This window comes from Cryobacterium sp. Y82 (assembly GCF_002929495.1).
GTDB lineage: Bacteria > Actinomycetota > Actinomycetes > Actinomycetales > Microbacteriaceae > Cryobacterium > Cryobacterium serini.
Map to the genome: position 1 here is coordinate 56,298 of NZ_PJJJ01000034.1, position 57,671 is coordinate 113,968.

Consider the following 57,671-nt stretch of genomic DNA (forward strand, 5'->3'; position numbering starts at 1 on the left):
GTCGATGACCTCCTCGACGTCGCGGGGATGGGGATAGAACCCGGCGAAGTGGCGCAACACCTCTGTCACGGTGGCATTGCCGCTCTCGCCGCTGGTCTGCAGCACAATGCCGAGGCGCGCCTTCCATTCCAGGCCGCCGCGGTGCGGATCAGTGCCGAGCACGCTCACCTCGCCGCCGGAACGGTCACGATAGCCCTCGAGAATCTCGATCGTCGTGCTCTTGCCGGCGCCATTCGGGCCGAGCAGGGCGAAGGTCTCACCGGCCGCGATCGAGAAACTCACGCCGCGTACCGCCTCGACGCTGCCGTACGATTTCTGCAGGTCGCGCACCTGCACGACCGGAGGCGTAGTTGTCATGGATTTATGATCTCACTTCCGCGCCCCCGTACCTCCTGGCCGTCTCCCTTATCCATCAGTCGACGGATGCCGTACTAGGCGAACAGGCGCTGCAGACGTTGTACGCCCTCGAGCAGGGCGTCATCGCTGAGGGCGTAGGACATGCGCAGGAATCCACTCGGCCCGAAAGCTTCGCCAGGAACTGCGGCCACCTCGGCCTGATCGAGAATGAGGTCGGCCAGTTCGAGCGACGTCGTTGGGGTCACGCCGCCCCACTGACGGCCGAGCAGACCGGTCACGTCGGGGTAGACGTAGAACGCACCCTGCGGGGTGGGTGTCACGACCCCGGGGATCTGGTTCAGCTCGGCGACGATCAGCTTGCGGCGGCGGTCAAAGGCCACCCGCATGGCCTCGGGGGCGTCCTGCGGGCCGTTCAGCGCAGCGATTCCCGCGCGCTGAGAAATGTTCGACACGTTCGAGGAGAGGTGCGACTGCAGGTTTGCCGCCGCCTTCATGGCGTCGGCGGGGCCGACCATCCAGCCGAGGCGCCAGCCCGTCATGGCATACGTTTTAGCGACGCCGTTGACCAGGATGGTGCGGTCGGCCAGTGCCGGAACGGCCTCGACAATCGAAACGGCACGAGCCCCGTCATAGGTGAGGTTCTGGTAGATCTCATCGGAGATGACCCAGAGTCCGTTGTCTTCGGCCCACTGGCCGATGGCACGGGTCTGCTCCGGCGAATAGACAGCGCCGGTGGGGTTCGACGGTGAGACGAACAGCAGTACCTTGGTTCGCGGGGTGCGTGCGGCTTCAAGCTGCTCGACGGTCACAAGGTAGCCCTGGTCACTGCCGGCGAAGACGTCGACCTGCACGCCGCCGGCGAGGCGGATTGCTTCGGGGTAGGTGGTCCAGTACGGAGTCGGCACGATGACCTCGTCACCGGGATCGAGCAGGGTTGCGAAGGCCTGGTAGACGGCCTGCTTACCACCGTTGGTGACAACGACCTGGCTCGGCGAGACCGCGAGGCTGCTGTCACGCAGCGTCTTGGCCGCGATGGCCTCGCGCAGCTCGGGAAGACCAGCCGCAGGAGTGTATCGATAGTTTTTCGGATCGCGCACGGCGGCCAGCGCCGCCTCCACGATGTGCTCGGGCGTCTGGAAATCGGGTTCCCCCGCCGCGAAGCTGATCACCGGCCTTCCAGCCGCCTGCAGCGCCTTGGCCTTGCCGTCAACCTTGAGGGTCGCTGACTCGGCAATAGAGCCGATCCGAGTTGAAATTCGCTTGAGTTCGTGATCCACGTGTTGAGTTTAGCTACCCGACCGCACGCGAGCTAGCTAGCAAAGCCCCCGGCCTAGCGTGCGCTCGTATCGGCCCCGGTGACGCAGATCTGGCACGCGCCGGCTGAGCCATGCGACACTCGTAAAGATTGGGGCTCCCGCAGGAATAGAGTGATCAAATGATCACCCGTCTGGTTCAGATCTCTCGACCGGTGCTGTGGGTCAACACCGTCGGAACGACCGTCATCGGCATGTGGTTGATCGGAGATTTATGGCGCTGGGACATCGTCCCGCTGCTGCTCTGGGCGACCCTGCCGTTCAACCTGCTGATCTACGGTGTGAACGATATCTTCGATCAGGAAACGGATGCGCAGAACGCCCGCAAGGGCGGCCTCGAGGGGGCTCGCATCCTCGGCTCGGAAACTCGCAGCATTGTGCTCGCGGTCGTGCTGGCCAACGCACCATTCGTGGCGTATTTTCTCGTCACGTTGCCGCCGGCGGCGCTGGCCTGGATTGCCGCGTACACGGTGATCTTCATCTTCTACTCGGCACCCCCGCTGCGTTTCAAGGCCCGGCGCTACCTCGATTCGCTCAGCAACGCCGCCTACGCCTTCCCGCTGGTCTTCGTACCCCTGGCCTTCGGCAAGTCGCCGGTCTGGGCGGCGGCTATCGGGCTGATGGCGTGGAGCGTGGCCAAGCACACCTACGACGCGGTGCAGGATATCGACGAGGACCGCGCCGCCGGAATTCATACCACTGCCGTCTACCTCGGTGCGCGCGGCGCTACGGTGTGGAGCGGCGTGTGGTGGGCTCTGTCCACCGTGGGATTCGCGCTGGTCAGTTGGCCGGTCGCCGCGGTGAATGCACTCATCGCCGGCTGGCTGGTCACGACGCTGGGGCGCAGCCCCACACCGGCAACGGCCCGCCGCCTGTATCGATACTCGATCGTGTTTCCCTACGTTGCCGGTTCCGTAGCGGGAACCCAAATCGTGGCCGCCATGTTGCTGGGAGCCTATCCATGACCCGATCACGCGTGAAGACGTCCCCGCAGCGCATCACCGTGCTCGGCGCGGGCATCGGCGGGCTCACGGCCGCCGCCCTATTGGCCCGCGCCGGCCATTCGGTGACCGTACTGGAAGGATCCGACTGGATCGGTGGCAAGAGCAGGCGCCTCGAGATCGACGGGCAGCGCGTGGACACCGGACCGGCGCTGGTCACTTTCCCGCCGGTCTGGGAGGAACTGCTTGCTCGCTACGACGCGCTCGGTGCCCGCTGGTCTGCTCCATCGGAGGCCGCCGCGGTGGCCGGGGTCACGCTGCAAAGACTGCCCGAAGTGGGCCGGTATTTCTACCGGGGAGAGGCAGCTAGCCTGCCGGTGCCGGCCGGGCATCCTTGGTACGAGGCCTGGACCCGTTTCGAGCGGGAACACGGTGGCCTCGGGCCCCAACTCACGAGCATGCTCACCGCCAACCCGTTGGATCCGGCGTCGCTGCCGGCCGTGCGCAGCGTGTTTCGCCTGTACGGCACCCGCCTGACCACGCGCAGCTTTCTTGACGGCCTGAGCTGGATGCCCGATGGCCTGCGAGAGGTCATCGCCATCCACACCCTCAACGCGGGCGTCTCTCCCCGGCAGACTCTCGCCCTGTACGCGAGTATGCCGGCCATTATGGCCAGGGACGGCGTCTGGGTTCCCGAGGGTGGAGTGAACGAGCTGCCCCTCGCGTTGCACCGGTTGGCGCTGCATGCCGGCGCCCATGTGCACACCGGCGAGCCCGTCACCTCCGTGTCGAAAGGTCTCGTGACCACGGCGTTGGCGACGTACCCGGCCGACGTGGTCGTGAGCGGGCTGGACAGCGAGGTGCTCGACGGTTTGCTCGGCGTGCGACCGACACGGGCGCGGGCACGCTCGTGCTCGGGGGTGGCCATCTATGCGGCGCTCGAGACGCCGTTGCCGGAACGCACAGCAACGCACTCCGTCGTGCTACCCGATGACCCGGCCGCCCTGCACCGCAGCCTCGATGCCGGAGTCGTGCCGGAGCAGACGATGGCTTTCCTGAACTACTATCGGCCGCACGAGGTCTATCCCAACGACCGGGCCACCGTGGCGGTTCTCCTCACCGCGCCCGCCGATGGCCGCCACTACGACCTCAACAGCCCGTGGGTGGCGCGTGAGGTTGCTCGGGTCAGCGCCGCCGTGGGCCTGGTCCGGCCGATCAGCGAGCTGTTTCGAGACCATGTCGTGCTCGACCCGCACTACTTCGGCGGCTGGGGTTCCACCGGCGGAGCACTGTACGGCGCCACCCACCCGCTCTGGCAGAGCGGGCCGTTCCACCGCCCCGGCTACACGAGCCGCGCACGCCCGTGGCTGTGGCGGGTGGGCGCGTCTGTGCACCCCGGCGGCGGTATCCCGGCCGTACTCGGCGGCGCCATGACCGCGATGCACAAGCTGATCGGCCGCCTCGATGGTCCCTGATCCCGAGTGCTGGCCCTGCGTTCACCTGAGAAAATTAGACTTGACGGGGCGAACGAAACTGGGGCATTCGATGAGGACTCACTTCTCCGAAAGATGCGCGCTCAGGGATTCGTGTGCCAAGTTGACCGGGAAGCGGTGGCTCGCCCCTCCGGCATGTTCGCCTCAGCTTTACAGTGGCCGGTCCGTGACCTAGACTGGTTGCGGTAGTTGAATTCCGCCATGTTTTTCTGCGCCTTTTTCCAAGTGTTCTTCTTTGGTTGAAGTTCAGGCAGCTTTGTGGGTTTGCTTCTATAGGGTGGTGGCTCAATTGGTAGAGCAGCGGTCTCCAAAACCGCAGGTTGCAGGTTCGAGTCCTGTCCGCCCTGCACATCGGTAGAAATCTGCCGACCATGAGAGGTGTAACAGGTGGCCCGAAAAGTTGTCGACGAACCTAGTGAGGAAATCGTCGCGAACGCACGAATTGCCCGCGAATCCAATCGCGGTCCTTTCGCTCGGTTGTCCCTGTTCATCAAGCAGGTTTTCGCGGAACTGCGTAAAGTCGTCACCCCGACTCGCAAAGAGCTGCTGAGCTACACCGGTGTCGTGCTCGTCTTCGTGATCATCATGATGGCGATCGTGTCTGCTTTTGACTGGGTCTTCGGTTTTGTCGTCCTGTATGTTTTCGGAACGCCGGGCTAAGACGCAGCGAATGCATCCGCTCTGGCGGAACGTCTGTACCACGGGAACGTCTGTACCAACGGAACGTCTATACCACCGGCACGGAAACGTGCCCAGACAACTTGCACATGTATAAAAATTAGGGATTGAGATTTAGTGACTGAGACGAAGCACGACGATGTCGACTGGGCCACTGCCGCCGAGCAGTCCTCCGAGGAGGACGAGGCGCAGGAAGGCAACACCCTGGCCGCGGACGAAGACTCCAACGAGGCCGCCGAGCAGGCGGCCCTGCACGTTATAGACGAGAACGACGACGTCGAGGTCAACCTCGACGCCGCGCTCGATGCGCTCGCCGACTCCTCCGATCCCGAAGCTGACGCTATCGTCGACGATGCCCTTGACATCGACTCGGCCGAAGAAGCCGACGCATCCGTCGAAGCCGTAGAGGACGAAGACGAACTCGTCACCGTGGAAGCTGTCGCCGAGATCGACGCGGATGCCGACGCCCCGATCGACCCGTATGAAGCCTTCCGCCAAGAACTTCGTTTTCTGCCGGGCAAGTGGTACGTCATTCACTCCTACGCCGGTTTCGAGCGTCGCGTGAAGTCGAACATCGAGAACCGTAAGCAGTCCATGGCGATGGAAGACTTCATCTACCAGTGCGAAGTTCCCATGGAAGATGTCGTCGAGATCAAGAATGGCCAGCGGAAGATGGTCACTCGCGTGCGCATCCCGGGCTATGTGCTCGTGCGCATGGACCTCGACGAAGACAGCTGGTCGGTTGTTCGTCACACCCCCGGTGTGACCGGCTTCGTCGGCAACGCCCACAACCCCACGCCGCTGCGCTTCGAAGAAGCCTTCGGCATGCTCAAGGGACTCGTGGAGATCGTCGAAGCCCCGACCAAGGCTGGCGGCGCCCCCGGAAAGTCGGCGCAGCGCGTCATCGCTGCCGAGGTCGACTACGAAATTGGCGAGACCATCACGATCAAGGAAGGTTCGTTCGCGGGCCTGCCCGGTTCGATCAGCGAGATCAAGCCGGAGAGCGGCAAGCTCATCGTGCTCGTCTCCCTGTTCGAGCGCGAGACCCCGGTCGAGCTCAGCTTCGATCAGGTCACCAAGCTCTAACCAAGCGGATGCCCTGATAAGGGGTATCCACGCTGGTTTCCCCAATCCACCGGGGCCCATCCGGGCCACCGGGAGAGCGGCCTCCGGGCTGCTCGCACATCAATACGAAGGACAACACAATGGCACCGAAGAAGAAGGTTACAGGTCTGATCAAACTTCAGATCAAGGCCGGCGCAGCCAACCCCGCCCCGCCCATCGGGCCGGCACTGGGTCAGCACGGCGTTAACATCATGGAGTTCTGCAAGGCCTACAACGCGGCGACCGAAGCCCAGCGCGGTAACGTCATCCCCGTTGAGATCACCGTCTACGACGACCGCTCGTTCACGTTCATCCTGAAGACCCCGCCCGCAGCGGAGCTCATCAAGAAGGCCGCCGGCGTTGCCAAGGGCAGCGGAACCCCGCACACCGTCAAGGTCGCCAACCTCACGCAGGCCCAGATCCGCGAGATCGCTGAAGCGAAGATGGTTGACCTCAACGCCAACGACATCGACGCTGCCGCGAAGATCATCGCCGGAACTGCCCGCTCCATGGGCATCACGGTCAGCGCCTAAGCACACCCCCGCACTAGCGCCCCAGGCGCCTTGCACCCTTAGCAATTAGTGGAAGAGCCTGCCAGGCTCGCACCACACTCTGAAGTACATACAGGAGATTTCACATGGCAACCAAGTCAAAGGCGTACCGCGCCTCCGCCGCGAAAATCGGCGAAGACAACGTCTTCACCCCTGCCGAGGCCGTAGCCCTCGCCAAGGAGACCGGCTCCGCAAAGTTCAACTCCACGGTTGAGGTCGCCCTCCGCCTCGGAGTCGACCCCCGCAAGGCCGACCAGATGGTTCGTGGAACCGTCATCCTCCCGCACGGCACCGGCCGCACCGCCCGCGTCATCGTCTTCGCAACCGGCCCCGCAGCCGAAGCCGCTATCGCAGCCGGCGCCGACGAGGTCGGTGGCGACGAGCTCATCGAGAAGGTAGCCGCTGGCTACACCTCGTTCGACTCGGCCGTCTCGACCCCCGAGCTCATGGGTAAGGTCGGTCGTCTCGGAAAGGTGCTCGGCCCTCGTGGCCTCATGCCCAACCCGAAGACCGGAACCGTGACGCCCGACGTCGCCAAGGCCGTTTCCGATATCAAGGGCGGAAAGATCGAATTCCGCGTCGACAAGCACTCCAACGTGCACTTCGTCGTCGGCAAGGCGTCGTTCTCCGTCGAGCAGCTGAACGAAAACATCTCCGCAGCGCTCGAAGAGGTTGTTCGTCTCAAGCCGAGCTCGTCCAAGGGCCGTTACATCACGAAGGGCGTCGTTTCGACCACCTTCGGTCCTGGCATCCAGCTCGACGTCAACAGCATCTAAGGCTCAAAGCATCTAAGCAGCAGTTTCACCGAGCAGGGCCCGTCTTCGCGAAGGGCCCTGCTTCGGTTTAACGGGGCGGCAGCGGTCGGGTTAGCCGATGCGGATCATCTTTTTGTTGACGAATTCGTCGGCGCCGAAACGGCCGAGTTCGCGCCCCGAGCCGGACCTCTTGACGCCACCGAAGGGCAGCTCGGCACCGTCGGCACCGACCAAATTGATGAAGACCATGCCGGCCTCAATGCCGTCGGCCACGCGCAGTGCCTGCTCTGGGTCGATGGTGAAGACGTAGGAACCCAGGCCGAACGGGGTGTTGTTGGCCAACGCGACTGCGGCGGTCTCATCGGGAACGCTGAAGATCTGTGCGACCGGGCCGAAGAACTCTTCGTGGAAGGCATCGGAGCCGGGCGCTACGTCAGTGAGCACGGTTCCGGCATAGAAGTTGCCCTCAGCGGTTCCGCCTGTGACGAGGGTGGCACCCTGAGCCACAGCGCGCGCAACCTGCTCGGTAAGAGTTTCGGTGGCCTTTGCCGACGAGAGCGGCCCGAGTCCGGTGCCGTCCTTGGTTGGGTCGCCCAGCTCGACGGCTGCGATTGCCGCGGTGAACTTATCGACAAAAGGCTGATAAAGCTCCTCTATGACGATAAAGCGCTTGGCCGCATTGCAAGCCTGGCCATTGTTGTCGAGACGAGCGGCCACGGCGGCGCCGACGGTCTCATCCAGGTCGTCGGTGGACAGCAGGATGAACGGGTCTGAGCCGCCGAGCTCGAGCACGACCTTCTTCAGGTTGCGCCCGGCGATCTCAGCAATCGCAGCTCCCGCGCGTTCCGAACCCGTGAGCGAGACACCCTGCACGCGTTTGTCGGCGATGACCGTGGCGATCTGATCATGGGAAGCGTAGAGGTTGGTGTACGCCCCCTCGGGGAAGCCTGCGTCGAGCATGATCTGCGCGATCGCGGCGGCCGATTCGGGGCACTGCTCGGCGTGCTTGAGCAGAATGGTGTTGCCGATAATCAGGTTTGGCCCGGCGAAACGGGCAACTTGGTAGTACGGGAAGTTCCACGGCATGATGCCGAGCAGCACGCCGAGCGAGCTGCGACGGATGAGGGCCGAACCCTCGCCGGCGAGCAGGTTGATGGCTTCGTCCTTCAGCAAATCCGTCGCATTGTCGGCGTAATAGGCGTAGATGTCGACGCTGAAGTCGACCTCGCCGAGAGCCTGCTCCATAGGCTTACCCATTTCGCGCACGATGATTTCGGCGAGCTCCTGGCGGCGCTCGAGGTGGAGTTCGGCCACGCGGCGCACGAGCGCTGCGCGCTCGTCGACGCTGGTCGAGCGCGACCAGGTGTGGGCGTCGTTTGCGGTGCTGAGTGCGGCGGTGAGCTCGGCATCCGAGATTGTGTCGTAGGTCTTGACTGTCTCCCCGGTGGCCGGGTTGATGACTGCGTAGCTGGTCATAGGCTTTATCCTTCACTGGTCGGGCACCCAAACCGGCGCCGATGCAAACTCTGGTTTGTCAAAGATATAGCAACGGATGATTCAAGTAGTCGGCGTACGCCGTCGACGAGCTGGGCAAAACGCGCCTCGCGTGCGCCCGGTGGGTTATGTGCCTCCATGCGCCCAATCTACAAGGCTGGGCTTCCCAGCGACTCATTCTCGGACGCCTGGAGCATCTCGCGGGTGTACGGATGCTTGGGGGAGCCACACAGGTCGGTGACCGACGCGTATTCGACGATCGCACCGGTACGCACCACAGCAACACGATGGCAGATCCGCGCCGCAACGTGCACGGAGCGCGTCACGATGATCATCGTCAACTTATGCTTGCGCTGTAACTTGCCCAAGAGCTCAAGAATGTCGGAGCTGTCGGCCGCATCCAGGGTGTCGGTCGGGTCGTCGGCCACCAGCAGATTCGGGCTGCCGGCGAGGGCACGCGCAATGTGCACGCGCTGTGCCACGATCGCCGACACGTCGCGCGGATAGGCGGTAAAGGTGTGTTGCGGATTCTCGACGCCGGCCTGGCCCAGCAGATCCAGCGACCGTTCGTAGGCGGCCGGTTTCGACAGACCGCCGCTGGAACGCAGCGGTGCGGCCAACTGGCTTCCCACCGTCATATTCGGGTCGAGGGTGTCCAGTGGGCTGCGCGGCAGGTACGCGATCTTGGCGTCGTGCAGCCGAGAGAAAGATCGTGGCGGCAGTCCGACCAATTCGACGCCGTTGAACAGAATCGACCCGGATCGGATGGTCGCTGGGGCAGGAAGAACGCCGGCGATGCACTGCGCGACTTCGAGGGCTCCAGAAGACTTATCGCCAACCAAACCGATGACCTCGCCGCAGGTGATGGAGAGCGAGATGCCGTGCACCAAGCGAGGTGCGTTCACGTACGCCGCCGACGCAACCTGTAGTCCGCGCACATCGAGCAGTGCCGCGGAGCGAAACCAGTGTGATGGCATGGGCGCGGTCGTTTCGGCCGGCGGGGGAGGGCCAACCTGATCGAGCGGCACGTTCATCAATAATTTCACCGAGGGGATGCCCGCGTGTACGACACGATTGAGCTGGCGTAATACACCGCGAGCGTCACACATTGTCGGCTCGCATTTCAGTAGGTCGAGACGAGCGGCGACGCGTGGGACGAGCCCAACCGACAATCTCTGGTGCGTGATACCGCAAAAAGGCCACTCGTTTGCAGCACTTATTTCACATCATGACAATGGTATCGAAAAGTTCTACCGACAACGTACCGGTTTGTTTAGCTAAAAGCGGATGGGCATCCGCGCGCCCCGCGGACAGGCTAGTGCGGTGAGTGGGCCTCGAGAAATTCGTACACCTCGGTCTGGTCCACGCCGGGAAAGGTGCCGGTGGGCAGCGCGGCGAGCAGGCTCGTCGGGGTGCGCGCGGCCGGCCAGGACTGGCCCGCCCAGCGACCAGCCAGATTGTCGGGCGCGCGACGGCAGCAGGATTCGTCGGGGCAGAGTGAGACGGCCCGGTTCGCGGTCTCCCGACCTCGAAACCACTTCACGTGAGCGAACGGCACGCCAACGCTGACCGAGTACTCACCCTCTTTAGCTTTCTCGATGCGGGAAGTACACCAGAAGCTTCCGGCCGGCATGTCCGTGTACTGGTACCAGGCGCTGAAGCGGTCTTCGACATCGAAGACGGTACGAGCAGTCCAACTGCGGCAGACCGTGGTGCCCTCGACAGCGCCGAGCGCGTCGCTCGGAAACCGCACGTTGTCGTTCTCATAGGCTTTGATGATCGTGCCGGACTCGTGCACCTTCATGAAGTGCACCGGAATATCCAGCCGCGCCGTGGCGAGATTGGTGAAGCGGTGAGCGGCCGTCTCGTAGGAGACCGCGAAAGCGTCCCGCAAGTCCTCCATGGAAATACGCCGCAGGGTCTTGGCCTCGGTCAGCATGCGCACCGCGTCTCGCTCCGGCAGCAGGATCGCGGCGGTGAGGTAGTTGGTTTCCACCCGTTGGCGCAGAAATTCGGCGTAATTTTTTGGCTCTTCGTGCGCGCAGAGGTGGCTCGCGAAGGCCTGCACGATTGGCGAGCGGGAATCTCGCGATGCCGAATGCTGGGTGGGAAGGTAGATGCGTCCGTTGCGCTTGTCGGTTACCGACCGGGTGGAGTGTGGCAAGTCGTTCACATAGTGCAGCGAAAAACCCAGGTGGGTAGCCATGTCGGCGACGAGCTGCTGGGACACCGGACCGCCGGAGTGCCCGACTGCGGTGAGCAGCTCGAGGGCCTGCGCCTCCAGCTCGGGAAAGTAGTTGTCTTGCTGACGCATGATCTGGCGCAGCGCGGAGTTGGCTCGGCGTGCCTCCTCCGGAGTTGCGGCGCGTTCGCGGTTGAGCCGGTCGATTTCATTGTGCAGGCTCAAGATCGTTTGCAGTGTTTCGTCGCTCTGGCCCTTGCTCACTCGGATGCGCGGGAGGCCGAGGGCCTGGAACACCGGTCCGCGCTGGGCGCGTTCGACCGAGATTTCCAGGGCAGCACGTTCGGAGGGAGCATCCGTTCGCATCAGGTCTTCAACGGTGGTGCCGAGCGCAAGGGCGATCGTGCGCAGCATGGAGAGGCGCGGTTCGCGTTTGCCGTTCTCCATCATCGATACCTGCGAAGGAGCGCGGTCGATCGCGGCAGCGAGGGCGTCGAGCGTCATACGCCGCGCGGTACGCAGTTCCCGGATGCGACGCCCCAGCGTAAGCGCGTCAAGTTCCGGTTCTTCACTGCTGAGAGAGGAGAGCGCGGCGAGGGCTTCTGCGGGGACCATAGCCTCAGTGTCGCAGATCGTAAAAGTTTCCACAATCAGAAGAACAGGGTTTCTTCTGCGCAGTAATTGTGGTTCGGCAGGGTCCGCGCCGGGCAGAGTGGAGGCACAGGCAAGCACCTACTTTCAACTTTCGCAAGGAGCCAGACCATGAACACTCCGAACCCCACCCTCGATCAGGCGGTCAGCTCCGAAACCGTGAAGACGAGCACCGGCAGCTTCTCCACGATTCGGCCGCACCTCGAGGTCACCGGCCCGCTCGGCGACCGCTACGACGAGATCCTTACCCCGGACGCCCTCGAATTTCTCGCCGAGCTGCACGAGCGTTTCGCCGGCACCCGACACGACCTGCTCGCCGCCCGGCTGCAAACCCGAGTGGATACCGCAAACGGTCGCGACCCCCGGTTTCTCAGCGAAACCGAGAGCATCCGTCTGGACCCGACCTGGAGCGTTGCGGGAGCCGGACCTGGCCTGGAGGATCGCCGGGTGGAGATCACCGGCCCGACCGACCGCAAGATGGCTATCAACGCGCTCAATTCGAGCGCCAAAGTTTGGCTCGCCGACCAGGAAGACGCCACCAGTCCCACCTGGACCAACGTGATCGAGGGCCAGCTGACACTGTTCGATCAGGTGCGCGGTCAGCTCAGCTTCACGAGCCCCGAGGGTAAGACTTACGAGATCACGAATGAGTCGACGCCAACCATCGTCATGCGTCCGCGAGGCTGGCACCTCGTTGAAAAGCACATCACCTTCATTGATCGCGCCAACCGTCGCATGAAGTCCTCCGGTAGCCTCATCGACTTCGGCCTGTATTTCTTTCACAACGCCAAGAGGCTCATTGAAAACGGCACCGGCCCGTACTTCTATCTGGCCAAGCTGGAGAGCCACAAGGAAGCACGCTTGTGGAATGACATCTTCACCTACGCCGAGGAGCGTCTTGGCATCGAGCACGGCACCATTCGCGCCACGGTGCTGATCGAAACGATTCAGGCCGGCTTCGAGATGGAAGAAATTCTCTACGAACTGCGCGACCACTGCGCCGGTCTCAACGCCGGACGCTGGGACTACATCTTTAGCATTATCAAGACATTTCGTTCCCGCGGCAGTCGCTTTGTTTTTCCCGACCGCAAGCAGATCACCATGACGGTGCCGTTCATGCGGGCCTACACCGAACTGCTCGTTGCCACCTGCCACCGTCGCGGCGCCTTCGCCATCGGCGGGATGAGCGCCTTCATCCCGAACCGCCGCGACCCGGCGGTCACTGAGCAGGCTCTCGCCCAGGTTGCCGCGGACAAGAAGCGAGAAGCCACCGACGGTTTCGACGGTTCCTGGGTTGCCCACCCCGACCTGATTTCGACTGCGCAAGCCGAGTTCGATACGGTGCTCGGCGACCGCCCGAACCAGCTCGAGCGCACACGCCCCGAGGTGAGTGTGACGCCTGCCCAGCTACTCGATATTGCGTCGGTCGGCGGTCAGATCACCGAGGCCGGCGTGCGGGGCAACGTACTCATCTCCCTGCGGTATATCGAGTCCTGGCTGCGTGGGGTCGGCGCCGCGGCGATCGATAACCTGATGGAAGACGCTGCAACCGCGGAAATTTCCCGTTCGCAGCTCTGGCAGTGGATCCACGAGAACTCGGTCACCGCCGAGGGGCGTCGGATCGACTCCGACTGGGTCGAAGAGGTGCTCGATGAGGTTGTGAACGGCCTCGAGCGCACGCCCACCGACCGCTTTGACGATGCCCTCACGGTGCTGCGCACCTCGGCTCTCGAGCCGGAGTTTCCGACCTTCTTGACGGTCGGAGCGTACGCTCGGTTCTTCTAGCACGAACCGCGTTCGCGAAAGCGGGCAAATGGTTGCTTCACCCCGGCAATATCACAGGGGTGACAGGAACTGTTTGTCCGCTTTTTCGTTGTCAAAATATATCCTCGTTCCACCCCCTAGTTTGGGGGCATGCAGTAACCAACGGGGGGCATACATGAGCTTGAGTCATCTCTAATATTTTGAATATAGATAATGAATGAATTTCATTATCTTGCTTCTCAATGACCACTAGACACGATGGCGACCAAAAGTTGGCTGCACGCACCGTCTTCGTCTGCGTGTAATTCGAGTAATCCAACGGCGCACACATCACCGGTTTGATATCCGTGAGATTGTGCGCTCGCCCTGGCAACCCCATCTCGCTACCTCGAGTGCTACCTCCCGCGAACGGTGTTCACGGTCCCTCGAGCGCGCCCAGTTCGAGGGATTCACATGTGGCTCAATGAAACCGTGTCCGTAGTGCTCATGACCTATGCAGAAAAGGACAGCATCCGCGATGTAATTCAGGAATTCTTCGACACCGGTGTTGTCGACGAAGTGATCGTGGTGAACAACAACGCCGAAGAGGGCACGTCGGAGCAGGTCGCGATGACCGAGGCGCGGGAAGTGTTGGAACCGCGGCAGGGCTACGGATATGCGACTAGACGAGGGCTTCAGGAAGCAGTGGGCGACTTGGTCGTCATTGCAGAGCCCGATGGAACATTTTCCGGTCGGGATATTTTTAAGCTCCTCTCGTATAGCCGCGACTGCGATGCGGTCTTCGGTACGCGGACCTATCAAACACTGATCTGGGAGGGCGCCAACATGGGGCACTTTCTGCGCATTGGAAACTGGGCCGTTGCCAGCTATGTCAGATTGATCTTTGGTAGTGAATACCTCAGTGACGTTGGTTGCAGCTACCGGCTGCTGCGACACCACGTCATTGACCAGATCCTCGACAAGCTTGAGATCGGCGGCAGCCAACTCGGCCCTGAGCTCATGCTGCGAACCCTCCTGACGGGCGCACGCGTCGTCGAGGTCCCAGTGAACTATCTGCCACGCGTTGGCGTCTCATCTGTTACCGGAGATTCTCGAAAGGCCGTGATTCTGGGTCTGCAGATGATCGGCCTGATTACCATGATCCGCATGCGCACGCTCGGCAAAACCTGCCGTCCGGCGCGAATGTCGCACCGGGAGCTGCCCGCCCGGAGCCTCATCTCCCCGTACCCGATCCGAGAGATTGCCGATGTTTCCGAGATCGTGAATTGATCACGTGGGTATCGTCGAATCCACGCAGCGAGCGGCGGGCACCGCCATTCGCTACGGAACATACCTGACGCTGAGCGGTGCAGCGAGTGTCGTGCTGCTGATCTACATGGTCGTGCCCGCGCATCTCTTGGGCCGGTCGGAGTTCGGCCTATTCTCATCGCTTTTTAGCTTGGTCGTTTTTCTCGGCGCCGTTTTCACGGCCGCGCAAACGTACGTGGCGGGCATCATTGCCTCCCAGCAGCACAGTGCAGCCGCCGATCTTCGACCATTGGTTTCAAGGATTGTGCTGTGGTGTGCGGTTCTGGCTGTCGGCTGGACGTTTTCTGCTCCCCTGGTGGCGCACTGGTTGAGGGCATCGATCCTCAGCGTCGCAATCGTGGGGGTCATCGCGGTCGCAACGTTGGCGTGGGCTGCGCTGCTGGGGGTGCTTCAGGGCGGCGGGCGATTCGTCGCGTTGGGGGCGGTCAATCTCGCCCAGGCTGCCCTTCGAATGGCGGCACTGGTCCTGACCATCGGGACAGGCGACATCAATCTCGTGCTGGGGGCGACCGCCGTTTCCATGGTTCCGGCGATCGTGTTAGTCGCAGTCGTCGTGCGTTTGGGGTCCCCCCGGCAGTCCGGGCAGGGGGCGTCCCGTCCCTCGGTCGCGCTGGGGAGTATTCTGCCGATGTTGATCGTGGGCCTTGTTGTCGGGTTTCCGGGCGTCGGGGATCTCATCATCATCCGGGCCGTCCACGATGCTGAGACAGCTGGAGATTTCGCAGTCGTCGCTTTGGTCGGGCGCGTACTCATATTCTTGGCGATCGTCGTGAACACCGTCCTGTTTCCGCTCTTCGTCTCGGAGCGCGACTCACTGCGGGGCACACGAACGCTGCTCGTTGCCACGGGGGTCGTGTCAGTCATCCTCGCTGTGCCGCTCGGTCTGATCCTCCTCCAGCCGGCGACGATCGTGTCACTGGCAGCCTTGCCTTCGACTGCGGCGGCTAAGCTCCTTCCGGCTTACGCCGTGGCGTCGTACCTCTTTGCCGTTGGATCTCTCGGCTGCTATTTTCAACTCGCCAGGGGAAACCGAACTTACCTTTTCGGGGCGCTGCTTCCGTTTATCGGACTCTTGATGGGGTTCTGCGCCTTCGTCACGGAGCTTGCCCAATTGATGTTGTGCCTAAGTGGAGCTGCACTGCTCTTAGTCGTGATCAACATCGTTGTACCCGTGCGAGCGGCTCACGAGAGGTGCCACTGATGTTCAGAAGCACAGGCCGTCGCGCGCAGCGGAATATCCATTCCTGGGTGCTCGCTCTTGTCGCGTCGTCAATGCTGGCCCTTATCGTAATACCGGCCTCTACGTGGACAGCTCCGCGCAACGACCTGGAAGTGTCCGGCTTCGATGCTGTGACGATGTACGCAGATTCGGCCGCCGGCGACGGGGGTCCAGGTGCTGTTGAGATCACGCCTTCCAAGGCGACGCTCACTGCACTCCAAGGCTCGGACACCCTCCTTCATTTGACCACAACGCCGCTGTCCTATCAGGCATCCTTTACCGTCAAGGTGATCAGAGCAGATGCCGGTACGTCGCCCATTACCGTGGCCATCTCGTCACCATTCCTGGGAGATGCTGTGCGTTTGTCACTTGGTCCGGAACCGACACGGTCCGTGTCACTTGAGACGATCACGGACGGTCTCTTGACCCAGAGTTCCGTCCTCGGCACCTATCAGGTTGGACAGGTCTACGACGCGACCGTGCGCCTGAATCGCGACAAGAAGATTGTCGATCTCGCCCTCGCGTCACGGCCGGGAACGACACGAGTCGCCGCCGTACTGCTGTCGACATCCGCGGCCAACTATGAATCTCATATCATCACCACAGAGCCCGTCAGCGTGCAAGCCGGTCAGCAGTATGTGTACTCCGCCGACGTGCTTCCCGCTATTGAGGGGCTCGCGGGGCTGGGCTTGGAATGGCTTGACCAGAGTGGAAGCCGAATCGTCGTCAGCAGTGATTGGTCGGCGACGGGTGTCGCTTCTGATCAGTGGTCTGGACGTCAGTTGGAAGCAGTCGCGCCGCCCGGCGCCGTTTCGGTGCGCCCCGAGCTTGCTGTCGCGGGATCGGCCAGCGTCAGCATTGCCAATGTCTCGCTGCGCTCGGTCGAGCAGCCTGCTGATAATCTGCTCTCCCACTTCGATTTTGCCACCGGGTTGAGCGGATGGCGCCGCAGCGAGGGAAGCGCACCACTGGAGGTGCGGGCCTACCCGGTGAGCGCACTTCGGGGAACCGTGGATTCTGCAGAGTTCCCGGAGCTTTTCAAAGCGCTCAGGATGGCCTTGACCGTATCCGCGAGCGCCGGTGAGGGGGTCTCCCAGATCGCCCTGGGCGACTACGAATTCGTTGTCCCGCACCAACGGTGGATGGCCGTCAAGGTGCACGATGCGCGCCTGACCGCACTCCTGATCACCTTGGGGGCGGTTGGGGCAGCGCTGCTCGGTCTGCTGGCGGTAAGGTATCTGCGTTCCGACCGCGGCCGTGCTGGCTGGCGGCGAGTCACCCGTCCGCGCACCCTCCGACTGACACGTACCACAGGACTGGTCCTCGGTAGTGTTGCAATTTACACGATTCTGTCCCTCTGGCTTGCGCATGCCGGAAGCCTGAATGCCGACATTATCGGGGCACGCGTCTGGGCCTACGTTGCCGGTACCTCGGGATTGGACTCGCTCTATTTTCTGCCCAATATTTCGAGCGCGGAAGCCGGCCAATGGCAGGGGCTTGCGTTGCAGGAAGCGGGATTCCCGTACGGCCCGGTGATGGCGTACATTTTTGGCGCTCTCGGTATGGTCTACTCCTTCGGCATTCATCAGCCAGCGTTAGGTCAGCCCGATGCGATCACGATCGATTTTCTGGTGCGAATGGCAAACGGTGTCTTTGGCCTCATCGATGCGCTGCTCATAGCTCGAATCGTCTCGGCAATTGGGTTGGGATGTCGACGGTCCCTCGTTATTGGCGGCATCTTTTTGATCGCTCCCGCTCTTGCTTTTGCTAACTCGGTGTGGGGCACAACGCAGAGTATGAGCCTGGTTTTTATCCTCGCCGCCATCCTCTTCGTTCAGCTCAAGTTACCGACTCTGGCCTGGTCGCTGCTGTTCTGCTCCATGATGACCCGCCCTCAAAATCTCATCGTTGCCGCCATCATCGCGCTCGTTTTGCTCCGGACGACCCCGTGGGCGGTGACGGTGCGGTCCCTGTCAGTGGGGATCATGGCGGTCTTCCTCGCCATCCTGCCGCTGTCGCTCCTCATTTCCCCGACCCTTCCCGTCGACGTGACGATGAATGCCCTATTTATGCATGTAGGGTCGGGTAACGATTCGTGGACTTTGCCTGTGTCGTGGGGCGCTTTTGGCCCCTGGCCCCTGGTTACGGCGATCATCGCCGGGGTGGGGGGCACGGAAAGTATTCTCTTTCCAGCGACCACACCCCTGGTCGGAACATTCACCTATTACGAGGTCGGCACAGTCGTCTTTCTCGGCTTCGTGGTCGTGCTCGCCCTCGTCGTACTCCACCGCGGCGCGGACATGATGAAAGACGGGCGGTTCATCCTCGCCGGAACTCTTGCGGTGCTTGCCCTACTTCAACTGAAAACCGGCGCACCCACTTACCACATGCTGCTGCCTACCGCGCTGACATTCTTGCTCGTGCGGGCGCTCCCTCGTCGCACCTACTTGTTCGTCACCGTGACGCTCAGCGCGACAACGTTCGTTTCGATGTATGGCATGGGCGCGTATTGGCTGGCGAGTCACCCCGGCTGGGGTGTTGGGGTCTATGATCCGACGTTCTGGGGAAGCACGCTTTTCAGTGCGGCAGTCCAAAGTGCACCCGTTGTGCTGATTGGATGCCTGGGGAACGTTGCAGTCTTCCTGATGCTTCTCGTCAATCTGTTACGGCGGGCCGTGCCAGACGCTGCGGGGAGCGCCCCTGGACGCCGAGCGGCAGGGCTTCGGCGCCACCCGCGATTTCGCACACCTCTGCCGAGCGAACCCGTTCAGCTGCCCCTGCCAGCCCGAGACACTAAAGAGAATCTGGTGAAATTATGACTCCCCCCTCCCGTGCACTCTTTCTAGCCGGACGCGATGCACTTCACCCGGGCGCTGCGGGCGGTGACCTTCAGGCCTGGCAGTGGGCGACCCACTTGGCCGCTGCGGGTTGGCACGTGGAATTCGTCTGCCAATCCGGTGACGGTCTCAGTGAACGTCAGACAGCGTCAGGCGTCAGTATTCTCCGACTGGGATCTGGGCCGTTGCTAGCGATTCGTGCAGCGCGTCACTATCGGCGTCACAAGAGCGAGATCGACATCATCTACGAAGATCCCATTGGAGCTGGCCGCACACCGTTTCTGTCACCGCTGTACGCGCGAGTGGGAGTGATCGCTGTTTGGCACCAAGTTTCGGCTGATCTGCTCGCGACCCTGCACGGCTCTGGCGTAGCGGCTGTCCTCAGCTTCCTAGAACGGCTCGTCGCGAGATTTTACCGTCGAGCGTTCTTGTGGGCTCCATCGTGGGAACGCGCCGACGAAATCTCGCGGGACCTCAGGATTCCCAGAGATCGAATCACGGTAATACCGCCCACCCTCGCGACCGGCATTCAAATCAGGGCGACGACCGTCGAGGCCGGCCCGCAGATTCTCTGCCTGGGGGTCATGCGCTCCTACAAACACTTCGACCACGTCATCCGGACGATGCCGGCAATTCTGGCCGTCATTCCGTCCGCTCGACTCGTGATCGCAGGGCGGCGCGGTTCCGACGCTTTCGAAAGCACTCTGCTCGGAGTCAGCACGGCCCTAGGGCTTGACGAGGTCGTGGACTTTCGCTTCGATCTCACGGATGATGACCGACAGGCTTTGATTCGCCAATCGGCCCTGCTGGTGATTCCATCCCTCCTGGAAGGCTTCGGCATCGTCTCTATTGAGGCCAACGCCGAGGGAGTGCCCGTGGTCGCCAGCAGCGGGGTGCCCGTCGCCGCAGTGGAGCATGACCTGAATGGGTTGCGTTATCCGTTCGGCGATCTGGCAGCGTTGACCCATCATATTCAGCGCATCCTGCAGGAGCCCGCTCTGCGCCGCCGACTCGGGCAAACCGGACTGGCGCACGCACGTGCACTCACCACGGCCGGGATTGCTCCGCGATTCGATCGGCTTGTGGCACGGGCTCAGGCGCAGTCACGGCCGACGGGCAGTCGGCGTGGCTTGGTGGCAAAGTCATGACGCCCAGCAGTAGCCGAGGGCGACGTCTCCGCTACGCCGCGGCGGCATTCCTGGGGTGCGGCATCGTGGTCCTCATTCTCATTGTCGTCATGGCTGCGCCGCCACGGTCGCCCGACCAGACTGTCGCGGCAAGCCCCGTGGTTGCACTCACCAGTCAACCGCGCGACGTCGTGTTCGAAGGAGTCCCGGTAGTGGCCTATATCGGTGCGTACTCGGGCCAGCGTGCGGTCGTTCACCTGCAAGGCGCGGGCGCGGACGCCGAGGCGGCGTGGGCGTCTGTCGTTTCCGCCCAGCTCTCCGTCAGCGAGGGCGATATCCCCGCAGAGATTTCCGTTACACGATCCGCCGATGGCTTGTCCGCTCTGACCCTGGAATTCACAAGTAGCCAGCCGATCGGAAAGGCTGCGTTGCTGGTGACGACGTCGAACCGTGAGTATCGCTTCGACTGCCGATGGAGTACAATCCCGGGTGGCTGAGCCGGACTCGGCCTCATTGCCGCATCAGTGCGGCGTGCCGTTCTTTACCCGGTCGTAGGCCGCGAGGGCCGCTCGGCGCGTTTCGCCGAGGTCCACGAGAGGTTCTGGATAGGCATCCGTGCCGTACTCGGGCACGTATTCCCGGATGTATTGCTGGTGCGGGTCGAACTTGGCCGCTTGCAGTTCGGGATTGAAAATGCGAAAGTACGGCGCGGCATCTGCTCCGGAACCGGCGACCCACTGCCAACCGAAGGGGTTGCTCGCAGCGTCGGCATCGACCAGGGTGTCCCAGAACCAGCGCTCTCCCTCGCGCCAGTCGACCAACATATTCTTGATCAGGAATGATGCGGCGACCATGCGTACCCGATTATGCATACTCCCAGTGCGCCACAGTTCACGCATGCCCGCATCGACGAGCGCGAAGCCGGTGCGCCCCTGTTTCCAAGCGGCGAAGGCACGTTGGTCGACCGGCGGCCACGGGAAAGCATCGAAAGCGGGGCGCAGGTTTGTCGTCGCGAGCTCGGGGGCGTGAAAGAGTACGTGGTAGGCGAATTCGCGCCAGCCGAGCTCTGTGAGAAACCGGGTCGCGCTCGTCAGCGCCGGGCCGGAGAGCCCGCGCTGGGCCTGCTGCGTGGCGGCCCAAACCTGATGCGGGCTGATTTCGCCCCAGCGCAGGTAGGGCGACAGGCGCGACGTGGCGTTCTGGGCCGGTTCGTCACGTTCGGCGGCGTAGCGGGGAAGCGCCTCGGCGAGAAAGTGCTCGAGCATTTGTTGAGCGGATTCTTCGCCCGGCGTCCACGCGGCGCGCAGCCCAGCCGCCCAGTCCGGCGCACTCGGCTCGAGGCTCCAGTCGTTCAGGTTGTCGGAGGCGAGGTTGTCTGTCGCGTTTTCGCCCGTCGAGCCGGCAACGCTGGTGGGCGTCGGGTACGGCGCGCGCGGCGGCGGGCCTGCGGTGCAGGAACGCCAGAACGGCGTGAATACCGAGTAAGAGCCGCCCTGACCGGTCTGAACCGTCCACGGTTCGAACAGGAGCGAACCGGCGAAACTGTGGGTGTCTACGCCGCGCCCGCGCAGCTCGGCCTTGATTGCGGTGTCGATTGTGCGTTCGGCCTCGCCATAGCGGCGATTCCAGAAGACCGCCGCAGCATCTGTCTCGTCCACGATCTGGGCCATGATTGCGGCCGCAGCGCCCCGGCGCAGGATGAGTCGCCCACCGAGCTTTTCGAGCGTCGCAGCCAGAGACCGCAGGCTTTGGTGCAGCCACCAGCGTGCCGCACCGCCGAGCGGACGCACGCCGGGAGATTCGTCGTCGAACACGTACACGGCCACGATTGGTCGTTGACGGGCCAGGGCGGCATGCAGTGCCGGGTGGTCAGCGACCCGCAAATCGTCGCGGAACCAGACGATGACGGGGCCGGCGTGCTCGTTGGAGTGGGGGGTGTTGGCGGGGGGTGCAGTCATGGCGTCTCCTCGTGAGAACTCCAGTGTGGACCCTCCCGGCGAGTAGACCAATTCGGAGGTAGAACGCTCTGTTGCGGCTGATCTCGTACGGCTCACCGAGGATGGTACACGGTCAAAACATCGGTTTTTCCAGGCAAAAACAATGTAAAGCACTACAAAACCTTCTGAATACTTCGCAAAAACTCTGGATTTGCCCAAAACACTGATTTCCCATTCTGGGGGTTTAGATGGGACAGACTTATCTGTCTGTCCCATCTAGTGTGTGAATCGCGGATGGAACTACAGCCGAGAAAATCACTGTCGAGCTGGAGCAATTCATGGCTCGATACCCAGAGTCGTGGCGGCCAGCCGCGATACCGGCGTGCTTACCCCATGCCTGCCACGTGGCGGGTTCTTTCACCGTTGCTCCACGCCTGCCAAATTCTGGCCTGCGATCACCCGAAGTTTTCAGACCAGTATTCGGAAGGTTTCACTTATGAACAAGCTCACTAAAGGGGCGATTGCCGGCGCTGCCGGTCTTACCCTCCTGCTCGGCGGCGGCACCACTTTCGCGTTGTGGAACTCCTCGGCAGGGGTTTCCGGCGGTACGATTTCGGCCGGTACCCTCGAGATCGCGTCTGCAGGGAAGGGAAGCTGGCACGCAAACGGTGCCGTTGAGAGTATCGACCTTAAGGCCTTCAGGGCCGTTCCCAGCGACGTGCTCGTCTACACGGAGACGATGAACATCGCGGCAGCTGGCAACAACCTCACGGCTACCTTGGCGATGTCAGCGGCGTCGATCTTACCGGCTGACGACACCGATTCGGCCGACCAGGCACTCGCGCGCTACCTGAAAGCAAACGCCGTTCTGACCGCTGCTGGTAATGGAATCTCGCCCGGCGGTGCACCGTACACGATCACCGGCGCCGCCGGAACTCAGACCGTCGATGTCACGGTCACGATTGCGTTCCCAAGCTTCGTGCCTGACAGCGCGAACAGAAGCTCTGCGGATGAGCAGGCCTCCATGGGCGGAGCGGTTGACCTCGCTGGACTGAGCATCACCCTCGATCAGAAAGCCCGGCCCGCGAGCTAGCCGTCCCGGTACGGAGGTGCCCGCCACCCGACGGCGGGCACCCCGAAACAGCCAGCAGGCAGTATCCTCTCGATTCGCGAAAGCCGGTGTTCTTTTGAAAGCGTTTCTACTTGCGAGCGCGGCGATTCTGGGTGCTACCCTGCTGGCTACGGCCGCTGTTGGCGAAACCTATACCCTTCTTAACTCGAGCGTCTCGGCCAACCAAGCGGTCACCATCCAGGCCGGAACGGCAGCCCTCAGCATCACGTCGCCCCTCGTGCTGTCGGACGCCCCGCTGTATCCGGGAGCGAAAAACGTCGGCACGGTCGAAGTGCGCAATGACGGCACGGTGTCGCTCGCGCTTCGGCTCTTTGGCCTGACACCACCCACCGCTCAGACCGCATTGTCCGATGGCCTGGTTGTTGGGGTTCGAACAGTTTCGGCGGCGAGCGAGTGCACGTCGAGCCTGACACCGACTATTACCGGCACATTCCTTTCCGCGCCGGTGGCCGAGCTTGATACGACCCTCGCCCCGGGAGCTACAGCGATGCTCTGCGTCTCGGTGCTGCTTTCAGCGGATGCCCCGAGCGTCAGCCAATCCCAGACTGCGACGAGTTTTGGGCTCCTGATTGATGGACGACAGGTCTAGCCCGTGAAATGGCACCGTCACTTCCCTCGTGCCCTGCGGCTGAGAACCCCGCGCCCGCCTGTTCGCCGGCCTGAATTCCTGCCTCGCTGGCCTGCTGCCCGGTCTGCGGTAACGATCGCGAGCGCTGTCTTGTTGACCCTCGGGGGCTCCGGGGTTGCCCAAGCTGTCTGGACCGCCTCGGCGGTCAACCCCACCGCATCCGCGAGGTCTGGCGCCGTGACTATCAGCCAGACGGGCTTTGCGGACCTCGCGACGACTTACACGTCCACAGTGCTCACCGCCACGAAGTTGGTTACGGTGACCAATGGGACCGTTCCCGCCCGTTACGACCTGGTGCTCGGCGCGGCTTCCTCGGCGCCCGCCGCGTTTGCTGGTGACATCACCGTGCGCACCTGGCTGATCGCCGCCCCCGGGGTCTGCGCGACGACGCCCCCGACCGGCACGCCGAGCAGGAGCTGGGCGACTGGAGTCACCCTCAGCGGTGACCTGGCAGCAGCGGCCACGGTGCGTTACTGCGTGCAGACCTCGATCACTAGTGCCGCCGCCGGGAACACGCCGGGTACCACGATGACGGCGCGAATGGATCTGCGGGCGCATGCCGGCAACTGGACCTCACCGGTGACGACCGTAACAACCGTGCAAAAAGTGGCTAACACCGCGCCACGGGCGTTGGTGGCCGTCAAGAAGACGCACAGCGCCATCTCGATGAGCTGGAGTGCTCCCGACGACAAAACCGTGACGCGCTATCAGGTGTATCGCGGCACCGACAAGATCTCTGAGGTACAGAGCGCCACCACCTTTACCGACACCGACCGGGTGGCTAGCACTCAATATGAATACACGGTCCGTGCCGTCGACGGCAGCAACAACGTTCTGGCAGCATCAAACGTGCTCGCCGTGACGACGAATAAGCAGTCGCCAGCCCCTGGTGTGTGGTTCCACGTCGTCACCGCCGACGGATCCTGTGTCGAAGCAGCGGCTCCGCAAGTGGAAGGCAGAGTGCTGGCGACGACGCAGTGCTCGACGGCACCTTCATCGAGCTTCCAATTCGTTGCGGAGCCGGACGGCACCTACAAAATCGCCGCGAACACGACCGCGAGGGTGTGGGATTCCCGGGCCAAGAAGCAGGGCTCTTCCGACGTAACACTGAGCGTGGAGGATGACGGCCCAAAGAAATTGGAGCAACGATTCTCTCTCACCAGCGGTGACGACTCGATCGGGGGGTTCCAGATTCGCAGCGTGCAGGAAAATAGACAGTGCATGCAATCGGGCGCCACGGGTGCCGCGCTCACTATGCAGGCCTGCGGCACGGCACCCGTCCCGAAAAACCAGCAATTCACCCTGGTCGAGGTGGCACCGTGAGCGCGTTCCCGATCAGCGCCCGCCTGGCAGCGATCTGCGGGGCAGTGCTGCTCCTGCTCGGGAGTGCCGGGGCCGAATCGCCGGCGCTGGCAGCGCCGAATGACGAGGTCAGCCGTGAGGTAGTAACCGATGTTCGGGTCAGTAGCGACGGCATCTATTTTGCCAGCAAACTGCCCGCCGGGCTGTTCGACTCCTTGGGCACGTTGATTCCGAATGGTTCGATGCGGTCGACCCTGTGGATTCAAAACCCGAGCGATGGGCCTGCGAACGTGCGGCTGAGCCTGCGCGAGCCGGGCGGGGGATCCGCTGATCTGACGGAGTACCTTACCCTGGGTGTCCAAGTGGGCACGTCCCAAATTGTGACGACCGTTCCGCTAGCGGGCGGTGCGGACTGCGCGGTACTCGCGCCAGCCCAGCCACTCGCCGCGGGAGCGACCCTGCGCGTTGTGCTCACGATCGAAATGATGAACGTGACCGGGCTGACCGCCCAAAATGCACGCACCGACCTGGGAATTCTGGTCGCCCTGCGCGATGGAGAGGCCGGACCGTTTGGGCCTTCGGCGTGCGACGACGAAGGCGTATTGATCCCGGCAGTGGCAGGGGTGGCTGCTCCGCTTCGGCCGGCTGCCCTGTCGCGCACCGGTGTCGACCTGCCCATCGCCGCGCTCGTCGGCGCAGGGCTGATGCTCGGCATCGGCGGGCTTCTTGTCACGCGGCGTCGGCGAGAGCAATGACCGGGCAGCAGACACTCGCGTCTGTCAATCGACCTCAGGAATCTGCGGTCGCTTCGCGTGCTCCCCTCGAGAGCAGCATCTGGAGTTACCTCGGGTTCGCACTCAGCGCGGTCTTGCTCCTGCTCGTTGTCGGGCTCGGGGTGGTGCTTGTGGTGATCCCCAGGGCGACCGGTGCGACCCCGCTTACCGTGCTGACCAGCTCCATGGAGCCGGGGCTTCCGCCGGGCACTCTCGTCATCGTGCGCCCGGTCGCCGCCGAGGCACTGCGCCTCGGCGACGTCGTCACCTATCAAATGGAATCGGGCGACGCCAGGGTCGTCACGCACCGCATCATCTCGATTGTGTCGAGCTCAGACGGATCGCGTTCGTTTATCGTGCAGGGTGACAACAACAGCGCGCCCGACGATGATCCGGTGCTGGCCGAGCAGATTCAAGGCCGGCTCTGGTATGCGGTGCCCTATGTCGGCTATGTGAACAACGTGGTCAACGGGGCAAGCCGGGCGTGGATCATCCCGGTGGTTACCACCGCGGTTTTCGGGTATGCCGGATTCATGGTCGCCGGAGGCGTGCTTGACCACAGGCGAACCCGCACGCGGGCAGCGGATGCCGGCGAGCCGGGTGCCGCGGATGCGACGCGGGTAGGGCGCGGCTGAGCGCTCGTGATGGCCGGCCAACCGCTGGACTATTAGGACACGCGCAGCACGATCTTGCCGCGGGTGTGACCCTCCTCGAGCAGCCGATGGGCCGCGGCGCCGTCGGCGAGTTCGAACACCGAGTCGACGTGCACCCGCACGGTTCCCGCGTCGAGCAGCGCCGAGATTTCGTCGAGCGCTCGCGCGTCGGGGGACACCTTGAAACCGGTCGCGCGTCGGCCCGCTGCTGCGGCATCCGCTGCCACGGTCGGCCAACTGCCGGTTGGGGCGTTCACGAGCAGGCCGCCGGGGCGGAGCACGGCGAGGGAACGGGTGCCGGTGTTGTCGTGCACGTTGCCGATGAGGTCGATGACCGAGTCGAGGTCGTGGACCATATCTTCGAAGCGCGTGGTGGTGTAGTCGATGACCTCGTCGGCGCCGAGTTCGCGCAGGAAGTCGAGGTTGCGGGTTGACCCGGTTGCGGTCACGTGCGCGCCCAGGACGCGGGCGAACTGCACCGCGAAGTGACCGACGCCGCCACTGCCGGCGTGCACGAGCATGCGCTGCCCGGGGCCAGCCTCGGCCAACTTGATCATTCCCCACGCGGTCAATGCTGCGAGGGGAACTGCAGCCGCCTCGGCGTGGCTGAGCCGGGCGGGCTTTCGGGTGACGCTCATGCTCGACACCGAGACGTACTCGGCGAAGCTGCCGCCGACGCGCGGCACCCGGCCCATGCCGTAGACGGCATCGCCCGGTTGGAGTGGCGCAGCCTCGAAGGCAGCGCGCACGACCACGCCGCTGAAGTCATTGCCGAGAATAGCCGGGAAACTCTCGATCGCGGCCGCGACGCCCTTGCCCGACCGGGTCTTGGCGTCGATCGGATTGAGGCCGGCCGCGATGACCTTGACCAGAACCTCGTCGACAATCTGGCGTGGCAGCATCCGATCGGTCAGGTGCAACACCTCTGGGGCGCCGGTCTCGTCGATGACCAGGGCGCGCATGGTCTGCGGCAGTTCGAATTCAGGAGCCATGCTCCTCATTCTGCTGCATCCCCCGCCCACTTGCTGCGGATGGGGCCCGGGCCCGGAACGCGGGCCCAGTTTATAACCTGTGCCCAGGGACGGGGCCCGGGCCCGGTCCGCAGAAAGAGAGGAAGGCTAGCGGCGGGCCTGCTCGTCGAGGTTGTCGATCAGGGCATTGGCGAGGCCGACCAAAATGGCGATCTGGTCTTCGTCGCGCTCGATCCAGCGACATTCGGGTATAGCCGCCACCGGAACGAAGTCGAGGTGTTCTTCCCAGACCAGCAGTGTGCGATCGGCTCCGAGCACATACTGCTGCCACCACACCTGGCGCAGATAGCTGCGCGGAATGCTGCGCCACGGCTTGCTTGTAGTCTTGATCTCGGCCAGGTGCAGGTCACCTCCGACCACGACGCCGACGCCGTCGGGTGTGGCCAGATGTCGTGGATGCGAGAGCGAGCGAAACAGGTTGGTGCTCGGCTCGATGCCATAGTTCTCCAGAACCCAGGCGGCGATGACGGGTTCTCGGGCGCGACCATGGTCGGTGTAGCTGTTGCCGGAAAAGCTCGTACCGTGCATTTTATCGTGCGCGGCGTTCACGATGGATTTCGGGGTCGACAGTTTGGCGACATCCGTTGCGGTGATGCCCTGGTTGCGCGCGCGCAGCCAGGCCACTCGGTCGGTGGAGTCGGCGACGATGCGCAGAGTGTGCGGCGCCGGTGCCGGCAGCACAGTGGATACAGCGGGGTGCGCCGCAGGCTGGTCCAGGTCGAAGAGAGACAGCGTGGAATTTGGCACTCCTCTATTGTGTGCCCGCGGGACCGGTTGGCGCGCCACCGCCACGGGGCGCGGTCCGATTGCCGACCGCACGCGCGGTCGAAGTCACGCCCGTCTGCCGAGCCGAAGTCACGCATCTGCATGCCATGAGAATCGTTATCGCGACGAGATCTGGGGTCGCTAGCCTGAGACGACGGCAACCAATCGGGGGAACAGATGGCGCACCAGCAGTACCCAGTTCGATTCGCGCTCGCCGCAGCCGCCACGGTTGGCCCTGCTGCTCAGCGCATGCGCCGGCCTGCCCGGCTACCCCGCCGCCACCAGCACGCCGGTAGCGCAGCTCGTCGCCGGCATCGACTGCCAGGCGCCCAACCTCAACAGCAACTGGATGGTTTTTCCGGAAGGCGTTCCCACCCAGACCGATCTGACGGCTACGCACCCAGACGCACCGGAGCCGGGCACTGTTCCGGCCGATTTTGAACCGGTCGCCGCGCACGTCTGTACTTTCAAGGGCAGCGTCGTCGATGACCAGGGCCGCTGGGCAGCCGTGACGGTCGAGACCCGCGGCGGCGACTTCGGCCCGCTGTTGTCGGCCCTCGCGCTACCCAGCGACCAGGCTGGGTTTAATCAGGCCTGCACCGCCGACATGGAGTTCGTACCCGAGCTGTGGCTTGAAAACGCCACGGGCGAGGCGATGCGGGCAGCCTGGCCCCGGACCGCCTGCGGCAAGACGAAGCGGGCCACGTGGACAGCGCTTGATCAACTCGAACTGACCGATACGGTGAAACTGCCACTCGTGCTGGAGGTCACCCGACCGGCCCTCGACGCCGGCTGCGTCATGAGCGCTGGCACGCCGGAGCAGTCGCTGCAGTTCGGCGCCACCGGCTTGCAGACCTACACCACCACCGGCGAGGTCGGCGAAGACCTTCTGCCGGTTCCCGTGCCCCCGGCAGAGATTTTGTCCTACGACGGCGTCGACGGCGCGAGCGCCTGCTTCTACACGGTGGACCCAGTCACCGAGCCCGAGCCCGGGGAGCTGAGAGACAGTGAGGGCATGGAATTCAGCGACAACCTGCTGGAGTCCATGCTTACCCTGCAGTTCGGCACATTCGAAAGCGCGACCACCCTTAGAGCGGATGCCGCGGCGCTGCTTGCGGCCGCAGCATCCGCTTTGCCCGCCCCCGCGTGCACGGCCGACCTTACCCGATTCGCGGTGCTCTGGCTCGAGCGGGCCGGCACCCGGCTGGACAGTCCGATCCAGGTTGAGCTCGACGGCTGCCAGCGACTCTTCGTTCCGGCCAGCGAGGCGCTCGTGCCCGCGCCGGCGTTGCTGGCGGTCTTGATCGGCTAAGGAAGACCACAGGCATTCGACGGCGCACTCATTGCGCGTTCATAGGCAACTGCCGGATACTCATCGGAATGAGCACACGTGAGAGCACCCACACCGGCCACGGCCCGCGCCTGACCAAGGCCGACGGCAGTGCCATCCGGGTGCTGGTCGTTGACGACGAACCCACCCTCACCGATCTGCTCTCGATGGCCTTGCGCTACGAAGGCTGGGCGGTGCGCACCGCCGGTGAGGGCAGGCAGGCGCTCACCATCGCCCGCGAATTTCGGCCGGACGCCATCGTGCTCGACATCATGCTGCCCGACATCGATGGGCTGCAGGTGCTGCAACGGGTGCGCGCCGACGGCTATGAGACTCCCGTGCTCTTTCTCACCGCCAAGGACTCGCTCGACGACCGCATCGCCGGGCTCACCGCCGGCGGCGACGACTACGTCACCAAACCGTTCAGTCTCGAGGAGGTCGTTGCCCGGCTGCGCGGTCTCATTCGCCGCTCTGCCCTCGCTGTGGCTGACTCGACCGACCCGCGCATCACCGTCGGGGACCTCACCCTCGACGAAGACAGCTACGAGGTCTTCCGCAAAGGCGAAGCCATCGAGCTGGCCGCGACCGAATTCGAACTGCTGCGCTTTCTCATGCGCAACCCGCGCCGGGTGCTGAGCAAGGCACAGATTCTCGACCGGGTCTGGAGCTACGACTTTGGCGGCAAGTCGAGCGTCGTCGAGATCTACATTTCCTACCTGCGCAAGAAGATCGATGCCGGCCGGGAGCCGATGATCCACACGGTGCGCGGCGCCGGCTACATGCTGAAAACGGCCTGATGACCAAACGGAGGCCGCGCCGCCGACCCCGCTTGCCCTGGACTCTGCAGCGGCGCCTCGTGCTCACCGTCGTCGGGCTGCTCGCCCTCGTGAGCATCACAATCGGCGTGGTGAGCGTGGTCATTCTGCGCGCCTCCCTGCTCGATCGCCTCGACGTGCAGCTCGCGTCGGCCGCTGACCGCTCGGTTGCTGCGCTTAGCGGCGGTGGTGACAACGACGGTGATCGTCTCGGTGACCTGCCGGGGAGCCCCTATTTCGGCACGCCAACGGCCGACAGCATTCTCAGCGGACCCGCCCAGCCGCCGGGGCTGCTCGCCCTCGTCTACGATGGCTCCACCATCACCACCGGCTATACCGACGATCGCAGCGGCGCGATCGAAGCGCTTACCGCCCAGCAGGTGCAGCTTCTCGCCGACCACGTCAACCAGACAGCGCCCGTAACCCTCAATCTCGGCGGCGAGCTCGGTGATTATCGGGTGCAGGCCGAAACGTCCCGTTCCGGCACGCTCTACCTGGTCGGTTTGCCGCTCACCGGAGTGGCGGCGACTGCAGCCCAGCTCGCTGTGATCATCGGTCTGGTCTCGCTGGCCGGGCTCGTTGTGGTCGCCGTTATCGCGGCGTGGGTGGTGCGGCTGGCCCTCCGCCCGCTGCAACGCATGACAGCGACGGCCGCCCGGGTGGCGCAGCTGCCGCTCGACCGCGGCGAGGTGTCCCTCTCCGAGAGGGTTCCGGCCGACGACACCGACCCGCGCACCGAGGTGGGCCGGGTTGGCGCGGCGCTCAACCGCATGCTCGACCATGTGGACCGCGCCCTCGAAGCGCGGCAGGCCAGCGAACGCAAGGTGCGCCAGTTCGTCGCCGACGCGAGCCACGAATTGCGCACGCCATTGGCCTCCATACGTGGCTATTCCGAGCTCACCCGGCGCAGCGGCCAGGAATTACCGCCCGACGCGATCCACGCGCTCGGTCGCATCGAGTCGGAGTCGGTGCGCATGACTGGGCTGGTCGAAGACCTGCTGTTGCTCGCCCGCCTCGACGAGGGCCGCGAACTCGACATGCAGCCGGTGGATCTCACCAGAGTGCTCGTCGACGCCGTCAGCGATGCCCACGCCGCCGGCCGCGATCACGTCTGGAACCTCGAACTGCCCGAAGAACCGATCGAGGCGATCGGCGACGAACCGCGCCTGCGTCAGGTGATCGCCAATCTGCTCGCCAACGCCCGGGTGCACACCCCGGCTGGCACGACCGTTGTGATCGCGCTCGCCGCCGAGGGCAACGGCGTGGTGATAACGGTGACGGATGACGGCCCCGGCATCCCCGAGGGGCTGACGGCCACCCTGTTCGAGCGTTTTGCCCGCGGCGACAGCTCACGTTTTCGCGCAGCCAACGCCGCGGGTGCGCCGAGTACCGGAAGCACCGGCCTCGGTTTGGCCATCGTGGCCGCGGTCCTCGCCGCGCACCACGGCGAGGTCACGGTCGACAGCCGCCCCGGCCAGACAGCCTTCCGCGTCTCGTTGCCCAGGGCCTGACGAGCGGGCCCGACTCGGGTCAGTCGGGAGTGTTCAGCCGGGCGAGCAGCTCGGCAAACCGGGTGAGATCGTCGCCAGACCAGTTCTGCAGGCGGCCGAGCAGGCGTGTCGACTTGCTGGCGCGCACCTCGGCGAGTTTTTTCACGGCCAGGGGGGTGAGCGCGAAGTACTTCACCCGTCCATCGTCGTCGTCGGTCTGCGTCTTGATCAGTCCCAGATCGTGCAGCGCTCTGGCCTGGCGGCTGATGATGCTCTTGTCGACCACCAGATTCTCGGCCAGGGCGCCAGCGTGGGTCGGACCGCAACGCTCGAGCGTGCGCAGGAGCTTGAGCCCGAACGGTTGCAGGGCCGGGTCGATGAACAGGGCAGTGTCGCGCATACTGGCGCGGATGTTCCCCGCCAGCGCCGTCATCTGCTCCTCGACGGCCGCCACGGCAGCATCCGTGGTGATTATGGTCATGATCGAATTTTACCTTCACCCAATTCGGGCGCTGACGCCGGCAGGGCAACAGATGCTGTACTCACGTCGACCAGGATCCGGCCGGTCGAAGGTGAAGCGGTCTGATCGGCAGCAATGCTCCGCTCCCTGTCAATGCCGGTCATGGTGCCCAGCGGAATGTTGGGCAGCAGGGCGATCGCCACGAGAGTGATCACGGCCAACGGCACCATGAGCAGGAACACGTTACCGACTCCGATTCCGTAGGCCGACTCGACGACAACGCGCAGTGCCGCCGGCAGCAGGGACACCTGCGGAATGGTGCCATCGCCGAGGGTCTCGGCGGCGACAGCCTGATTGGCCGGGCTGAGAGCGCCGGTACCGTTGCGGATGTACTGCGCCACCACGGTGCCGAGCACGGAGCCCATCACCGCAACGCCCACCGTGCCGCCGAGGCTGCGGAAAAAGGTGACGGTGCTGGTGGCCACACCCAGGTGGGTGATTTCTACGGTGTTCTGCACGACGAGCACGAGGTTTTGCATGATCATGCCAACGCCGGCGCCGAGGATGAACATGAACACGCCCACGAAGACCAGGCTCGTGTCGTAGCGCAGTGACCCGAGCAGCAGTGAACCGGCCAGCACGAGCGCGCTGCCGGAGACCATGATCGATTTCCACTTGCCGGTGCGGCTGATCAGGTTGCCGAAGAACGTGGAGGAGATCAGCAGCCCGCCCATCATCGGGATGGTCAGCAGGCCGGACTCGGTGGGCGTTGCCCCGCGGGCAAGTTGCATGTACTGGCTGAGAAAAACCGAGGTGCCGAACATGGCGACACCCACCGAGAGGCTCGCGATAACGCCCAGGGTGACGGTGCGATTCTTGAACAGATCGAGCGGAATGATGGGTTCCTTCGCCTTGAACTCCACGAGCACGGCTATGAGCAGCACAATGACCGAGCCGAGCACCATGGCAAATGACGGCAGCGATGCCCACTCGAACGAGTTGCCGGCCAGGGTGACCCAAATCAAGAGGAGCGATACGCCGACGCTGATCAGCACGATGCCCAGGTAGTCGATGCTCACCATGCGCTTGACGCGTTCGGGAAGGTGCAGGGTGACCTGCAACAGGACGATGGCCACGATGGCGACCGGCAGCGCAATGAAGAAGTTCCAGCGCCAGCCGAAGGTATCTGTCACGACGCCGCCGAGCAGGGGCCCGCCGATGGTGCCGAGGGCCATGACTGCGCCGAACAGCCCGGCGTATCGGCCGCGCTCGCGAGGACTGATGATGTCGGCCATGATGATCTGGCTGAGGGCGGCAAGACCGCCGCCGCCGAGCCCCTGCATAATGCGGAACACGATGAGCGTGTCGGTGTTCTGAGCGAATCCGGCCAGGGCTGAGCCGAGCACGAAGACCACCAGTGCAAGCTGAATGAGCAGCTTGCGGTTGAACAGGTCGGCAAACTTGCCCCAGATGGGCGTCGAGACGGCCGTCGCCAGCAGTGTGCTGGTGACGACCCAGGTGTAGGCGGACTGATCGCCTTTGAGGTCGGAAATGATCAGGGGTAACGAAGTGGCGACGACCGTACCGGCCAGAATCGCCACGAACATGCCCAGCAGGAGGCCAGAGAGGGACTCCAAAACCTGGCGATGACTCATTGACCCGTCGGCGTTGGGGGCGTGGCGAACGGATGCTGTGCTGCGGCGAGATGCGCGACTCATGAAACTCCTGCAATTCGTTAACAACGGCCATCCTTACGTAACTAGTAGACCGATGTCAACCATTTGTCATCCGCTTGCGATTTGCACGGTGCTGAACGTTCACCTATGCTGATCTCTAGCCACAGACCGCCGGTTGCTGCGCCATGTTGAAAGACAGAAGTGCAGACGAAGGTTCATTCACGTGAACGGCCCGCGCAGGTGTTCGAAGTTCAGTTACAGTCTTCCTGATTGTTCCCCAAGCTCCGGCGCCCTGCGCTGGAGCTTTTTTCATGTCTGCGCCCCGGGCTACCCGGCACATGATTATTAATGAGGAGCACCATGGCGAACAAGGAAGCAACGGTCGCCGAGCTTACGGAGAAATTCCAGAGCTCGACCGCCGTTCTGCTCACCGAGTACCGCGGTCTCACTGTTGCGCAGCTCAAGAGCCTGCGTACGTCCATCAGTGAGGACGCCACGTACGCCGTGGTAAAGAACACGCTCACCAAGATTGCGGCCAACAAGGCCGGCATCACCTCGTTCGACGAGGAACTTGTCGGTCCGTCCGCTATCGCCTTCGTACACGGAGACCCCGTCGCCGTCGCGAAGACCCTGCGTGCCTTTACCAAGGCAAACCCTCTCCTGGTGGTAAAGGGCGGTTACTTTGACGGTAACCCGCTCACCGCAGCGGAGGTTGGCAAGCTTGCCGACCTCGAGTCCCGCGAGGTGCTGCTGGCCAAGCTGGCCGGCGCCTTCAAGGCATCGCTGTTCGGAGCCGCTTATCTCTTCCAGGCACCGCTGTCGAAGGCTGTTCGCACCATCGACGCGCTGCGTGAGAAGCAGGAGTCCGCGAACTAGGCACCTGCCGCGTTCACGGTTCACGAATTTTTAGAAACTATTAGGAGTACATCATGGCAAAGCTTTCTACTGAAGACCTGCTTGAGCAGTTCAAGGGCCTGACCCTCATCGAGCTCTCCGAGTTCGTCAAGGCGTTCGAGGAGACCTTCGAGGTCACCGCAGCCGCTCCCGTCGCCGCTGCCGGAGCCGCTGGCCCCGCCGCTGCTGCTGAAGAGGTCGAAGAGCAGACCGCGTTCGACGTCATCCTTGACGCCGTCGGCGACAAGAAGATCCAGGTCATCAAGGTTGTGCGCGAGCTCACCAGCCTGGGCCTCGGCGAGGCCAAGGCCGTTGTCGATGGCGCGCCGAAGGCCGTCCTCGAGGGCGTTGCCAAGGACGCTGCCGACAAGGCCAAGGCTTCCCTCGAAGAGGCCGGCGCCACCGTTACCCTCAAGTAATCTGGGCCCCGCGAGGGGTTCTGCTTGAGGCGTAGTCGACCGGCTTCGTGTCGATCATTGCGCAGGGGGCGTCGTTTCCGTAAGGGAACGGCGCCCCCTTTGTCGTACCCGACGATATTCATTCGTAACAGTTGGTTCCCGGTCGGTTACGTGCCCGAGCGTGAATCGGCAGTCACTCGGCCCGTAGGGCGCGAAGGGCGCGCGGCGCACTGGTGCTTGACCGGATGACCAGGCTGGTGGGCAGCACCGCCGACGCGCCAATGCTGCTCCCACTGGCGAGGCCGTCTAGCAGCGTGCGCACGGCAAGTTGGCCCTGGGTGCGCGGATGCTGCGCCAGGGTGGTGAGGCGAAACATCTCGGAGTGCGGGTGTCCGTCGATGCCGATGACGCTGAGCTCGATGGGTACCTCGATGCCCAGCTCGCGGGCCGCCAGGATGAGCCCGAAGGCAATCTCGTCACTCGCCGCGAAGATCGCGGTCGGACGACGGCGAGGATCTCCCAGTATGGCCAGGCCTCTGGCGTACCCACCGGGCGTGGTGAAATCAGAGGAGTAGAAGCATCCGCTGACCGACAGACCGGCTTCCGTCATCGCAGCTTCAAAGCCGCGCAGGCGATTGCTGTGCACTTGAAAGTCCATCTCGTCGGCCTGGCTGCCACCCACGTGCACGATGTCGCGATGCCCGAGACTGAGCAGGTGTTCAGTGGCGAGTCGGGCGGCCGCGACGTCGTCGATCTCTATTGTGGGCACGCCGCGGATGGGCCCGCCGATGCCGACGAGGGGGCGGCGCAGGCGATGCAACTGGTCGACCTCCTGCTCGCTCAGCGCCACGCAGACCGAGATGATGCCGTCGAATCGCTTGCGGGCCAGGAAGAACTCAAAGACCCGGTCGCGCTCAGGGGAAGCGGGCGGCAGGTTGTACAACGTCATGTCGTAGCCGTGCTCGAGCAGGGCTAATTCCAGGCTCTCGAGGACCTCCCCGAAAAACCAGCGGCTGATGTACGGAATGATCACGCCGACACTCTGGGTGCGGCCGGTCACGAGGCTTGCGGCGTTCGGTGATGCCACGTACCCAATTTGCCGGGCAGCAGCGATGACCTTCGCTCGGGTCTCCGTGGAGACATAGCCTCGACCGCTCAGCGCACGGCTGGCCGTGGCTTTGGCCACTCCGGCGAGGCGCGCGACATCGGCGATCGCGCTCATCTCTGCCTCCGTCTATGGTGACTGCTTCTCATACCCTAGCGTGCGTTCGCCAGGCATGGAATCGGTTCCATGATATTCCTTGATTCTCCTGTGACGCAGCGGCTAAACTCTGGTATCGCTTGAAAATTTGGCTCTGACCTTTGCCATTCTGTTACATTTCCGGCCTTGCTATCCCTCTACGGGTAACGTACTTTATGGTCTGGAACCGGTTCCCGAGATTTGATCAAAAGACCTGTTGCAGCGGTTGGTTTCCACCTCGGCAGCGCCAGCTCCATCTACAGCTCAAACGTGTACAACCTGATCCGGCACTACTCAAAGAGGAGAAATAAGATGCGGCCTTCCCTGCACTGTCGAATTACAGCACCGATTGCCATGGCGGCGATTGCTGGTCTGGCCTTAACCGGTTGTTCCGGCGGCCCGGGCGCCACCACCGCCGAGTCCGGCGCCGCGGGAGACGGAGTCGTCACCGTCTACAGCACCATCGCCGACGCCGAAGCCAAGCTCCTCGAAGAGTCCTGGGCTGGCTGGGAGAAAGACAACAAGATCGACATTCAGTACGAATCGTCGAAGGAGTTCGAATCGCAGATCTCCATTCGGGCGCAGGGCGGGAACGCTCCCGATATCGCGATCTTCCCACAGCCTGGCCTCATGAAAGACCTCGCGTCGCGCAAGCTCCTTAAGCCGGCCCCGGCGGCCGTCGAGGCTAATGTTGACAAGAACTGGTCGGCCGACTGGAAGGCCTACGGCACCGTCGACAACACACTGTATGGCGCACCGTTGATGGCCAGCGTCAAGGGTTTCGTCTGGTATTCACCGGCGAAATTCACGGAGTGGGGTGTTGAAGTTCCCACCACGTGGGACGAGCTGCTGGCCGTCACCAAGACCATCCAGGAAAAAACCGGCGCGGATCCCTGGTGCGCAGGCTTCGGCTCCGGCGACGCCACCGGTTGGCCGGGCACCGACTGGGTCGAAGACCTGGTACTACGAGAGGCGGGCGCTGAAACCTACGACAAGTGGGTCGCCAACGAGATTCCCTTCACCGACCCGGCCATCAAGAGTGCCTTTGACTCTGTTGGTGAAATTCTGCTCAACCCGGACTACGTCAACGCCACCTATGGCGATGTCAACTCGATCATCAGCACCCCGTTCGGAGATGTCGCGACCCCCATTTCCAACGGCACCTGCGCAATGACCCACCAGGCGTCCTTCTTCGATGGCTTTATTACGAATGCCGGCGGAACGGTCGGACCGGATGCTGACGTCTGGGCGTTCATCACGCCCTCGGTCAAAGCCGGTGGCCAATCGGTCACCGGTGGTGGCGAAATCGTCGGTGCTTTCTCCGATGACGCCGACACCCAGAAGGTGCTGGAATACCTCTCGAGCGCTGATTGGGCCAACAGCCGGGTCGCTCTCGGTGGTGTGATCAGCGCGAACAAGGGTCTCGATGCGTCGAACGCAAAAAGCCCCATTCTGCAGGAGGCCATCACGATCCTGCAGGACCCGGAAACCACGTTCCGCTTCGACGCTTCCGACCTGATGCCGGGTGCCGTGGGAGCGGGAACGTTCTTCAAGGGCATCGTCAGTTGGGTCAACGGCACACCGACCGACGAGGTGCTCACGAGCATCGAAGCGGGCTGGCCGTCCAGCTAGCTGGAACAGCCATCACTCAGGCATGAAAACGGTGTGCCGTCCGCTTCGAATACCGGGCGGCGCACCGTGCGTGGCAGTTGTGCGTTATCGATACGTTTTCGACGGTTGTCGGGCGAATACCAGGGTTCACTGTCGTACTCGAAAGGTTTCAGATGTCCGCTTTCTTCTCCTGGCTGGCTCAACTACCAGCACTGGCACAAATCCCCATAGTCATCCTGGCGTTCGGTGTCGTTGTTGGTGCCATCTTGTTTTTCGTCGAGATCGCCCCACGCTCCGGCCGGGTCTACACGATCATTCGTCTTGCCGTCTGCATCCTGGCACCGCTGCTCATTCTGTTGGTCGGCAACTCGTACACCTGGGCCATCATCGGTGCCGGAGCACTAGGCCTCGGCTTCTTTTACATCGACTACCGCTCGCGCAAGGGTGCTGGCTACCTGTTCCAGCTGGTCGGTTTTCTCGCCCCGGCCGTGATCCTGCTCGGCATCGGTCTGGTTATTCCGACCATCCAGACCACGGTGCAGGCTTTCATGAGCGCTCGCGCTGACCGGTTCGTGGGCCTTGACAACTTCGTCTGGATCTTCACCCAGCCCGAGAACCTGCGCATCGTCCTCAACACCGTTGTCTGGGTGCTGATCGTTCCGACCATCTCGACCATCGCCGGCCTCGCTTACGCGGTGTTCATCGACAAGAGTCGCGGCGAGAAATATTTCAAGATCCTGGTCTTCATGCCCATGGCCATTTCGCTGGTGGGCGCATCCATCATCTGGCGCTTCGTCTACACGGCCCGGCCGGCCGACCAGGAGCAGATCGGCCTGCTGAACCAGCTCGTGGTCATGTTCGGCGGGCAGCCGGTGGACTTTCTGTCGGTGTCGCCGTTCAACACTCTGTTTCTTATCGTGATTCTGATCTGGGTACAGACCGGGTTCGCCATGGTGGTGCTGTCTGCCGCCATCAAGGGCGTGCCGACCGAGCAAATGGAGGCGGCCGAACTCGACGGCACCAACGCCTGGGAGCAGTTCGTGAACGTGACCGTCCCCGGCATCCGCAGCGCCCTCGTGGTCGTTCTGACGACAATCTCCATCGTGTCGCTCAAGGTCTTCGACATTGTGCGCACCACCACGGCCGGGTCGAATGAGACCAGCGTCGTGGCCAACGAGATGTACACCCAGTTCAAGAACTTCGAGCAGGGCCGGTCAGCCGCCTTTGCCCTGGTGCTGTTCCTGCTGGTACTGCCGATCGTCGTCTACAACGCCCGCCAGATCAAGAAGCAGAGGGAAATTCGATGAGCTCGGTCATGCCCGTAAGACTTCCCGTGGATGCCCAGACCACACGGCGCCTGCGTCGCGGCGTTCGCCGGATGGAGTCGCCCATCGCCCGCAATACCAAGAAGCGGCTCACCAGCCGCGGGGCGACCATCGGGGCGCTCATCATCGCGGTGCTGTGGTCTATTCCCACCCTCGGCCTGTTGGTATCGTCATTCCGGCCGGCGCAGCAGGTGCGCACCACCGGTTGGTGGACTATTTTCACCAACACCGGGGTCACCTTCGACAACTACACCGCGGCGCTTGCTGCCGGCAACAGCCAGCTCAATCTGGCCGGGTCATTCATCAACTCGGTGGCAATCACCCTGCCGGCCACGCTCATTCCGTTGATGATTGCGAGCCTCGCAGCCTATGCCTTCGCCTGGATTGACTTTCGGGGCAAGGACGCCATGTTCATCGGCGTCTTTGCCTTGCAGATCGTGCCGATCCAGATGGCCCTCGTGCCGCTCCTGCAGTTCTTCTCCGGCGGCACTGTCTTTGGCTTCCCGGTCGTCGCGGCGCTCAACCCCGGCAGCGGCTATTCGCAGGTGTGGATCGCGCACACGATGTTCGCTCTTCCACTGGCCATCTACCTGCTGCACAACTTCGTCTCGGAGATACCGAGCGAAGTTATTGAAGCGGCCAGGGTCGACGGCGCTGGCCATGGGCAGATCTTCTTTCGCATCGTGTTGCCGCTGACCATGCCGGCCATAGCGTCGATCGCCATCTTCCAGTTTCTCTGGGTCTGGAACGACCTGCTGGTGGCGCTGATCTTCGCGGACGGCGCGGTCGCTCCGATGACCAAACTGCTCGCCGAACTCTCCGGTGCCCGCGGGCAGGACTGGCATCTGCTGACGGCCGGTGCTTTCCTGTCGATTCTGGTTCCGTTGATCGTATTCTTCTCGCTGCAACGCTTCTTTGTGCGCGGCCTGCTTGCCGGGTCTACGAAGGGGTAGGTGGGACTGCAGTTTTCCGGTGAGTGGTTGCCGGGGGCCGACCCCGGCGGGGTGGCCCTCGGCCGTCATTCCCAGCGCAACGCATTGGCGTTGAGGGAGTTATCGACGACGAGGCGGATGGTGCCGGCGACGTAACGGTCGACTGACCACTCCAGCGGTAGGCCGTCGCGGCTGAAGCTAACGCGCTTGTGCATGAGCAGCGGGGACCCGCGGCGCACATCGAGCAGCCGCGCGTCTTCCGCCCCTGCTGGGCAGGCGGAAAACTGATGCTCCGCGCGGGAGAAAGTGATGTTGGCAGTCGCTGCGAGCCAAGCAGTCACCGACGGGCAGTCGGACGGAATCCGCTCCACCTCGGCGCCGACCGAATCTCGGTAGCGGGTGCGCTCCACCATGATGGCGCTGCCATCGAGCAGACGTACCCGCACAACGCAGAACACGCGAGCGGCCGTCGGTAGCCGAAGTTCCTCGAGGTCGAGCGGCGAAGCGTCCTGCCACCTCGCCGAGATGACGTGGCCGGCTGGAACGCGCCCGCGCGACGACGCCCATTGGGCAAAACTTCGAAATTCTTCGAACGTGGCGGCTACCCGCGGCTCACCGACGACGGTGCGCCGACTGCCACGACGGGAGGCCAGGACCCCCTCGGTTTCGAGTTCGCCCAGTGCCTGCCGGATGGTACCGGGAGCAACGTCGAACTCCTCGGAGAGTTCACGTTCGCTGGGCAACTGACTTCCGCGCTCATAGAAACCCCGGGAAATTGCGCCTCGAAGGGCTTCTGCGATGTCGTGATACCTCGCCACGCCCAACCTCACTCTGTACGGCCGCGCTCTGAGCGCCCGGCCTGGATCACTGTCCAAAGTATTGCGTCACCGCTACGTGCGCAGACCGCACCGGACTCACGCACTGGGGGTTCACCGAGCGTTTACCTACTCGTCACTCAATTTACCCATCCCGGCCCAACTTATCTAGTGAACTTCGATCGTCAAAGGTTAAAGTTCACTAGAGAAGTTCGGTGAGCAATGATCTTTCGTCTCGGGAGTCTCCGTCGGTGACCCACCGGTACACGATCATTCTGGCTGAAGAGGATTTCAATGAACACGTCGCACCGCCGTTACCTGCCCGCAATCCTGCTCGTCGGCGCGATTGGCTTGTCTGGTTGTGCCAGCACCTCCACTGACGCTGCCGGAGACGTCGGCTGGGCCGCCGCGACCTCGGTCGAAGCCGGCGGGGGGCTGGACAGCCTTGTCCGTGCTGCGCAGGATGAAGGCACCCTGAACGTCATGGGACTGTATCCGGACTGGGCCAACTACGGAGTATTAGTCGAGGAATTCACGGCGACCTACGGCATCGAAGTAGACAACGACACCTCGGCCGGTTCCAGCCAGGACCAGATCAATGCCATCAAGAATCGCATCGGCCAGAGCAGGTCCCTCGACTACCTCGACACCGGAGTTTCCTTCGCCAACAGCGCCAGTGCTGAGGGGCTCCTGGCTGAATATCGTCCTGCCACGGTTGCTGACATTGACTCGGCGCTGACGGACACCGACGGTCGGTGGACGAATCAGTACGGCGGTTATGTCACCATCGGGTGTGACGCGGCGGCAGTGGCGGTGTGTCCCACATCTTTCGCCGAACTCGACGACCCGCAGTACGCCGGCAAGGTAGCCTTGACCGGAAACCCTGCCCAGGGCGAATCCGGCTTCAACGCGGTTTGGGCCGCAGCGATGGCGATGGGCGGCAGTCTCGACGACATCCAGCCAGGTATCGACTTTATGGCGAATTTGTCGGCGAGCGGCATCCTCATTCCGGTCGAGGCCAACGCTGGCACGCTGGAAACCGGTGAAACCCCCATCATTATCAACTGGGACTACCTGAATTTGGCCGTCGCCGATGACACTGCCGCGGCTGGTGTCGACTTTCGGGTTGCCATCCCGACGGACGGCACTATGGCGTCTTACTATGCCGCGTCGATCAACGCAGACGCCCCGCACCCCGCTGCGGCGCGCCTCTGGATCGAGTTCATGTACTCCGACGAGGGCCAGAACATCCTGCTCAATGGCTACACCCGACCCGTGCGTTTTGACGCACTGGTCGAATCCGGTGCTGTCGACATGGCTGCCGCCGATAGGCTCCCGACCGTCACGAACGGCTTCGAGTTTCCGTCCGAAGCCCAGCGCAGCGCCGCCAACCTGCTCCTGGCTGAGAAGTGGGACGCAGCGGTCGCCTCGTGACGCTCACAGTGACGAGGAGCGATGCACCATCCGGCACTGATCCGGTCGACCGGGCAGCGGATCTCGTTCATTCGTTGCACGCCCGGCCCGAGCGCCGAGTCAACGCCTCGTTCATGGGGCTCATCCCTTTTCTCGTCTTCATCGCGCTTTTTCTGGGCGTGCCGGTCTTCGGTATCGTGCTGGCGGCATTCCGAGTGGCCGACGTCAACGACCCGGGAAACTATGTGCCCAGCCTCGCCAACTTTGTGGCCAGTTTTCGGGGGGCGTCCTGGGATGCAATGCAGAACAGCCTGCAAATTAGCGTGATCGCAGCCCTGACCGGTGGCATCATCGGTCTCGCCCTCGCGCAAGCCATTCTCACCACGCGCTCCAAGAAACTCACCGCCGTGGTCACCGTGCTCACCAGCGTGCTTGCCAATTCCGGGGGCGTTCCCCTCGCATTCTCCTTCATCGCGGCGGTCGGCAACGCGGGCATCATGACGGGGCTCCTGTCACTGACTGAACTGGGTTTTACCCTTTACAGCAGCGGCGGACTCATTCTGATGTACCAGTATTTTCTGATACCAACCATGGTCATGGTCGTTCTGCCCACCCTGGCCGGCCTGCGCCTGGAATGGAAGGAAGCGGCGGCATCCGTGGGGGCAACCAGCTGGCATTTCTGGAAGAAGGTTGGCTTGCCGATCGCCACTCCGGCGATTCTGGGCGGATTCGTCCTGCTCTTCGGCGCGTCATTTGCGACCCACGCCTCGGCTGCGGCCCTGATCGGAGGCGGCGGAGTACCCCTCATTACCCTGCGCATCGACAGCGGACTGGCCGGTGGCAACCTGGCCGGACAGGAGAATGTGGCCATGGCGCTGGGCGTCAACATGATCATCGTGGCCCTGCTGGTCTTACTCGTCTACATGCCGCTGCAGAAACGGAGCCTGAAATGGTTCAAATGAGGCAGTCAACGCGTGCGGCTCGCGGCATCCGTGTCGTGGCGCCGGGGCTCAGCTGGGCCTTGATCATCTTGGTGGCGCTCTACATTGCGGTGCCGATGATCTGCGCATTGGCTTTCAGTATCTACGTGCCCACCACCGGATTTACCTTTGAGCCGTATGTAGAATCGGTGCGCGACCCGGGATTTTTCGGTGCGCTCTCGCTGACGCTGCTCATAACTGTTCTGACCGTTGTCGGGCTGCTGGCCATCATGGTTCCGACCATGGTTTATCTCCACCTGAAGGCGCCCCGGTGGCGCCCGGTTATGGAGATCCTCTGCACGATCCCCCTTGTCGTGCCGTCAATCGCTCTAGCGGCCGGATTAGTCACCGTGCTGCGCAGCATGGCCAGTTTCGGTCGCGGTTCTGCGCCAGCTCAGATCAGCCAGCTGCTACAAAACCCCGACCTGCCCATCGTCCTGGTCGGCAGCTACATCGTCTTGACCCTGCCATTTGTATTTCGATCGCTCGATGCTGGTCTGCGCACCATTGACCTGCGCACCCTCGTCGAGAGCGCACATTCACTCGGGGCCAGCGGCGCCACAGTGCTCCGGCGTGTCGTTCTGCCCAACATTAAAGGCCCGGTCATCTTCTGTACTTTCTTCTGTATTGCTCTGTGTCTGGGTGAATTCACAATGGCGGTGACGCTGGGCTATCGAACCCTGCCGGTTTGGCTCACTCAAATTGCCGGATCCAATTTTCGCGCGTCAATCTCCATGTCCCTCCTCATCAACGCCCTCACCTGGGCACTGTTGATCGCCATGACCGTACTCGCCGGACGGGCAGCTCCTGCGCGCGCCCTGGCCTTGAAAGGACACGAATCGTGACGCTTGCAGCAGCAACAGTTCACCCCCGAAGTGCAACGGGGGCCCGCATCGAGTACACCTCGGTGAGCAAAAAGTTTGGTGACACCACCGTGCTCACCGGCCTTGACCTCACAGTCGCACCCGGGGAGTTCGTCGCGCTGCTCGGGCCTTCTGGTTGCGGAAAAACAACAGCGTTGCGTATTCTCGCCGGGTTCGAGACCGCGTCGAGCGGTACTCTTACGGTTGACGGGCGCGATGTATTGCAGGTCCCGGCCCACCGTCGCGGCATTGGCATGGTGTTTCAGTCGTACAGCCTGTTTCCCAACCTCAGTGTGGCCGACAACGTAGCGTTCGGACTCGTCGTGCGACGCGAAGGCAAGGCCAAGCGGGTAGCGAAACTGACCTCTCTGCTCGATCTGGTCGGGCTGCCCGGTTTCGCAGATCGGTTTCCGGCCCAACTTTCCGGCGGGCAGCAGCAGCGCGTCGCGCTCGCACGGGCCCTCGCAGTTGAGCCTCGGGTGCTGCTCTTGGACGAACCGCTATCGGCTCTGGATGCCAGGGTGCGCGCCTCGCTTCGGGAGGAGATTCGCAACCTGCAGCTCCGGCTCGGGATCACGATGCTCTTCGTCACCCATGATCAGGATGAAGCGCTAGCGATGGCCGATCGGGTAGCGGTCATGCGGGGCGGTGGAATCGAACAGATTGATCAGCCGGGGATTCTCTACGACCAACCGAGTACTGATTTTGTTGCTCGTTTCGTTGGTACGACCAACCAACTCGTTATCGCCCGCGGCGCGGCCGTCCCCGAAGTATGGGCACCTCACCGTGATGGCGATCGCGATTTGCTCTATGTGCGGCCCGAATTGCTCATGCTGGAGGCGTCCGAGCGCGGATCTGCCCACATTGTTTCCCACGTTTACCGCGGTGCGACCACTCGTATCACGGCCAAGATCGAGGGTGACATTAGCCATGGAAGTTCCGAGATCAAGGTCGACGTTCCTTCCGCTAGCGTCACCGAGTTACCTATCGGCCTGAGAGTTCGGGTTCGACTTACGGGGCGCCCGGCGCTTCGGATGGAGGCATAAATGCAAGTCCAATTTCTCAACACCAGCATTGACGTGAGCGCGAGCTTGCTGCCGGGTGCGGCATCCGCAATCATCTTTGACTGCGACGGACTGCTCGCGGACACCGAGGACCTCTGGTTGCGGGTCGTGGCGGCGTGCGCGAACGCGCGCGGCGCGACCCTGACCGACTTGGCCACGTTTCGTGGTGGCTCCATCGATGACGTAGCGGCACAGCTCGTGATGGTCCTAACGGATGCCGGGCTTCCGACCCCTCTGGTGGGTGAATTAGAGGTATCGCTCTCCGAAGAGTTTCAATCCCTCATCGCCCGGGAGGCGACCTCGATGCCGGGAGCTGTGGCCCTGGTGAGCGAACTCGCGTCACGATTCCCCGTCGCGGTCGCGTCAAACAGTCCGCGTGCGCTGCTCGATCAGATCCTGGATCGTATCGGTGTGCGGGACTTGATTACGTGTTCCGTCGCCCGGGATGAGGTGTCGGCGGGCAAACCCGCGCCGGAGCTGTACGTAGCTGCCCTCCGCAAACTGCACGAACTCGATTCGTCGGTAACCGCCGAGACCGCCGTCGCCTTTGAAGACTCGGCGGTGGGGGCGGTGGCAGCGATGAGCGCCGGACTGCTCGTCGTCGGCGTCAACGCTGACCCGGCAGTGGACCTCGACTGCCACGTGCGGCACACCACTCTGCTCGACGAAGAACTCATCGATTGGGCCCGCATCGTTGACCGGGAGAAGCCCGTGCAATTCGGCCCGCATACCCTCGCACACGGCGCTTTCGACACGGTGACGTCGACTCTGACCGTGCAGTGCCAGTATCCGGCCGAACAGTCGGCGCGAGTGCAGGTTTATGCGCAGGGTGACTGTCTGTGGAACGAGTTGCCGGCAGGTCGCCCCGTGGCATCGGCATCCGTGCTGACCGAAAGCAAATCTGTATCAATGGATCTGGCCCATCTTTCTGAAGGGACCTATCGTTTTCTGCTGGTGACGGATGGTGTAGTACCGGAATGGAACGGGCGGACCGGTGAGTTCACGGTGCGCTCCATGCGGCCAGAGGGGCAGGCCGCAGCTCCTCAGGCAGCGGCGCCCGCCGCGCTCACTCCGGAATTGCCGGAGCAGGGTGTGACCGCCATGTCCTGGAATCTCTGGTTTGGCGGATGCCACTCCAACGACGGTCAGGCCAAGCAGGTCGCGTACCTTCGGGAATCTCCCCACTCGATCGTGGCCCTGCAGGAGTGTTTCGGGGATCATGGCCGTCGTTTGGCGGCAGCGATGGGGTGGAATATCGCGCAACAGGGACAGGACACCGCGGTGATAAGTCCGTATCCCCTGGCGCTTCATCGTACCGAGACCGATTCGTTTGCTACCTGTGCCACCGTTTTCACGCCGACGGGCGCCGTCACGGTGTGGTCCGTACACCTGTGGCACGCTGACTACGGCCCCTATACCGCTGGTGATGCTCGTATTCCTGCGCGCCATACCCTCGCCAGCCGGGGCGAACGCCGGCGCACAGCCGAACTCGCGGAAATTTTGTCTGAACAGGGTCGGCTCGAGAGTGAGGGCGTCGTGTCTGCACAGGATCCAATTCTCGTCATGGGCGATTTCAACGTTCCCTCGCATCTGGACTGGAAGCCGGAGCACCGCGCTAATAGCGTCAAGTGGCCCGCCTCACGCATGCTCGAGGTCGCGGGGTACGCCGATGCATTTCGAGTCGTTCATCCCGATGTTGATGCCGTGCCCGGACACACCTGGTCCCCTATAATCCTGGCTGGTGAGGAGCCTCGAGATCGGATTGACTTCATCTTTAGCCGTGGCGCGCGTGCTTTAGAGGCGTTTACCGTCGCCGCTGAGACAGAGAGCGCGGCACCCCCGATGCTTAGCGCCACCGGAAAGCGCCGTGTTGGCCTGGGCGGAGATATTCTGGGCCACCACCTGGAGAATGTATGGCCGACCGACCACGCAGCTGTCGTGGCTCGGTTAGCGTGGAATTGACGGAGGGTCCCGGGCCGAATGGGAACATGCGCCTCACCGCGCTGCCTCTGCCGCTGCACCTAAAATGAGAATATGAGTTCAGCGCACGGTTCGGGAAGCTTCGGGTCGCGGCCAGCCGTCGGTATGAAACGCGGCCGGGTGAGCGGGGCGGACGCTGCGGCGCAGCGGGCCGAGAACGCCGAGGCACCGCGGATTCCGCACCTGTTGCAGCGTATTTTCGTGCTGTTTTCGCCGCACCGCAACACCCTCATCGTTACCGTCGTACTCGTTCTGATCAGTGCCGCTCTCTCGGTCGTGCCGCCGCTTCTCACCCAGCGAGCCTTCGACGACGGACTGTTTCCGGCCGGGGACACCCCCAACCTCTCGGTTCTCGGCGTTCTCGTTGCGCTCATGCTCGGTGTATTCCTGGTCAATGCGCTGCTCGGTGTCTGGCAGACCTGGCTTACGGCGACGGTGGGCAACAAGGTTATGGGCGCTCTGCGCGTAAGGCTGTTCACCCACCTGCAGGCGATGGAACTGAGCTTCTTCACCAAGACCAAGACCGGCGTCATTCAGTCGAGGCTGCAAAACGACGTCGGTGGCGTCGCGACGGTTCTGACCAACACCATTTCGAGCATCCTCGGCAACACCGTCACGGTGATCGCCGCGTTCGTGGCCATGTTGTTGTTGAACTGGCAGCTGACGATCGTGGCCGTGGTGCTGATGCCGATTCTCGTTTTCGCGCAGCGCCGCGTCGGTCAGGTGCGGGCGCGCATCGCCGGCAAGACCCAGGAGTCGCTGTCGGACATGACTGCAATCACCCAGGAGACCCTGAGTGTCTCGGGTATTTTGCTGTCCAAAAGCTTCACCCGGCAGCAGAACGAGATCGACCGGTACGCCGAGGAGAACCGCAACCAGGTGCGCCTGCAGGTGAGCCAGCAGATGAGCGGCCAGTGGTTCTTTGCCACGGTGAGCGTGTTCCTGTCGGCGATCCCGGCGATCGTGTATCTCGTGGCCGGGGCGCTCGTATTCAACGGCACGACCGACCTCACACCCGGTACGATCGTGGCTTTCACGACCGTGCAGGCGCGCCTGATCTTTCCGCTGCTCGGCCTCATGCGGGTCGCGCTCGATCTGCAAACGTCGTCTGCGCTGTTCGCGCGCATCTTCGAGTACCTCGACCTGAAGCCGGCGATCAGCGACAAGCCCGGCGCTGCTCGAGTGCCGTCGGCCGGAGCGGGTCGAGGGCGGGTGGAGTTCGACCGAGTGCGGTTTGCCTACCCGGACGCTCACGGTGACGCGCGCCCGACCCTCGACGACGTGTCCCTGACGATCGAGCCGGGCCAGTTCGCCGCGTTTGTCGGGCCGTCGGGCGCCGGCAAGACCACCGTCTCGTACCTGATTCCGCGTTTCTACGAAGCCTCAGCCGGCCGCGTGCTGTTCTCCGGCCACGATGTGCGCGACCTGCAACAGGAATCGCTTGTGTCCCACATCGGCATCGTGAGCCAGGAGACCTACCTGTTCCACGCGACCATCGCCGAGAACCTGCGCTACGCCAAGCCGGAGGCAACGGATGCCGAACTGGTCGCTGCCGCCCGCGCCGCCAACATTCACGACACCATCGACTCCTTTCCGGAGAAGTACGACACCATGGTGGGGGAGCGCGGCTACCGGCTGTCCGGCGGTGAGAAGCAGCGCATCGCCATCGCGCGCGTCTTACTCAAAGACCCGCCGGTGCTCATCCTCGATGAGGCCACGAGCGCGCTCGACTCCATCTCGGAGAGTGTGGTGCAGGCCGCGCTCGACACCGCGAGTCATGGTCGCACCACGATTGCGATCGCGCACCGCCTCTCGACGATCGTCGACGCCGACGTGATCTTCGTTGTCGAAGCCGGCCGTATCGTGGAGCGCGGCACCCACGCAGAATTGCTCGCCCGCGGCGCCGTCTATGCGAGCCTCTACGCCCGCCAAATCACCACGAGCCCCGCCGTCTAACTTCCCGGGCCCGGGCCCGGAAACCGGGCCCATGATAGATCGTGGGCCTGGTTCCGCAAGGTGGGCCAGACGCGCGGAACCCAATGCACCGAGATGGTGGGGGCTACGAACGCTCGGCGAGCATGCCCGTCATGAGGTCGATCTCGGATTCCTGGCTCAGCACCACTGAGGTAGCCAAGGCCTGCACGGTCGCGTTCGTGCTGCGCTTTAGAACGGCCTCGGCCATTTCGATCGCGCCCAAGTGGTGAGCGATCATGATGACGAGAAACTGCCGCTCCGCTTCCACACCGGACGCCGCGGTGAGCACGGTAATCTGCGCCGGGGTCGCCAGCCCGGGCATCGGTTCTCCGGCGACGTGTCCGGCGTCAGCGTTGGCCGAGTGAGACGAATCGTGCGTGTCACCGGATAGGCCCGACCGGGTCATCCAGGTCATCGACGGTTCGGGAGCGAATTGCGGCAGCCCCCAGACGGCGAGCCAGCCCGACATCTGCCCGCTTTGCTTGGCCTGCGTCGTGGCAATGTCGTAGGCAAGCAACCGCACGGGGGCGTCGTCGGTGCGATCGCGCACGATCAGGGCAAGTTCGACGCCTTGATTATGGTGCTCTTGCATGTCCCGGGAAAAGCCAGCCTCGGCACTTGTCGTGTCAGGGGTGGCGTCGACGATCGTGCTCAGACGCCCCGCCGAGAAGGCCGCAGCGCCAACGACGATCGCCGTGATCACGACAGTGACGGTGATGGCACGCAAAACCGAGCGGCGTTGGCGCGGTGGGTGAGCATCCGCCGTGGGCTGGGGGTGGTCAGAAGTCACGGGTTGAGCGCGGCTTAAGAAGCTTTGCCGGGTGCGTCGATCCCACCGGAGCAGGGGGCGCCGTCTTCTGGCACGTTGGTGCTCTTCCAGAATTCGGTGAGGTACTCGGCGATGCGCGGGTCGTCAGCGCTGTCGACCTGCAGCTGGGAATTCCAGCCGCTCAGCACGATCGGTGCGGGAATCCCTTCGAAGGGTGACAGCACAACGTAGCTGGAGGGCAGTTCCGTCTTGAGCCGGTCGAGCTCAGCGTCGGAGATCGATGGATCGTAGGTGACCCAGATGGCACCGTGTTCGAGTGCGTGCACGGCGTTTTCGTTCGGAACCGCCTGTTCGTACACGCCGCAATTGAGCCAAGCCGAAGCGTGTTCGCCGCCAGCTGGCGGCGTCTGCTCGTAGGTGACGGCGGTCTTGACGTGGCCGGCTGCGTTTGTGAAGGTCTCGACACCCTCGATGGTCGACGCGTCGCCCGCGCCGCCGCCGGCATAGTTGGCGGCCTTCGGCGTGAGCACGAACGCGGTCACGATCAGGGCGATGATCGCGACGATCGCCACAGCGCCGCCGATGATTCCGATCAACCGGTTACGCTTGCCGCGCTTTTGCTGGCGGTGGTATTCCTCCAACTTTTTCGCGCGCTTTGCGGTGCGTTCTTCCTTGATCGACGCTTTGTTCACGGGGGAGCCGGGCTGGGGGGTCACGAGGGCCTCTCTGTTGGATCTGCTTCTATTCGAACGTATCAGCCGTCCCTGTAGCTTCCCCCGATGACGCTCTCACGGTAATTTCTCAGCCTAATGGCCGGATCTCGGCGCCCGTTAGAGTAGAAAGGCGACCGCTCATCGTCGTCTTGTTGCGGTCGCTAGTCGATTTCGTACGAACGCGCCGGCCAGCGCTGAATCGGTGAGCAAATCCGAGGCCGCGCCCGCCCGAGGGCGTTGGGCCCGACAAAAGGAATTTTATGAAGATCGCAAACACCGTTCTTGACCTCATCGGTGACACCCCGTTGGTCAAACTCCACAAGATCACCGAAGGCTTGACCGCAACGGTGCTCGTGAAGCTCGAATACCTCAACCCGGGCGGGTCGGCGAAGGACCGCATTGCGGTGCGCATTATCGATGCCGCCGAGCGCGACGGCCTGTTGAAGCCTGGCGGCACAATCGTCGAACCCACGTCGGGCAACACCGGCGTCGGCCTGGCCCTGGTGGCCCAGCAGCGCGGCTACAAGTGCGTGTTCGTGCTGCCCGACAAGGTCGGCGAAGATAAGCGCAATGTGCTCACGGCCTACGGCGCCGAGATCGTCGTGACCCCGACATCCGTTGCGCCGGACGACCCCGAGTCGTACTACAGCGTCTCCGACCGGCTGGCCCGGGACATCCCGGGAGCGTTCAAGCCCAACCAGTACTTCAACCCGAACGGCCCGCTGAGCCATTACGAGACCACCGGCCCCGAAATCTGGCGTGACACCGACGGCACCGTCACCCATTTCGTCGCCGGGGTCGGCACCGGGGGCACCATCACCGGTACCGGCCGCTACCTGCGCGAGGTCTCGAACGATGCCGTGCGCATCATCGGAGCGGACCCGGAAGGCTCGGTCTACTCCGGCGGTACCGGCCGTCCCTACCTGGTCGAGGGTGTCGGCGAGGATTTCTGGCCCGGCGCCTACGATCCAACGGTCGTGCACGAAGTCATCGCCGTGTCCGACGCCGACTCCTTCGCCATGACCCGCCGGCTCGCCCTCGAGGAGGGAATCCTCGTCGGCGGCTCCAGCGGCATGGCCGTTGTTGCAGCCCTGCGCGCGGCCGAGAAGCTCGGCCCCGATGACACGATCGTCGTGCTGCTGCCCGACGGTGGTCGCGGCTACCTCGGTAAAATCTTCAACGACGGCTGGATGCGCAGCTACGGTTTCAGCAACGCCCCGGTCGGTCACACGGTCGCGAATTTGCTGGAATCGAAGACCGGGCGCCTGCCAGCCCTGGTGTACGTGCATCCGAGCGACACCGTGCACGACGCGATCGAGACCATGACGAGCCAGGGAGTGTCGCAGCTGCTCGTGCTGAGCGCTAAACCGCCGGTCGTCATGGGCGAGGTACTCGGCGCGGTTGATGAGCGTGCCCTGATGGGCCTCGTCTTCTCCGGCGACGCGAAGCTCACCGATCGGGTTGGCTCAATCGTCGGTGATGCGTTGCCGCTGATCGGGGTCAACGAGCCGGTGGCGGCTGCCCGCGCAGCCTTCGCCGACCACGACGCGCTGCTGGTGACCGACGGTGGCAAGCCGCTCGGCGTCATCACCCGGCATGACCTGCTCAGCTACCTGAGTGCCTGATCTTTTTCACAGAGGAGCCCACAATGACCGATAATCAGAAATTCGACACGATCGCCATCCATGCCGGTCAGGCCTTCGACCCGACCACCGGCGCAGTCATTCCGCCGATCTACCAGACCTCCACCTACGTTCAGGACGGCATCGGCAACCTGCGTGGCGGCTATGAGTACAGTCGTGGCGGCAATCCCACCCGCACCGTGCTCGAAACGCTGCTTGCCGCCCTTGAAGGTGGCAAGCACGGCCTGGCGTTCGCGAGCGGACTCGCCGCTGAGGACACCATCCTGCGTGCCATTCTCAAGCCCGGCGACCACGTCGTGCTCGGCAACGACGTCTACGGCGGAACCCACCGCCTCATCAACCGGGTGCACGCCGCCTGGGGTGTGCTCAACACGACGGTCGAGATGAGCGACCTCACAGCGGTCGAAGCGGCCATCCGCCCCGAAACGAAAATCCTCTGGGTGGAGACACCGAGCAACCCGCTCATGAAGATCAGCGACATCGCGGCGCTCGCCGAGATCGCGCACCGGCACGGCGTAGTCGCGATCGTCGACAACACTTTTGCGTCGCCGGCGCTGCAGCATCCGCTGGAATTTGGCGCTGACGTGGTTGTGCATTCGACCACGAAGTATCTCGGCGGCCACTCCGACGTGCTCGGTGGTGCGCTCATCATCAATGACGACGAGCTTTACGAGAAGGCCCGGTTTCTGCAGTTCGCGGCCGGCCCGGTGTCGGCTCCGCTCGACTCCTGGCTCACCGTGCGCGGCATCAAAACGCTCTCGGTGCGCATGGAACGGCACTGCAGCAATGCCCAGGCCATCGCGGAATTTCTCGACGGCCACCCGGCCATCGAACGGGTGTATTACCCGGGACTGCCCGGCCACCCCGGGCACGACCTGGCGAAAAAGCAGATGTCCGGCTTCGGTGGCATGCTCTCTCTCGCATTCGTCGGCGGAGCCGCTGCTGCGCGCTTGTTCGCCGAATCGATGCACCTGTTCCAGCTCGCCGAATCGCTCGGCGGGGTCGAATCTCTCGTGAACTACCCCTCGGAGATGACGCATGCCTCGGTGCGCGGCACCGAACTTGAGGTGCCCGACAATATCGTGCGCCTCTCCGTCGGCATTGAAGATATTGCCGACCTCATTGCCGACCTCGAGAGCGCGCTACCCCGCGCCTGATTGACGGTCGCACGGTTCATATTTCGCGGGCTGGGCCCATGTTAAGGAAGTGGGCCCATGATCTATCATGGGCCCACTTTCCGGGCCCGGGCCCGGAAAGTCGACGGCGTGCTCTCGCCCAATGACACCCTGGTCCGCGCCATCATCACCTCGGTGAAGTCTGCCGGCAAGTCGGTCCCCGTCGTCACCGGTCAGGACTCCGAAGTGGAGTCGGTTAAGTCGATCATGGCCGGCGAGCAGTATTCCACCATCAACAAGGACACCCGCGTTCTCGTGAAGCAGGCCATTGACATGGTCAAGACCCTGCAGACCGGCGGCACTGCCGAGACCAACGATGACACCTACGACAACGGCAACAAGATCGTTCCGGCGTTCTTGCTCCCGCCGGTCATCGTGACCAAGGACAACGCGGCCGAGGCATACGCCAACGACCCGAAGCTGTCCCCGCTGACCAAGTAGCGCGCAGCACCTACTGCTAAATCGAACGGCCTAACGGGCCGGTCGCCACTTCGGTGGAGACCGGCCCGTTTCTGCGTGCCTGGCGGATCGCTTAGTTGACCTGTCGGATGCCCCCGAGTGCCCACGCCGCGACACGCCGTCGGTGATTCCACAGGCAAAATAATGTCGCCTGGGAAGCCTGTGGATAACTGGTTGCGATTCCGCGGAATTCAGGCACTTTTGCGTCGTCAAGCTGTGGGCAAAATGTGGAATGTCGGTGGATAACTACACAATTGTAATTACTGCATGTAGTGGCTCTTGAGTCCGGCGATCACTAGATGTAGTATTGGAAGTCCAGTCAGGCACTACAGCCGGACGGTACACTTGCTCACTTTGCACGACGATCCCTGACGGTTTCTCATCGGAGATCAAAGAGTTTTATCGAACATACTTGCGAAGTATATCGAACAGATTTAGACTTTACCAGCCAAGAAGAAAGGCCATAACCATGGCAATCACCGTTTACACGAAGCCCTCCTGCGTACAGTGCGCGGCCACCTACCGTGCCCTCGACAACAAGGGCATCGAGTACGAGGTGCTCGACCTCTCGGTCGACGAAAACGCACTGGAGGCCGTCAAGGCTTTGGGCTACCTACAGGCGCCCGTCGTTATCACCGACGAAGAGCACTGGTCGGGCTTTCGCCCCGACAAGATCAACGCACTCGCTGCTCGCCTCGCGTAGCTCACGTCAACCAGCACGCCACCACTCACCCGGATGTCTTGCCGATCAGAATCGCCGCAACAGATGACTGACATCGTGTATTTCTCGAGCACATCGGGCAACACTCGCCGCTTCGTCGAGAAGCTCGGTCGGAAAGCAGCGCGCATACCTCTCCATACGCGCGAAGAGCCGCTCGTGGCCACGGAACCGTACGTGCTGTGCGTGCCCACCTATGGTGGCGGCAGCGAGGGCGGGGCTGTGCCCAAGCAGGTCATCAAGTTTTTGAACAACGAGACCAATCGGTCGTTGATCCGCGGCGTCATCGGCGCCGGCAACATGAATTTCGGTACCGCCTATTGCCTGGCCGGCGACATCATCGCCGCCAAGTGTAAGGTGCCGCACCTCTATCGCTTTGAAGTATTTGGAACACCGGATGATGTGCGCATCGTTCACGACGGATTGGAAGAATTTTGGAAACAACAGCCGTGAAAATCACGCCCATCGACGCCCCGCTGGGTATGGATTACCACTCGCTCAACGCGATGCTCAACCTGTACGGCCCGAACGGAGAAATCCAGTTCGACAAAGACCGCGAGGCAGCCCGCGAGTTCTTCCTGCAGCACGTCAACCAGAACACGGTGTTTTTCCACTCGCTGCGTGAGCGCCTCGACTACCTGGTCGAGAAGGAATACTACGAGCAGGCCGTGCTCGACCAGTATTCGTTCGAGTTCATCACGAGCCTGAACGATCTGGCCTACTCCAAAAAGTTCCGTTTTCAGTCGTTCCTCGGTGCATTCAAGTACTACACCTCCTACACGCTCAAGACCTTCGACGGCAAGCGGTACCTGGAGCGTTTCGAAGACCGTGTGGTCATGACCGCGCTGGGTCTCGCATCCGGTGATGAGAAGCTCGCCGTTGCCTTGGTTGAAGAGATCATCGCCGGTCGCTTTCAGCCGGCGACCCCCACCTTTTTGAACTCCGGCAAGGCCCAGCGCGGTGAGCTCGTCTCGTGCTTCCTGCTGCGCATCGAAGACAACATGGAGTCGATCTCACGCGGCATCAACTCCTCGCTGCAGCTCTCCAAGCGTGGCGGCGGCGTGGCCCTGCTGCTCAGCAACATTCGTGAAGCCGGCGCACCGATCAAGCAGATCGAGAACCAGTCCAGCGGCATCATCCCCGTCATGAAGCTGCTCGAAGACTCCTTCAGCTACGCCAACCAGCTCGGTGCCCGCCAGGGAGCTGGCGCTGTCTACCTGCACGCGCACCACCCCGACATCATGCGTTTTCTCGACACCAAGCGCGAGAATGCCGACGAGAAGATTCGCATCAAGACCCTCTCGCTCGGTGTCGTCATTCCCGACATCACCTTCGAGCTGGCCAAGAACGACGACTGGATGTATCTCTTCTCGCCCTATGACGTGGAGCGCGTCTACGGCGTGCCCTTCGCCGACATCTCGGTGAGCGAAAAGTACCACGAGATGGTCGACAACCCGCGCATCAAGAAGTCCAAGATGAAGGCACGCGAGTTCTTCCAGACCCTCGCCGAGATTCAGTTCGAGTCGGGCTACCCGTACATCATGTTTGAAGACACGGTGAACGCGGCGAACCCGATCGAGGGTCGCATTAACATGTCGAACCTGTGCTCGGAGATTCTGCAGGTGAACACCCCGACGACCTACAACGAAGACCTCTCGTACAACGAGATCGGCAAGGACATCTCCTGCAACCTCGGGTCGATGAACATTGCCCTGGCCATGGATTCCGGCGACCTCGGACGCACCGTCAATGCCGCCATTCGCGGCCTCAATGCGGTATCGGAGCAGAGCCACATCAGCTCGGTTCGGTCGATCGAAGACGGCAACGACCGCTCGCACGCCATCGGTCTCGGCCAGATGAACCTGCACGGCTACCTTGCCCGTGAGCGCGTCTATTACGGCAGCGAAGAGAGCATTGACTTCACCAACATCTACTTCTACACGGTGTTGTTCCACGCGCTGCGCGCCTCCAACGCCATCGCCATGGAGCGCGGCCGCTCCTTTGAGGGCTTCGAAAACTCCACCTACGCGTCCGGGGTGTTCTTTGACAAGTACACCGACCAGGTCTGGGAGCCATCGACCGTGCGCGGCGCCGAGCTGTTCGCCCAGGCCGGAGTGTCGATTCCGACGCAGGCTGACTGGGCCGAGCTGAAGGCATCCGTTGTCAAGCACGGAATCTACAACCAGAACCTGCAGGCCGTGCCGCCGACCGGGTCGATTTCGTACATCAACAACTCGACCGCGTCGATCCACCCGATCGCGGCGAAGATTGAAATTCGCAAGGAAGGCAAGCTGGGTCGCGTGTATTACCCGGCGCCGTTCATGACGAACGACAACACCGAGTACTACCAGGATGCTTACGAAATCGGCTACGAGAAAATCATCGACGTGTATGCGGCGGCGACCCAGCATGTAGACCAGGGCCTCTCGCTGACCCTGTTCTTCAAGGACACCGCGACCACCCGTGACATCAACCGCGCCCAGATCTACGCTTGGAAAAAGGGCATCAAGACCATTTACTACATCCGCCTGCGTCAGATGGCGCTCGAGGGCACGGAAATTGAAGGTTGCGTGTCCTGCGCACTGTGAGCAAAACGCGCTCAAGTGAGTTTGCTGTAAATTTCTGAATAACTGTAGTGGTACGGCTCCCGGAGGAACCCATGATTGACAAGCTCAAACTGGTGTCGCACGTTGATGCGATCAACTGGAACAAGATCGAAGACGAGAAAGACGTCGAGGTCTGGAACCGGCTGACCAACAACTTCTGGCTGCCGGAGAAGATTCCGCTCAGCAACGACATCCAGTCGTGGAACCAGCTCACGCCGGTCGAGCAGCAGCTCACCATGCGCGTGTTCGCCGGGCTGACCCTGCTCGACACGATCCAGGGCACCGTCGGCGCCGTGTCGTTGATTCCGGATGCCATCACCCCGCACGAAGAGG

General features: G+C 63.0%; 51 protein-coding genes, 1 tRNA gene and 1 pseudogene (2 of these 53 cut by a window edge). 39 read left to right on the plus strand and 14 right to left on the minus strand.

Annotated elements, in window-relative coordinates; translation table 11 throughout:
- Both CXY70_RS11230 and CXY70_RS11235 read right to left on the minus strand, forming a co-directional pair.
- On the minus strand, window positions 1-357 hold the 5' portion of the coding sequence (locus CXY70_RS11230) for an ABC transporter ATP-binding protein (protein ID WP_104192461.1). It extends 588 nt beyond the left edge of the window; the window shows 357 of its 945 coding nt (coding positions 1-357); the start codon lies at window positions 355-357; the stop codon falls past the left edge of the window.
- Between the two features lie 74 nt (window positions 358-431).
- Window positions 432-1,634, minus strand: a complete 1,203-nt coding sequence (locus tag CXY70_RS11235; RefSeq protein ID WP_104192462.1) for a pyridoxal phosphate-dependent aminotransferase — start codon at window positions 1,632-1,634, stop codon at window positions 432-434.
- Between the two features lie 158 nt (window positions 1,635-1,792).
- Here CXY70_RS11235 and CXY70_RS11240 point away from each other — a divergent pair, with 158 nt between their 5' ends.
- The 7 genes from CXY70_RS11240 (at window position 1,793) to rplA (ending at window position 7,213) form a co-directional block, all read left to right on the plus strand.
- Window positions 1,793-2,635: a UbiA family prenyltransferase gene (locus CXY70_RS11240; protein WP_104192463.1), complete on the plus strand. Its 843-nt coding sequence runs from the start codon at window positions 1,793-1,795 to the stop codon at window positions 2,633-2,635.
- A complete protein-coding gene (locus tag CXY70_RS11245) occupies window positions 2,632-4,086 on the plus strand; it encodes an NAD(P)/FAD-dependent oxidoreductase (protein ID WP_104192464.1) in 1,455 nt (484 codons plus the stop codon). The genes CXY70_RS11240 and CXY70_RS11245 overlap by 4 nt, the downstream gene beginning before the upstream one ends.
- 292 nt (window positions 4,087-4,378) lie before the next feature.
- A tRNA-Trp gene (locus CXY70_RS11250) sits at window positions 4,379-4,451 on the plus strand.
- A 40-nt stretch (window positions 4,452-4,491) separates the two neighbouring features.
- Window positions 4,492-4,764 carry a preprotein translocase subunit SecE gene (gene secE, locus CXY70_RS11255; protein WP_104192465.1) on the plus strand — a complete coding sequence of 91 codons (273 nt, stop codon included), beginning with the start codon at window positions 4,492-4,494 and terminating at the stop codon, window positions 4,762-4,764.
- 135 nt (window positions 4,765-4,899) lie between these two features.
- On the plus strand, window positions 4,900-5,868 hold the full coding sequence (nusG, locus tag CXY70_RS11260) for a transcription termination/antitermination protein NusG (protein WP_104192466.1): 969 nt from the start codon (window positions 4,900-4,902) through the stop codon (window positions 5,866-5,868).
- A gap of 119 nt (window positions 5,869-5,987) precedes the next feature.
- Window positions 5,988-6,419 carry a 50S ribosomal protein L11 gene (rplK, locus tag CXY70_RS11265; protein ID WP_104192467.1) on the plus strand — a complete coding sequence of 144 codons (432 nt, stop codon included), beginning with the start codon at window positions 5,988-5,990 and terminating at the stop codon, window positions 6,417-6,419.
- Window positions 6,420-6,523: 104 nt separating this feature from the next.
- Window positions 6,524-7,213: a 50S ribosomal protein L1 gene (rplA, locus tag CXY70_RS11270; RefSeq protein WP_104192468.1), complete on the plus strand. Its 690-nt coding sequence runs from the start codon at window positions 6,524-6,526 to the stop codon at window positions 7,211-7,213.
- A gap of 90 nt (window positions 7,214-7,303) precedes the next feature.
- On the opposite strand, the gene CXY70_RS11275 is transcribed toward rplA, so the two are convergent.
- From CXY70_RS11275 to CXY70_RS11285, 3 genes are all read right to left on the minus strand, one after another.
- On the minus strand, window positions 7,304-8,668 hold the full coding sequence (locus CXY70_RS11275; RefSeq protein WP_104192469.1) for an NAD-dependent succinate-semialdehyde dehydrogenase: 1,365 nt from the start codon (window positions 8,666-8,668) through the stop codon (window positions 7,304-7,306).
- 167 nt (window positions 8,669-8,835) lie between these two features.
- Complete coding sequence (locus tag CXY70_RS11280; RefSeq protein ID WP_104192470.1) at window positions 8,836-9,795, minus strand: ATP-binding cassette domain-containing protein; 960 nt, start codon at window positions 9,793-9,795, stop codon at window positions 8,836-8,838.
- 206 nt (window positions 9,796-10,001) lie between these two features.
- Window positions 10,002-11,483: a helix-turn-helix transcriptional regulator gene (locus CXY70_RS11285; RefSeq protein ID WP_104192471.1), complete on the minus strand. Its 1,482-nt coding sequence runs from the start codon at window positions 11,481-11,483 to the stop codon at window positions 10,002-10,004.
- Window positions 11,484-11,630: 147 nt separating this feature from the next.
- On the opposite strand from CXY70_RS11285, the gene aceB reads away from it, so the two are divergent.
- The 6 genes from aceB (at window position 11,631) to CXY70_RS11315 (ending at window position 20,271) form a co-directional block, all read left to right on the plus strand.
- Window positions 11,631-13,304, plus strand: coding sequence for a malate synthase A (gene aceB / locus CXY70_RS11290; protein WP_104192472.1), 1,674 nt, complete (start codon window positions 11,631-11,633; stop codon window positions 13,302-13,304).
- A gap of 432 nt (window positions 13,305-13,736) precedes the next feature.
- Window positions 13,737-14,552: a glycosyltransferase family 2 protein gene (locus tag CXY70_RS11295; RefSeq protein WP_104192473.1), complete on the plus strand. Its 816-nt coding sequence runs from the start codon at window positions 13,737-13,739 to the stop codon at window positions 14,550-14,552.
- Between the two features lie 4 nt (window positions 14,553-14,556).
- Window positions 14,557-15,792, plus strand: a complete 1,236-nt coding sequence (locus CXY70_RS11300; RefSeq protein ID WP_104192474.1) for a hypothetical protein — start codon at window positions 14,557-14,559, stop codon at window positions 15,790-15,792.
- The gene (locus CXY70_RS11305; RefSeq protein WP_146066119.1) at window positions 15,792-18,629 is read left to right on the plus strand and encodes a hypothetical protein; all 2,838 of its coding nucleotides are present in this window, start codon (window positions 15,792-15,794) and stop codon (window positions 18,627-18,629) included. The genes CXY70_RS11300 and CXY70_RS11305 overlap by 1 nt, the downstream gene beginning before the upstream one ends.
- A complete protein-coding gene (locus CXY70_RS11310; RefSeq protein WP_104192476.1) occupies window positions 18,626-19,795 on the plus strand; it encodes a glycosyltransferase family 4 protein in 1,170 nt (389 codons plus the stop codon). Before CXY70_RS11305 ends, CXY70_RS11310 begins: the two co-directional genes overlap by 4 nt.
- Complete coding sequence (locus tag CXY70_RS11315) at window positions 19,792-20,271, plus strand: hypothetical protein (protein WP_104192477.1); 480 nt, start codon at window positions 19,792-19,794, stop codon at window positions 20,269-20,271. The genes CXY70_RS11310 and CXY70_RS11315 overlap by 4 nt, the downstream gene beginning before the upstream one ends.
- 24 nt (window positions 20,272-20,295) lie before the next feature.
- On the opposite strand, the gene CXY70_RS11320 is transcribed toward CXY70_RS11315, so the two are convergent.
- A complete protein-coding gene (locus CXY70_RS11320) occupies window positions 20,296-21,732 on the minus strand; it encodes a deoxyribodipyrimidine photo-lyase (protein ID WP_104192478.1) in 1,437 nt (478 codons plus the stop codon).
- Window positions 21,733-22,207: 475 nt separating this feature from the next.
- Between CXY70_RS11320 and CXY70_RS11325 the strand changes: the two genes are divergently transcribed.
- The 5 genes from CXY70_RS11325 to CXY70_RS11345 all read left to right on the plus strand — a co-directional run bounded on the left by CXY70_RS11325 (window position 22,208) and on the right by CXY70_RS11345 (window position 26,181).
- The gene (locus tag CXY70_RS11325) at window positions 22,208-22,804 is read left to right on the plus strand and encodes an alternate-type signal peptide domain-containing protein (protein WP_104192479.1); all 597 of its coding nucleotides are present in this window, start codon (window positions 22,208-22,210) and stop codon (window positions 22,802-22,804) included.
- Between the two features lie 94 nt (window positions 22,805-22,898).
- Window positions 22,899-23,432, plus strand: a complete 534-nt coding sequence (locus CXY70_RS11330) for a hypothetical protein (RefSeq protein WP_104192480.1) — start codon at window positions 22,899-22,901, stop codon at window positions 23,430-23,432.
- Between the two features lie 216 nt (window positions 23,433-23,648).
- On the plus strand, window positions 23,649-24,794 hold the full coding sequence (locus CXY70_RS11335) for a fibronectin type III domain-containing protein (RefSeq protein WP_146066120.1): 1,146 nt from the start codon (window positions 23,649-23,651) through the stop codon (window positions 24,792-24,794).
- Window positions 24,791-25,528 (plus strand): LPXTG cell wall anchor domain-containing protein, encoded by a 738-nt coding sequence (locus tag CXY70_RS11340; RefSeq protein WP_104192482.1) that lies wholly within the window; start codon window positions 24,791-24,793, stop codon window positions 25,526-25,528. The genes CXY70_RS11335 and CXY70_RS11340 overlap by 4 nt, the downstream gene beginning before the upstream one ends.
- Window positions 25,525-26,181, plus strand: coding sequence for a signal peptidase I (locus tag CXY70_RS11345; protein WP_104192483.1), 657 nt, complete (start codon window positions 25,525-25,527; stop codon window positions 26,179-26,181). The genes CXY70_RS11340 and CXY70_RS11345 overlap by 4 nt, the downstream gene beginning before the upstream one ends.
- A 32-nt stretch (window positions 26,182-26,213) precedes the next feature.
- On the opposite strand, the gene CXY70_RS11350 is transcribed toward CXY70_RS11345, so the two are convergent.
- Both CXY70_RS11350 and CXY70_RS11355 read right to left on the minus strand, forming a co-directional pair.
- Window positions 26,214-27,191: an NADP-dependent oxidoreductase gene (locus CXY70_RS11350; protein ID WP_233205896.1), complete on the minus strand. Its 978-nt coding sequence runs from the start codon at window positions 27,189-27,191 to the stop codon at window positions 26,214-26,216.
- A 126-nt stretch (window positions 27,192-27,317) separates the two neighbouring features.
- Entirely contained in the window at window positions 27,318-27,977 is a 660-nt protein-coding gene (locus CXY70_RS11355; protein ID WP_369852463.1) for a YqaJ viral recombinase family protein, read from the minus strand.
- Between the two features lie 247 nt (window positions 27,978-28,224).
- Here CXY70_RS11355 and CXY70_RS11360 point away from each other — a divergent pair, with 247 nt between their 5' ends.
- The 3 genes from CXY70_RS11360 to CXY70_RS11370 all read left to right on the plus strand — a co-directional run bounded on the left by CXY70_RS11360 (window position 28,225) and on the right by CXY70_RS11370 (window position 31,651).
- Window positions 28,225-29,307, plus strand: coding sequence for a hypothetical protein (locus CXY70_RS11360; RefSeq protein ID WP_104192484.1), 1,083 nt, complete (start codon window positions 28,225-28,227; stop codon window positions 29,305-29,307).
- A gap of 68 nt (window positions 29,308-29,375) precedes the next feature.
- The gene (locus tag CXY70_RS11365) at window positions 29,376-30,122 is read left to right on the plus strand and encodes a response regulator transcription factor (protein ID WP_104192485.1); all 747 of its coding nucleotides are present in this window, start codon (window positions 29,376-29,378) and stop codon (window positions 30,120-30,122) included.
- Window positions 30,122-31,651 carry a cell wall metabolism sensor histidine kinase WalK gene (locus tag CXY70_RS11370; protein WP_104192486.1) on the plus strand — a complete coding sequence of 510 codons (1,530 nt, stop codon included), beginning with the start codon at window positions 30,122-30,124 and terminating at the stop codon, window positions 31,649-31,651. Before CXY70_RS11365 ends, CXY70_RS11370 begins: the two co-directional genes overlap by 1 nt.
- Window positions 31,652-31,670: 19 nt before the next feature.
- Here CXY70_RS11370 and CXY70_RS11375 read toward each other — a convergent pair whose 3' ends face one another.
- Window positions 31,671-32,111 carry a MarR family winged helix-turn-helix transcriptional regulator gene (locus tag CXY70_RS11375; RefSeq protein WP_104192487.1) on the minus strand — a complete coding sequence of 147 codons (441 nt, stop codon included), beginning with the start codon at window positions 32,109-32,111 and terminating at the stop codon, window positions 31,671-31,673.
- Window positions 32,108-33,745: an MFS transporter gene (locus CXY70_RS11380; RefSeq protein ID WP_104192616.1), complete on the minus strand. Its 1,638-nt coding sequence runs from the start codon at window positions 33,743-33,745 to the stop codon at window positions 32,108-32,110. Before CXY70_RS11380 ends, CXY70_RS11375 begins: the two co-directional genes overlap by 4 nt.
- Window positions 33,746-34,126: 381 nt before the next feature.
- On the opposite strand from CXY70_RS11380, the gene rplJ reads away from it, so the two are divergent.
- Window positions 34,127-34,642, plus strand: coding sequence for a 50S ribosomal protein L10 (gene rplJ / locus CXY70_RS11385; protein ID WP_104083138.1), 516 nt, complete (start codon window positions 34,127-34,129; stop codon window positions 34,640-34,642).
- A gap of 53 nt (window positions 34,643-34,695) precedes the next feature.
- Complete coding sequence (rplL, locus tag CXY70_RS11390; protein ID WP_104192488.1) at window positions 34,696-35,079, plus strand: 50S ribosomal protein L7/L12; 384 nt, start codon at window positions 34,696-34,698, stop codon at window positions 35,077-35,079.
- A 172-nt stretch (window positions 35,080-35,251) separates the two neighbouring features.
- On the opposite strand, the gene CXY70_RS11395 is transcribed toward rplL, so the two are convergent.
- The gene (locus CXY70_RS11395; RefSeq protein ID WP_104192489.1) at window positions 35,252-36,280 is read right to left on the minus strand and encodes a LacI family DNA-binding transcriptional regulator; all 1,029 of its coding nucleotides are present in this window, start codon (window positions 36,278-36,280) and stop codon (window positions 35,252-35,254) included.
- 372 nt (window positions 36,281-36,652) lie between these two features.
- Here CXY70_RS11395 and CXY70_RS11400 point away from each other — a divergent pair, with 372 nt between their 5' ends.
- The 3 genes from CXY70_RS11400 (at window position 36,653) to CXY70_RS11410 (ending at window position 40,187) form a co-directional block, all read left to right on the plus strand.
- Window positions 36,653-37,930 (plus strand): ABC transporter substrate-binding protein, encoded by a 1,278-nt coding sequence (locus CXY70_RS11400; RefSeq protein ID WP_233205897.1) that lies wholly within the window; start codon window positions 36,653-36,655, stop codon window positions 37,928-37,930.
- 152 nt (window positions 37,931-38,082) lie between these two features.
- Entirely contained in the window at window positions 38,083-39,216 is a 1,134-nt protein-coding gene (locus CXY70_RS11405) for a carbohydrate ABC transporter permease (RefSeq protein WP_104192491.1), read from the plus strand.
- Window positions 39,213-40,187: a carbohydrate ABC transporter permease gene (locus CXY70_RS11410; protein ID WP_104192492.1), complete on the plus strand. Its 975-nt coding sequence runs from the start codon at window positions 39,213-39,215 to the stop codon at window positions 40,185-40,187. Before CXY70_RS11405 ends, CXY70_RS11410 begins: the two co-directional genes overlap by 4 nt.
- Before the next feature lie 65 nt (window positions 40,188-40,252).
- Here the strand turns inward: CXY70_RS11410 and CXY70_RS11415 are convergent, their stop codons facing one another.
- Window positions 40,253-40,996: a GntR family transcriptional regulator gene (locus CXY70_RS11415; protein ID WP_369852467.1), complete on the minus strand. Its 744-nt coding sequence runs from the start codon at window positions 40,994-40,996 to the stop codon at window positions 40,253-40,255.
- A 279-nt stretch (window positions 40,997-41,275) separates the two neighbouring features.
- Between CXY70_RS11415 and CXY70_RS11420 the strand changes: the two genes are divergently transcribed.
- The 6 genes from CXY70_RS11420 (at window position 41,276) to CXY70_RS11445 (ending at window position 49,237) form a co-directional block, all read left to right on the plus strand.
- Entirely contained in the window at window positions 41,276-42,415 is a 1,140-nt protein-coding gene (locus CXY70_RS11420) for an extracellular solute-binding protein (RefSeq protein ID WP_104192494.1), read from the plus strand.
- Window positions 42,412-43,356: an ABC transporter permease subunit gene (locus tag CXY70_RS11425; RefSeq protein ID WP_158250967.1), complete on the plus strand. Its 945-nt coding sequence runs from the start codon at window positions 42,412-42,414 to the stop codon at window positions 43,354-43,356. Before CXY70_RS11420 ends, CXY70_RS11425 begins: the two co-directional genes overlap by 4 nt.
- Window positions 43,353-44,219, plus strand: coding sequence for an ABC transporter permease (locus CXY70_RS11430; protein WP_233205898.1), 867 nt, complete (start codon window positions 43,353-43,355; stop codon window positions 44,217-44,219). Before CXY70_RS11425 ends, CXY70_RS11430 begins: the two co-directional genes overlap by 4 nt.
- Complete coding sequence (locus tag CXY70_RS11435; protein WP_104192497.1) at window positions 44,216-45,283, plus strand: ABC transporter ATP-binding protein; 1,068 nt, start codon at window positions 44,216-44,218, stop codon at window positions 45,281-45,283. Before CXY70_RS11430 ends, CXY70_RS11435 begins: the two co-directional genes overlap by 4 nt.
- Entirely contained in the window at window positions 45,284-47,263 is a 1,980-nt protein-coding gene (locus CXY70_RS11440) for an HAD family hydrolase (protein WP_104192498.1), read from the plus strand.
- A gap of 72 nt (window positions 47,264-47,335) precedes the next feature.
- On the plus strand, window positions 47,336-49,237 hold the full coding sequence (locus CXY70_RS11445; RefSeq protein ID WP_233205899.1) for an ABC transporter ATP-binding protein: 1,902 nt from the start codon (window positions 47,336-47,338) through the stop codon (window positions 49,235-49,237).
- A 103-nt stretch (window positions 49,238-49,340) separates the two neighbouring features.
- On the opposite strand, the gene CXY70_RS11450 is transcribed toward CXY70_RS11445, so the two are convergent.
- Together CXY70_RS11450 and CXY70_RS11455 are read right to left on the minus strand one after the other, a co-directional pair.
- Window positions 49,341-50,045, minus strand: coding sequence for a DUF305 domain-containing protein (locus CXY70_RS11450; RefSeq protein WP_146066122.1), 705 nt, complete (start codon window positions 50,043-50,045; stop codon window positions 49,341-49,343).
- A gap of 14 nt (window positions 50,046-50,059) precedes the next feature.
- On the minus strand, window positions 50,060-50,740 hold the full coding sequence (locus CXY70_RS11455; protein WP_104192501.1) for a DUF3105 domain-containing protein: 681 nt from the start codon (window positions 50,738-50,740) through the stop codon (window positions 50,060-50,062).
- A gap of 257 nt (window positions 50,741-50,997) precedes the next feature.
- On the opposite strand from CXY70_RS11455, the gene CXY70_RS11460 reads away from it, so the two are divergent.
- From CXY70_RS11460 to nrdF, 7 genes and pseudogenes are all read left to right on the plus strand, one after another.
- The gene (locus CXY70_RS11460) at window positions 50,998-52,362 is read left to right on the plus strand and encodes a cystathionine beta-synthase (RefSeq protein WP_104192502.1); all 1,365 of its coding nucleotides are present in this window, start codon (window positions 50,998-51,000) and stop codon (window positions 52,360-52,362) included.
- A 23-nt stretch (window positions 52,363-52,385) separates the two neighbouring features.
- Window positions 52,386-53,537, plus strand: coding sequence for a cystathionine gamma-synthase (locus tag CXY70_RS11465; protein ID WP_104192503.1), 1,152 nt, complete (start codon window positions 52,386-52,388; stop codon window positions 53,535-53,537).
- A gap of 99 nt (window positions 53,538-53,636) precedes the next feature.
- Window positions 53,637-53,996 (plus strand): annotated as a pseudogene (locus tag CXY70_RS11470) (substrate-binding domain-containing protein); the annotation flags it as partial.
- Window positions 53,997-54,483: 487 nt separating this feature from the next.
- Window positions 54,484-54,717: a glutaredoxin-like protein NrdH gene (nrdH, locus tag CXY70_RS11475; protein ID WP_104127791.1), complete on the plus strand. Its 234-nt coding sequence runs from the start codon at window positions 54,484-54,486 to the stop codon at window positions 54,715-54,717.
- Between the two features lie 63 nt (window positions 54,718-54,780).
- Entirely contained in the window at window positions 54,781-55,185 is a 405-nt protein-coding gene (gene nrdI / locus CXY70_RS11480; RefSeq protein WP_104192504.1) for a class Ib ribonucleoside-diphosphate reductase assembly flavoprotein NrdI, read from the plus strand.
- Window positions 55,186-55,214: 29 nt separating this feature from the next.
- Window positions 55,215-57,320: a class 1b ribonucleoside-diphosphate reductase subunit alpha gene (gene nrdE / locus CXY70_RS11485; RefSeq protein WP_104192617.1), complete on the plus strand. Its 2,106-nt coding sequence runs from the start codon at window positions 55,215-55,217 to the stop codon at window positions 57,318-57,320.
- 71 nt (window positions 57,321-57,391) lie between these two features.
- Window positions 57,392-57,671 carry the start of a class 1b ribonucleoside-diphosphate reductase subunit beta gene (gene nrdF / locus CXY70_RS11490; protein ID WP_104192505.1) on the plus strand. It continues 695 nt past the right edge of the window, so 280 of the gene's 975 nt are visible here — the first part of the coding sequence; it begins with the start codon at window positions 57,392-57,394; its stop codon lies beyond the right edge, outside the window.

Coding starts and splice junctions, on each gene's coding strand:
- CXY70_RS11240 (WP_104192463.1), top strand. CDS start 1,793: ATGATCACCCGTCTGGTTCAGATCTCTCGACCGGTGCTGTGGGTCAAC.
- CXY70_RS11245 (WP_104192464.1), top strand. CDS start 2,632: ATGACCCGATCACGCGTGAAGACGTCCCCGCAGCGCATCACCGTGCTC.
- rplK (WP_104192467.1), top strand. CDS start 5,988: ATGGCACCGAAGAAGAAGGTTACAGGTCTGATCAAACTTCAGATCAAG.
- rplA (WP_104192468.1), top strand. CDS start 6,524: ATGGCAACCAAGTCAAAGGCGTACCGCGCCTCCGCCGCGAAAATCGGC.
- CXY70_RS11275 (WP_104192469.1), bottom strand. CDS start 8,668: ATGACCAGCTACGCAGTCATCAACCCGGCCACCGGGGAGACAGTCAAG.
- CXY70_RS11280 (WP_104192470.1), bottom strand. CDS start 9,795: ATGTGTGACGCTCGCGGTGTATTACGCCAGCTCAATCGTGTCGTACAC.
- CXY70_RS11285 (WP_104192471.1), bottom strand. CDS start 11,483: ATGGTCCCCGCAGAAGCCCTCGCCGCGCTCTCCTCTCTCAGCAGTGAA.
- aceB (WP_104192472.1), top strand. CDS start 11,631: ATGAACACTCCGAACCCCACCCTCGATCAGGCGGTCAGCTCCGAAACC.
- CXY70_RS11295 (WP_104192473.1), top strand. CDS start 13,737: ATGTGGCTCAATGAAACCGTGTCCGTAGTGCTCATGACCTATGCAGAA.
- CXY70_RS11305 (WP_146066119.1), top strand. CDS start 15,792: ATGTTCAGAAGCACAGGCCGTCGCGCGCAGCGGAATATCCATTCCTGG.
- CXY70_RS11310 (WP_104192476.1), top strand. CDS start 18,626: ATGACTCCCCCCTCCCGTGCACTCTTTCTAGCCGGACGCGATGCACTT.
- CXY70_RS11315 (WP_104192477.1), top strand. CDS start 19,792: ATGACGCCCAGCAGTAGCCGAGGGCGACGTCTCCGCTACGCCGCGGCG.
- CXY70_RS11320 (WP_104192478.1), bottom strand. CDS start 21,732: ATGACTGCACCCCCCGCCAACACCCCCCACTCCAACGAGCACGCCGGC.
- CXY70_RS11325 (WP_104192479.1), top strand. CDS start 22,208: ATGAACAAGCTCACTAAAGGGGCGATTGCCGGCGCTGCCGGTCTTACC.
- CXY70_RS11345 (WP_104192483.1), top strand. CDS start 25,525: ATGACCGGGCAGCAGACACTCGCGTCTGTCAATCGACCTCAGGAATCT.
- CXY70_RS11350 (WP_233205896.1), bottom strand. CDS start 27,191: ATGGCTCCTGAATTCGAACTGCCGCAGACCATGCGCGCCCTGGTCATC.
- CXY70_RS11365 (WP_104192485.1), top strand. CDS start 29,376: ATGAGCACACGTGAGAGCACCCACACCGGCCACGGCCCGCGCCTGACC.
- CXY70_RS11370 (WP_104192486.1), top strand. CDS start 30,122: ATGACCAAACGGAGGCCGCGCCGCCGACCCCGCTTGCCCTGGACTCTG.
- CXY70_RS11375 (WP_104192487.1), bottom strand. CDS start 32,111: ATGACCATAATCACCACGGATGCTGCCGTGGCGGCCGTCGAGGAGCAG.
- CXY70_RS11380 (WP_104192616.1), bottom strand. CDS start 33,745: ATGAGTCATCGCCAGGTTTTGGAGTCCCTCTCTGGCCTCCTGCTGGGC.
- rplJ (WP_104083138.1), top strand. CDS start 34,127: ATGGCGAACAAGGAAGCAACGGTCGCCGAGCTTACGGAGAAATTCCAG.
- rplL (WP_104192488.1), top strand. CDS start 34,696: ATGGCAAAGCTTTCTACTGAAGACCTGCTTGAGCAGTTCAAGGGCCTG.
- CXY70_RS11395 (WP_104192489.1), bottom strand. CDS start 36,280: ATGAGCGCGATCGCCGATGTCGCGCGCCTCGCCGGAGTGGCCAAAGCC.
- CXY70_RS11400 (WP_233205897.1), top strand. CDS start 36,653: ATGGCGGCGATTGCTGGTCTGGCCTTAACCGGTTGTTCCGGCGGCCCG.
- CXY70_RS11405 (WP_104192491.1), top strand. CDS start 38,083: ATGTCCGCTTTCTTCTCCTGGCTGGCTCAACTACCAGCACTGGCACAA.
- CXY70_RS11410 (WP_104192492.1), top strand. CDS start 39,213: ATGAGCTCGGTCATGCCCGTAAGACTTCCCGTGGATGCCCAGACCACA.
- CXY70_RS11420 (WP_104192494.1), top strand. CDS start 41,276: ATGAACACGTCGCACCGCCGTTACCTGCCCGCAATCCTGCTCGTCGGC.
- CXY70_RS11430 (WP_233205898.1), top strand. CDS start 43,353: ATGAGGCAGTCAACGCGTGCGGCTCGCGGCATCCGTGTCGTGGCGCCG.
- CXY70_RS11440 (WP_104192498.1), top strand. CDS start 45,284: ATGCAAGTCCAATTTCTCAACACCAGCATTGACGTGAGCGCGAGCTTG.
- CXY70_RS11445 (WP_233205899.1), top strand. CDS start 47,336: ATGAGTTCAGCGCACGGTTCGGGAAGCTTCGGGTCGCGGCCAGCCGTC.
- CXY70_RS11460 (WP_104192502.1), top strand. CDS start 50,998: ATGAAGATCGCAAACACCGTTCTTGACCTCATCGGTGACACCCCGTTG.
- CXY70_RS11465 (WP_104192503.1), top strand. CDS start 52,386: ATGACCGATAATCAGAAATTCGACACGATCGCCATCCATGCCGGTCAG.
- nrdH (WP_104127791.1), top strand. CDS start 54,484: ATGGCAATCACCGTTTACACGAAGCCCTCCTGCGTACAGTGCGCGGCC.
- nrdI (WP_104192504.1), top strand. CDS start 54,781: ATGACTGACATCGTGTATTTCTCGAGCACATCGGGCAACACTCGCCGC.
- nrdE (WP_104192617.1), top strand. CDS start 55,215: ATGGATTACCACTCGCTCAACGCGATGCTCAACCTGTACGGCCCGAAC.